Annotated in this window: 54 protein-coding genes and 1 tRNA gene (1 of these 55 cut by a window edge); 22 read left to right on the top strand and 33 right to left on the bottom strand. The window is 60.8% G+C overall.

The window, feature by feature from the left end; all coding sequences use genetic code 11:
- The 3 genes from BT173_RS13815 to BT173_RS13805 form a co-directional block, all read right to left on the bottom strand.
- Nucleotides 1–216 carry the 5' end (the start) of a Crp/Fnr family transcriptional regulator gene (locus BT173_RS13815; RefSeq protein ID WP_072429261.1) on the bottom strand. The gene continues 438 nt to the left of window position 1, outside the view, so the window shows 216 of its 654 coding nt (coding positions 1–216); its start codon is at nt 214–216; the stop codon falls past the left edge of the window.
- A gap of 33 nt (nt 217–249) precedes the next feature.
- Nucleotides 250–618, bottom strand: a complete 369-nt coding sequence (locus BT173_RS13810; protein WP_072429260.1) for a hypothetical protein — start codon at nt 616–618, stop codon at nt 250–252.
- Between the two features lie 153 nt (nt 619–771).
- A complete protein-coding gene (locus BT173_RS13805) occupies nt 772–6420 on the bottom strand; it encodes an alpha-2-macroglobulin family protein (RefSeq protein WP_072429259.1) in 5649 nt (1882 codons plus the stop codon).
- 160 nt (nt 6421–6580) lie between these two features.
- Here BT173_RS13805 and BT173_RS13800 point away from each other — a divergent pair, with 160 nt between their 5' ends.
- Together BT173_RS13800 and BT173_RS13795 are read left to right on the top strand one after the other, a co-directional pair.
- Nucleotides 6581–7153, top strand: a complete 573-nt coding sequence (locus BT173_RS13800) for a TetR/AcrR family transcriptional regulator (protein WP_072429258.1) — start codon at nt 6581–6583, stop codon at nt 7151–7153.
- Nucleotides 7154–7246: 93 nt separating this feature from the next.
- Nucleotides 7247–8014 carry an SDR family NAD(P)-dependent oxidoreductase gene (locus BT173_RS13795; protein WP_072429257.1) on the top strand — a complete coding sequence of 256 codons (768 nt, stop codon included), beginning with the start codon at nt 7247–7249 and terminating at the stop codon, nt 8012–8014.
- Nucleotides 8015–8073: 59 nt separating this feature from the next.
- Here the strand turns inward: BT173_RS13795 and erpA are convergent, their stop codons facing one another.
- The 6 genes from erpA to rplM form a co-directional block, all read right to left on the bottom strand.
- Nucleotides 8074–8424 (bottom strand): iron-sulfur cluster insertion protein ErpA, encoded by a 351-nt coding sequence (gene erpA, locus BT173_RS13790; RefSeq protein WP_072429256.1) that lies wholly within the window; start codon nt 8422–8424, stop codon nt 8074–8076.
- A 103-nt stretch (nt 8425–8527) separates the two neighbouring features.
- Complete coding sequence (locus tag BT173_RS13785; protein WP_072429255.1) at nt 8528–8956, bottom strand: bactofilin family protein; 429 nt, start codon at nt 8954–8956, stop codon at nt 8528–8530.
- A 3-nt stretch (nt 8957–8959) separates the two neighbouring features.
- A complete protein-coding gene (locus tag BT173_RS13780) occupies nt 8960–9682 on the bottom strand; it encodes a DUF6776 family protein (protein WP_072429254.1) in 723 nt (240 codons plus the stop codon).
- Nucleotides 9683–9685: 3 nt separating this feature from the next.
- A complete protein-coding gene (argC, locus tag BT173_RS13775; RefSeq protein ID WP_072429253.1) occupies nt 9686–10714 on the bottom strand; it encodes an N-acetyl-gamma-glutamyl-phosphate reductase in 1029 nt (342 codons plus the stop codon).
- A 168-nt stretch (nt 10715–10882) separates the two neighbouring features.
- Nucleotides 10883–11275, bottom strand: a complete 393-nt coding sequence (rpsI, locus tag BT173_RS13770) for a 30S ribosomal protein S9 (protein WP_072429252.1) — start codon at nt 11273–11275, stop codon at nt 10883–10885.
- Nucleotides 11276–11302: 27 nt separating this feature from the next.
- The gene (gene rplM, locus BT173_RS13765; RefSeq protein WP_072429251.1) at nt 11303–11731 is read right to left on the bottom strand and encodes a 50S ribosomal protein L13; all 429 of its coding nucleotides are present in this window, start codon (nt 11729–11731) and stop codon (nt 11303–11305) included.
- 476 nt (nt 11732–12207) lie between these two features.
- Between rplM and BT173_RS13760 the strand changes: the two genes are divergently transcribed.
- Nucleotides 12208–12624: an OsmC family protein gene (locus BT173_RS13760; protein ID WP_072429250.1), complete on the top strand. Its 417-nt coding sequence runs from the start codon at nt 12208–12210 to the stop codon at nt 12622–12624.
- Nucleotides 12625–12718: 94 nt separating this feature from the next.
- Here the strand turns inward: BT173_RS13760 and coq7 are convergent, their stop codons facing one another.
- Nucleotides 12719–13336 carry a 2-polyprenyl-3-methyl-6-methoxy-1,4-benzoquinone monooxygenase gene (gene coq7 / locus BT173_RS13755; protein ID WP_072429397.1) on the bottom strand — a complete coding sequence of 206 codons (618 nt, stop codon included), beginning with the start codon at nt 13334–13336 and terminating at the stop codon, nt 12719–12721.
- A gap of 164 nt (nt 13337–13500) precedes the next feature.
- On the opposite strand from coq7, the gene BT173_RS13750 reads away from it, so the two are divergent.
- The 6 genes from BT173_RS13750 to BT173_RS13725 all read left to right on the top strand — a co-directional run bounded on the left by BT173_RS13750 (nt 13501) and on the right by BT173_RS13725 (nt 19238).
- A complete protein-coding gene (locus BT173_RS13750; RefSeq protein ID WP_072429249.1) occupies nt 13501–14058 on the top strand; it encodes a peptidylprolyl isomerase in 558 nt (185 codons plus the stop codon).
- A gap of 57 nt (nt 14059–14115) precedes the next feature.
- Nucleotides 14116–14610 (top strand): peptidylprolyl isomerase, encoded by a 495-nt coding sequence (locus BT173_RS13745; RefSeq protein WP_072429248.1) that lies wholly within the window; start codon nt 14116–14118, stop codon nt 14608–14610.
- Between the two features lie 57 nt (nt 14611–14667).
- Complete coding sequence (locus BT173_RS13740; protein WP_072429247.1) at nt 14668–15414, top strand: UDP-2,3-diacylglucosamine diphosphatase; 747 nt, start codon at nt 14668–14670, stop codon at nt 15412–15414.
- A 130-nt stretch (nt 15415–15544) separates the two neighbouring features.
- Entirely contained in the window at nt 15545–16033 is a 489-nt protein-coding gene (locus BT173_RS13735) for a hypothetical protein (protein ID WP_072429246.1), read from the top strand.
- 182 nt (nt 16034–16215) lie between these two features.
- Nucleotides 16216–16824 carry a glutathione S-transferase gene (locus BT173_RS13730; RefSeq protein ID WP_072429245.1) on the top strand — a complete coding sequence of 203 codons (609 nt, stop codon included), beginning with the start codon at nt 16216–16218 and terminating at the stop codon, nt 16822–16824.
- 155 nt (nt 16825–16979) lie between these two features.
- Nucleotides 16980–19238 carry an arginine/lysine/ornithine decarboxylase gene (locus BT173_RS13725; RefSeq protein ID WP_072429244.1) on the top strand — a complete coding sequence of 753 codons (2259 nt, stop codon included), beginning with the start codon at nt 16980–16982 and terminating at the stop codon, nt 19236–19238.
- Nucleotides 19239–19323: 85 nt separating this feature from the next.
- Here BT173_RS13725 and lptM read toward each other — a convergent pair whose 3' ends face one another.
- A complete protein-coding gene (gene lptM / locus BT173_RS20000) occupies nt 19324–19440 on the bottom strand; it encodes an LPS translocon maturation chaperone LptM (RefSeq protein WP_221416684.1) in 117 nt (38 codons plus the stop codon).
- A 58-nt stretch (nt 19441–19498) separates the two neighbouring features.
- Between lptM and cyaY the strand changes: the two genes are divergently transcribed.
- The 5 genes from cyaY (at nt 19499) to BT173_RS13700 (ending at nt 22947) form a co-directional block, all read left to right on the top strand.
- A complete protein-coding gene (gene cyaY / locus BT173_RS13720) occupies nt 19499–19810 on the top strand; it encodes an iron donor protein CyaY (protein ID WP_072429243.1) in 312 nt (103 codons plus the stop codon).
- An 11-nt stretch (nt 19811–19821) separates the two neighbouring features.
- Nucleotides 19822–20256 (top strand): YqaA family protein, encoded by a 435-nt coding sequence (locus BT173_RS13715; RefSeq protein WP_072429242.1) that lies wholly within the window; start codon nt 19822–19824, stop codon nt 20254–20256.
- Nucleotides 20257–20592: 336 nt separating this feature from the next.
- Nucleotides 20593–21630 carry a porin gene (locus tag BT173_RS13710; RefSeq protein ID WP_072429241.1) on the top strand — a complete coding sequence of 346 codons (1038 nt, stop codon included), beginning with the start codon at nt 20593–20595 and terminating at the stop codon, nt 21628–21630.
- Between the two features lie 138 nt (nt 21631–21768).
- Nucleotides 21769–22221 (top strand): large conductance mechanosensitive channel protein MscL, encoded by a 453-nt coding sequence (mscL, locus tag BT173_RS13705; protein ID WP_072429240.1) that lies wholly within the window; start codon nt 21769–21771, stop codon nt 22219–22221.
- Between the two features lie 33 nt (nt 22222–22254).
- Nucleotides 22255–22947: a Type 1 glutamine amidotransferase-like domain-containing protein gene (locus BT173_RS13700; protein WP_072429239.1), complete on the top strand. Its 693-nt coding sequence runs from the start codon at nt 22255–22257 to the stop codon at nt 22945–22947.
- 60 nt (nt 22948–23007) lie between these two features.
- On the opposite strand, the gene BT173_RS13695 is transcribed toward BT173_RS13700, so the two are convergent.
- Nucleotides 23008–23084 (bottom strand) — tRNA-Arg (locus tag BT173_RS13695).
- Nucleotides 23085–23230: 146 nt separating this feature from the next.
- Between BT173_RS13695 and BT173_RS13690 the strand changes: the two genes are divergently transcribed.
- The 4 genes from BT173_RS13690 to ettA all read left to right on the top strand — a co-directional run bounded on the left by BT173_RS13690 (nt 23231) and on the right by ettA (nt 27037).
- The gene (locus tag BT173_RS13690) at nt 23231–23995 is read left to right on the top strand and encodes a c-type cytochrome (protein ID WP_072429238.1); all 765 of its coding nucleotides are present in this window, start codon (nt 23231–23233) and stop codon (nt 23993–23995) included.
- Nucleotides 23996–24154: 159 nt separating this feature from the next.
- The gene (locus BT173_RS13685; RefSeq protein WP_072429237.1) at nt 24155–24406 is read left to right on the top strand and encodes a YfhL family 4Fe-4S dicluster ferredoxin; all 252 of its coding nucleotides are present in this window, start codon (nt 24155–24157) and stop codon (nt 24404–24406) included.
- Between the two features lie 105 nt (nt 24407–24511).
- Nucleotides 24512–25276 carry a hypothetical protein gene (locus BT173_RS13680; protein WP_072429236.1) on the top strand — a complete coding sequence of 255 codons (765 nt, stop codon included), beginning with the start codon at nt 24512–24514 and terminating at the stop codon, nt 25274–25276.
- Between the two features lie 96 nt (nt 25277–25372).
- A complete protein-coding gene (ettA, locus tag BT173_RS13675) occupies nt 25373–27037 on the top strand; it encodes an energy-dependent translational throttle protein EttA (RefSeq protein WP_072429235.1) in 1665 nt (554 codons plus the stop codon).
- 54 nt (nt 27038–27091) lie between these two features.
- Here the strand turns inward: ettA and BT173_RS13670 are convergent, their stop codons facing one another.
- From BT173_RS13670 to glgB, 3 genes are all read right to left on the bottom strand, one after another.
- Entirely contained in the window at nt 27092–28186 is a 1095-nt protein-coding gene (locus BT173_RS13670) for a glycosyltransferase family protein (RefSeq protein ID WP_072429234.1), read from the bottom strand.
- 90 nt (nt 28187–28276) lie between these two features.
- Nucleotides 28277–30346 carry a glycogen debranching protein GlgX gene (glgX, locus tag BT173_RS13665; protein WP_072429233.1) on the bottom strand — a complete coding sequence of 690 codons (2070 nt, stop codon included), beginning with the start codon at nt 30344–30346 and terminating at the stop codon, nt 28277–28279.
- A gap of 1 nt (nt 30347) precedes the next feature.
- The gene (gene glgB / locus BT173_RS13660; RefSeq protein WP_072429232.1) at nt 30348–32507 is read right to left on the bottom strand and encodes a 1,4-alpha-glucan branching protein GlgB; all 2160 of its coding nucleotides are present in this window, start codon (nt 32505–32507) and stop codon (nt 30348–30350) included.
- 359 nt (nt 32508–32866) lie between these two features.
- Here glgB and BT173_RS13655 point away from each other — a divergent pair, with 359 nt between their 5' ends.
- Complete coding sequence (locus tag BT173_RS13655) at nt 32867–33052, top strand: hypothetical protein (RefSeq protein ID WP_072429231.1); 186 nt, start codon at nt 32867–32869, stop codon at nt 33050–33052.
- A 60-nt stretch (nt 33053–33112) separates the two neighbouring features.
- On the opposite strand, the gene BT173_RS13650 is transcribed toward BT173_RS13655, so the two are convergent.
- From BT173_RS13650 to BT173_RS13640, 3 genes are all read right to left on the bottom strand, one after another.
- A complete protein-coding gene (locus tag BT173_RS13650) occupies nt 33113–35188 on the bottom strand; it encodes a methyl-accepting chemotaxis protein (RefSeq protein ID WP_072429230.1) in 2076 nt (691 codons plus the stop codon).
- Between the two features lie 215 nt (nt 35189–35403).
- On the bottom strand, nt 35404–36975 hold the full coding sequence (locus BT173_RS13645) for a hypothetical protein (protein WP_072429229.1): 1572 nt from the start codon (nt 36973–36975) through the stop codon (nt 35404–35406).
- Nucleotides 36976–37367: 392 nt separating this feature from the next.
- A complete protein-coding gene (locus BT173_RS13640; RefSeq protein WP_072429228.1) occupies nt 37368–37715 on the bottom strand; it encodes a GFA family protein in 348 nt (115 codons plus the stop codon).
- 408 nt (nt 37716–38123) lie between these two features.
- Between BT173_RS13640 and BT173_RS13630 the strand changes: the two genes are divergently transcribed.
- Nucleotides 38124–39251 carry an ABC transporter substrate-binding protein gene (locus tag BT173_RS13630; RefSeq protein ID WP_072429226.1) on the top strand — a complete coding sequence of 376 codons (1128 nt, stop codon included), beginning with the start codon at nt 38124–38126 and terminating at the stop codon, nt 39249–39251.
- A 140-nt stretch (nt 39252–39391) separates the two neighbouring features.
- Here the strand turns inward: BT173_RS13630 and BT173_RS13625 are convergent, their stop codons facing one another.
- From BT173_RS13625 to BT173_RS13615, 3 genes are read right to left on the bottom strand one after another with little or no spacing between them, the layout of a single operon-like run.
- Nucleotides 39392–39793 carry an OsmC family protein gene (locus BT173_RS13625; RefSeq protein WP_072429225.1) on the bottom strand — a complete coding sequence of 134 codons (402 nt, stop codon included), beginning with the start codon at nt 39791–39793 and terminating at the stop codon, nt 39392–39394.
- Nucleotides 39794–39849: 56 nt separating this feature from the next.
- Nucleotides 39850–40374 carry a GNAT family N-acetyltransferase gene (locus BT173_RS13620; RefSeq protein WP_072429224.1) on the bottom strand — a complete coding sequence of 175 codons (525 nt, stop codon included), beginning with the start codon at nt 40372–40374 and terminating at the stop codon, nt 39850–39852.
- Between the two features lie 45 nt (nt 40375–40419).
- Complete coding sequence (locus tag BT173_RS13615) at nt 40420–41205, bottom strand: hypothetical protein (RefSeq protein WP_072429223.1); 786 nt, start codon at nt 41203–41205, stop codon at nt 40420–40422.
- 433 nt (nt 41206–41638) lie between these two features.
- On the opposite strand from BT173_RS13615, the gene BT173_RS13610 reads away from it, so the two are divergent.
- Nucleotides 41639–42970: an AAA family ATPase gene (locus tag BT173_RS13610; RefSeq protein WP_072429222.1), complete on the top strand. Its 1332-nt coding sequence runs from the start codon at nt 41639–41641 to the stop codon at nt 42968–42970.
- Nucleotides 42971–42975: 5 nt separating this feature from the next.
- Nucleotides 42976–43686: a retron system putative HNH endonuclease gene (locus BT173_RS13605; protein WP_175545606.1), complete on the top strand. Its 711-nt coding sequence runs from the start codon at nt 42976–42978 to the stop codon at nt 43684–43686.
- A 572-nt stretch (nt 43687–44258) separates the two neighbouring features.
- Here the strand turns inward: BT173_RS13605 and BT173_RS13600 are convergent.
- The 12 genes from BT173_RS13600 to BT173_RS13545 all read right to left on the bottom strand — a co-directional run.
- On the bottom strand, nt 44259–44720 hold the full coding sequence (locus BT173_RS13600; RefSeq protein WP_072429220.1) for a DUF485 domain-containing protein: 462 nt from the start codon (nt 44718–44720) through the stop codon (nt 44259–44261).
- A gap of 352 nt (nt 44721–45072) precedes the next feature.
- Nucleotides 45073–46893 carry a DUF927 domain-containing protein gene (locus BT173_RS13595; protein WP_072429219.1) on the bottom strand — a complete coding sequence of 607 codons (1821 nt, stop codon included), beginning with the start codon at nt 46891–46893 and terminating at the stop codon, nt 45073–45075.
- Nucleotides 46890–47975, bottom strand: coding sequence for a DUF7146 domain-containing protein (locus tag BT173_RS13590; protein WP_072429218.1), 1086 nt, complete (start codon nt 47973–47975; stop codon nt 46890–46892). The genes BT173_RS13595 and BT173_RS13590 overlap by 4 nt, the downstream gene beginning before the upstream one ends.
- Nucleotides 47975–48334 carry a hypothetical protein gene (locus BT173_RS13585; RefSeq protein WP_072429217.1) on the bottom strand — a complete coding sequence of 120 codons (360 nt, stop codon included), beginning with the start codon at nt 48332–48334 and terminating at the stop codon, nt 47975–47977. Before BT173_RS13585 ends, BT173_RS13590 begins: the two co-directional genes overlap by 1 nt.
- Entirely contained in the window at nt 48327–48563 is a 237-nt protein-coding gene (locus BT173_RS13580; RefSeq protein ID WP_072429216.1) for a hypothetical protein, read from the bottom strand. Before BT173_RS13580 ends, BT173_RS13585 begins: the two co-directional genes overlap by 8 nt.
- Nucleotides 48564–48625: 62 nt before the next feature.
- Entirely contained in the window at nt 48626–48805 is a 180-nt protein-coding gene (locus BT173_RS13575; RefSeq protein WP_072429396.1) for a hypothetical protein, read from the bottom strand.
- Nucleotides 48806–49125: 320 nt separating this feature from the next.
- Nucleotides 49126–49341 carry an Ogr/Delta-like zinc finger protein gene (locus BT173_RS13570; RefSeq protein WP_072429215.1) on the bottom strand — a complete coding sequence of 72 codons (216 nt, stop codon included), beginning with the start codon at nt 49339–49341 and terminating at the stop codon, nt 49126–49128.
- A 403-nt stretch (nt 49342–49744) separates the two neighbouring features.
- Nucleotides 49745–50455 carry a hypothetical protein gene (locus BT173_RS13565; RefSeq protein ID WP_072429214.1) on the bottom strand — a complete coding sequence of 237 codons (711 nt, stop codon included), beginning with the start codon at nt 50453–50455 and terminating at the stop codon, nt 49745–49747.
- A gap of 11 nt (nt 50456–50466) precedes the next feature.
- Entirely contained in the window at nt 50467–50709 is a 243-nt protein-coding gene (locus BT173_RS13560; protein WP_072429213.1) for a helix-turn-helix transcriptional regulator, read from the bottom strand.
- Between the two features lie 765 nt (nt 50710–51474).
- Nucleotides 51475–53289 (bottom strand): AAA family ATPase, encoded by a 1815-nt coding sequence (locus tag BT173_RS19860; protein WP_245794182.1) that lies wholly within the window; start codon nt 53287–53289, stop codon nt 51475–51477.
- Between the two features lie 103 nt (nt 53290–53392).
- Complete coding sequence (locus BT173_RS13550; RefSeq protein WP_072429212.1) at nt 53393–54538, bottom strand: DUF4062 domain-containing protein; 1146 nt, start codon at nt 54536–54538, stop codon at nt 53393–53395.
- A gap of 501 nt (nt 54539–55039) precedes the next feature.
- The coding region (locus tag BT173_RS13545; RefSeq protein WP_139256168.1) for a tyrosine-type recombinase/integrase at nt 55040–55558 on the bottom strand (519 nt) is incomplete at its 5' end.

Here is a 55558-nt window from a genome sequence, read left to right as displayed (position 1 = left end):
AAGCACGGCCAGCACGTATTCCTTGCCGTTCGAATCGCTGACATAGACCTTCACCCGGCCCTGCATGAGCAGGAACATCGAGCTGCCAGCCTCGCCCTCGGTGATGATGATGGCGCCCTTGGCAAAGGTGCGCGCGGCGGCCGAAGCCTCGACATGGCTGAGTTCGTCGTCGGACAGGCCGTGAAACAGCGGGATCTGTTTGAGTGTAGAAATCATGCTTTCCTCAGTCCCAAACGGGTTCTTCTTGGATCAGTTGCCAGGCGCAGGCGCCGGCTGCTTGGTTTCGGCCGGTTTTTCCTCCTCGGCCGCATCGGTACCACCACCGATTTCAATACTGGCCACCGGCCCGCTGGCCGCCTTCGCGTCGGGCGCAGGCGGAATGACATCCAGCTTGTTCTTGGTCATGTACTCGTTCATTTCCTTCCAGCCGGCAAAGATATCGGCCTTCGATACCCGCGGATTGCGCTGGAAGCAATCTTCCAGCGAGCGGCCGGTATGGCGGCAAGCCGCACCGATGGCGCGCCCATTGAGCTTGGCCTGGTTGGCCAGTTCGGAAACCCGCTCACAGCCGGAAAGCGCAATCGCCAGTACTGCCAGAAGAAAAATGCGTGTCGTCATCGTGTTCCGGCATTGATTTCAAGTAGTTTGGGAATTGTAAGCTAGATTTTGGCAATACTCACACGCCCAAGAATAGGCCACGCACATTGCCGCTGCGCTGCTAGGCAGGCAGCTGCCCATTTCTGGACACGCTGCCTGCCAAGCCCGCTGGATTTATTCCACCCGAATCAAGGGGTTGGGGCTCTCGCCAAAGCGCTCTGGCGCATACAGCGCCTCCACGCGGGTGGCGGGCAGGGCGAATTCACCGCGGGTGTTCAGGCGCACCGTGTACTCGAGCACATGCTGGCCCTTGGGCAGCCAGTCGTAATACGCGCGGTAAGCGGTCTCGCCCTTTTCCTCGAAGGCCGGCCAGGCCCCCTGGCTGGTTTCGCTACGCGCCAGCAGGGCCGAATCGGTGGCCATGCCACGCCCCAGCAAGGTTGCCCCGGCCGGAATCGGATCATTGACCGCCACCCAGCTCATATCGGCCTGGGCGTCGATGGTCAGCCGCACGCGCCATACCTCGCCACGGGCAAAGGTCTTGCCACGCGCCTCGACCGGCTCCCAGCGCTTGTCCACCCGATAGCCCGACACCAGCGGCGCCTTCAGCGGCACGGCAGCGCGCGCTTCCAGCACGGCCCAGGGCTTGCCAGCACCCTGGTGGCTCAGGTTCAGCGTGGCGGCCTGATCGGGCCAGGGCAGGAAGAGGCGGCCGCCTTGGGCCGATTTGCTCCAATCCAGACGCTGCTCGCCACCCAGCTTGGCCACGGTCGCCCCGCCTGGTGGGCCGGCCTCGACCTGCTGCGCGAACTGGCGCAGAGCCAGCGCGCCCCAGGCATTCGCCACCGTGGTATCCCAATGGCCACGCTGCTGACGGCTGACCACGCCGCGCGCCAGGCGGCCAAGGTCGGCGCGATTGCCCTGTTGCTTGAGCGCATCGAGCAGGATGCGAGCCGCATCGCCATCGGTCGAATCCATGCTCCACCAGGCATCATCAGCCTGGGCCGTGGAGAAGTTCAGGCTGGTGCCCGACATATCGAGGCGTGCGTTCAGAATCTGACGCGCTTCCTTCAGCCTTTCCACGCGCTTGGGCACGCCGTCCAGTTTTTCCAGCACCGCGATCCAGTCGAGCACGGTGGCGGTAGGCCAGCGGTTCGGCTCCAGCACCAGACCGTCGAGCATGGCCGGACGGGCCGATTCCCAACGTACCAGCGCGGCAATCGCATCCAGCTTACGGCTGGCGCGACGCGTGCTGTCGCTGGGCAGCGGCTCGCGGGCAATCCGCCCTTCCACATAGCCGGTCAGCGCGCGCAACATGCGTTCACGCCCGCCATCGGGCAGTGCCCAGCCACTTTCGGCCGACAGGGTCAGCATATGGGCGGTCAGCGCTGCGCTGCCGTACTCCAGTGTGGGGAAGTATTTGGCCAAGCCATCGCCATCCAGATAGCTGTCCAGGCGCGCGACCACCGCATCCCAGGCGGCCGGGTCATTCAGCCCCATGGCCTTGGAGGTCTGCTGCTCGAGGCAGGTGTAGGGGTAGGCGCGCAGATAGTTTTCTACTCCATCCAGCGCTGCTACCAGGCTGGGCGAGAGCGTGACGCTGACGCCACCGCGGCCGGCAATCGCATCCGCGGGGCGGGCCAGCGGCAGGTTCAAATCGGGCGGCAGCTGGGTGATGGTGGCTTGCAGCACGCGCACCGGCACCGCCTCGCTCACTGCCTGGCTGAAACTCAGCCTGTCGTAGACGCGCGTGCCGCCCTGGACTTCCACCTGCCAGTCCAGCTTGCCCACACCGGCCGGCACACTAACCGGCCAGATCAGCTCACGGGCCTCGTTGCCGGCCAGGTTCAGCGCCTGCGCGGTTAACTCTGGCAGGCCCTTGGCCTTGGCACGCACGGTCAGGCTCAGCGCCTCCGCCGTGGTATTGCGCACAGTGAAGCCGGCCTCGAAGCGGTCGCCCTCGCGCACCGTGCGGGCCAGGCCATTGAACAGCATCACATCCTTGCTGGCGCGGATCTTGGTCTCGCCAGTGCCGAAGCGGTCGCTACCGGCCGTGGCCACCGCCACGATGCGGAAGCTGGTCAGCGAATCATTGAGCGGCACCTCCACGCTGGCCTCACCCTTGGCATCCAGCGTCACGCGCGCCTTCCACAACAGCAGGGTATCGAACAGCTCGCGCGTACCGCTGCGCCCACCACCGCCGCCAACCGGCACCGCCTTGCGGCCGAAGTGGCGCTTACCGATGACCTGGCCTTGCGCAGTGGCGGTATAGAAGCCATAGCCGCGCTCGCCCAGCATGGCGGGCAGCAGCTGCCAGCTATCGTTGGCGCGCAGCTGCAGCAGACCTTCGTCCACCGCGGCCAGTGCCACCTCGGCTCCCTTGGGCAGCGGCTTGCCATCCATGCCCTTCACGCTCACCTTCACGCGCGCCTTGTCGCGCACCTGGTACAGGGTCTTGTCGCTGCTCACCTTCACATCCAGCGCATAGGCCTTACTGCCCACCGCCAGCTTGATCAGGCCCAGCTTGTAGGCCGGGCGGGCCAGATCGAGCAGGGCCGTCGCGGCCGGCTCGGCCACCCGGCCGCGCACCACCAGCACCGAGACAAACACATTCGGCCCGTAATGCCCCTTGATCGGCAGCTTGATGATCGGGTTGTCCGCACGCAGGGTGACCGCGCGCCATTCGAGCACCTTCTCGCGTTCGACTGCCACCAGGGCGGTGGCCTCGCGGAAGGGCATCACCACGCGCAGGGTGGCGGTGTCGCCCGCCTCGTACTGCTTCTTGTCGGCGATCAGATCGATACGGTCGCCATCACCATTCGCCCACCAGCCTTCGCCCTCGCCCGGTAGCCAGGCTTCGTCATGGGCGTAGGCAATATGGCCGGCATCGTCGGCGCTGCTAACGCGCACCAGCACCTCGCCACTGAACTTGGCCGGCAGATCGCAGCGCAGGCGGCCGCGCGTATCGCTACGTCCATTACAGATCTCGCCCAGCGGCTGGTAGCGGGTTTCGTGCTGATAGCTGTAGAAACCGCCCACCAGACGCTTGCGATGGCTGAAGGTCTGACGCGACCAGGCCTCGGCCTTGATGGCGCGCCCAGCCAAGGGCTTGCCGGTATAGCTGGCGAGGCCAAGTTCCAGCGGCATGCCGCCTTCGCGCTTGGCCTGGCCGAACTTCAGACCAACCTGGGCCGCCGAGGGCCAGATCATGCTGCTGGCGGCCGTGGTCTGCACCTCACCGTTCGGATCGCGGTATTCGAGTTCGGCCGTCAGCTGCAGCGGCGTGCTGGCATTGCGCCAGCCGGTCAGCGGCAGGGTCGCACCACCGGCCTTATCGAGCACCGTGCTACGCAAGGCCAGCGGCTGTTCATCATCCTGATTCTCACGCTCGTCCTGCGCATCGGGGCGCAGCACCTTGGCCGGTACATCGCCCGTGCTGAAGCGGAAGCCCTCGAAGGCCTCCAGCTCGCGCGAACCGGCCGGGCGCACCAGGGCGCGCAGCTTGACCGCCTCGCCACCAGCCGGGCCGCCGGCCAGGTATTGCACCTGGGCCACTGCTTGCAGGCTACCCGCTTGCACGGTATCGGCCGGTAGCTTGAGCGTGCCGCGCATCAGCGGCACACGGAATTCCGCCACGCTGAACTGGCCGGCACTACCCAGACCATCGAGCTGCTTACCCTGCTTGCGCGCCAGATTGATCGCATAGCTGCCCAGCTTGGCATCCGCAGGGATGTCCCAGCTCAGCGTGGCAGCGCCATTGCGCCATTCCAGCGGCAGCACCACGCTTTCGTCCGAGCCCAGATGCTGGAGCTCGACCTGATTGGGCAGCTGCGCATCGGCCAGCTGGCCAAAACCCAGCGCCGTACGTTCCCGGCCGATCAGCTTGATGCTGACGGTTTCACCAGCCCGGTACAGACCGCGGTCGAGCACGGCATGGAAGCTGCGACGCTGATCGCGGTCGTACTCGGTATTCACGCCAAAGCGCCAGGCCTCGATGCCTTCGCGCCAATCCGACACCAGGAAGGTCACGTCCTCGCCCTGACGGGCAAACACATAATTCGGGCAGTCGTAGCGTTCCTTGGCAAGCGCCTTGCTCGGCTGCCAGACCCCCTGGGCATTGGTCTTGCCGCTGGCCAGCACCTTACCCTTGCAATCGAGGATGCTGACCGCAGCATTGTTGACCAACCAACCCTTATCCAGCGTGGTCACCCAGACCAGCGCATCGTCATGCCCACGCCGGTAATGCACGCTCAGATTGGTAACCAGCGCGCCGCTGGCCACATACATGGATGCCGCCGGCTGCAGCAGGCGCTTGCCCAGGCGGGCGCTCTCCACTTCCACGACGGTCAGGCCGGCCTTGGGCAGCGGCAGACCGATCACCTCGGCGGCCAGCTCGTCGTTCGGGGCGGGCAAGCGATAGCGCTGTGCGCTACCCACATCCTTGAGCAGCGAGGCCGAACGGTAATCCTGGCCATCGGCCGGCTGCGCACCGCGGCGCAGACGCTGATACCAGCTGACGATATCGGCTTCCTTGTTCAGGGTGAGTTGACGATAAGGCAGGCCCAGCGTCTTCTCGGCTGGCTTGGCGGAACCGGTCGCGCTCTTGGCCATATCGATCAGGCTGTCGAGCATGCCGGGCGCCGGCTTGTCCTCGGCACGCACAGCCTCGCCCACATTGCGCACCGTCACCGGCAGCACCCCCACCGCGCGCTCCACAATGCCAAAGCTGGCCGAGAACTTGGCCAGGGCCGGGAAGCTGTCCAGCTTCACACTCTGCGGAAACTGCTTGGCATTGCTCAGCGCACGACCATATTCATCGCGCAGCCCGGCAGGCAGATTCAGCTGCAGCGTGCCGTTTTCCGGAAACAGCGGCTTGAAGCGCACGCCATACGCCAGCTGGCGGCGCACCGGCTTGCCAGCCTGCTCTTCCTCGAAGAATTGCTTATCGCTGCCCAGTATCGCTTCCGCCGCCCAGCGCTGCTTGCCGTCGGCGCTGACCAGGGTCGCGGCCTTGGCGCGCGCCGCATCCACCCCGGCGGAAAAGCGCAGCTCGATTGGCGACAGCGGCAGGCAGGCCGATTTCTCACGCGTGCGCTCGCAGGACATCCAGGCGGTGAAACGCGGCTGCACGCGGAAGTCGAACTGCATGGGCTCGCGCAGGCTGGCGCCATTGGCGGCGCTCAGGCCGGCATCCAGCACCAGCTGCATGCTGGCATCGTTGGGTAAGGGGCGCTGGCAGCGCAGCGCCGCCATATGGCTGGGCCAGCGTTTACGGTCGCGGCTGAAATAGGCGGTTAGCAGTTTGTCACGCTCGGCATCGGCTAACACCACGGCCGGAATACGCTCGCGCAGGCCTTCCACCTCGCAACGCGCGCTGGCCGCCAGGGAAGTGGGCAACGGTGGCGCGGCAAAGCTAACCAGAAAGACCTGGTCTTCCACAATCGGCTGCCAGCGCTCAGGCCAGACATCCACTGGCTCTGGGCCACCGGTGGAAAACTGGTAGCGGCTGGCCGGTAAAGCGGCGCCAGCCAGCGTTTTCAGGCCCGGCTTGAGGCGGAATTCGCATTGAGTGGCGGCAGGTAGATCACGGCGGAAGTCATAAACCCAGTTGCGGTCATCGATCCAGCGCCCACTGCCTTCCTCCGCACCACAGGCCACCTCGAAAGGGTCGGGCAGGCGCGGATCGCCAAAACGCACCATGGATTCAGAGAAGCGCACCTTGGCCTGGCGCACCTCGCGCACGGCGCCCTGGGGCGAGAAACTTTCGATATCGGCGGCAAACAGGCTGAGCGGTAGACAGGCAAGTAGCAGGGCAAGGCGCATAGCGGCTTTCAAAGATATGGTCGGTGGCCGGCGTGCGGGCAGGCCACATAATTAGAGTATTTATTAAGGTTTTATGATCCCAGCAAGCGCTAGACTCGGGGAATGCGTATAAAATGCGCCAACTTTCCGGCAACTACCGCCATCAAGCAGAAACAAGATCATGACCACCCAAGAAGAGAAAACACGCCGCGCCGAGCTGATTACCGCAGCGAGCCGCCTGTTCAAGGAGCAAGGCTACGAGCGCACCACCGTACGTGACCTCGCTCAAGCCGTCGGCATGCAATCTGGCAGCCTGTTCTACCATTTCCGCACCAAGGAGGAAATGCTGGTTGCCGTCATGGCCGCCGGGATAGGCGAACTGACTGATAGGCTAGAAGAGGCTTTGGCAGAAGCCAAGACCCCACTGGAAAAACTGAAAACCGTTTTCCGCGTCCACCTGGACACCCTGCTCGGCGACGACAAGGGCGCATTATCGGTGCTGCTGTATGAATGGCCTAGCCTGTCGGATAAGGCACGCACCGAACTGATCAAGCTGCGCGACGCCTATGAGCGCGATTGGCAACAGGTGCTGGATGAAGCCGCCGCCGCGGGCCTCGTGCATAGCGATACCCGCCTGCTGCGCAAATTGCTGCTGGGTGGCCTGCACTGGACGATTCAGTGGTACAAGGCCGATGGCAGCAGCAGCCCAAAGGAACTGGCCGATCGCATGCTGGAACTGGTGCTGAAGAAATAAGCCACACACGGTATACCGCGCCCTCCTTACCCAGGAGGGCGTTTTTCATGGCGGCCAGGGCCGACCTATTCCACAAGAAAAGGAGACATATCGATGCAGATGGAAAATACCAGCGTACTGATTAGCGGCGGGGCATCAGGCCTGGGCGCAGCAGTGGCGCGCAAGGCCATCAGTGCCGGCGCCTGCGTGCTGATCGCCGACCGCAATGCCACGGCGGGTGCCGCACTGGCGGCCGAGCTCGGCGAGGCGGCGCGCTTCGCACTCTGCGATGTCAGTGACGAAGCCAGCTGCCAGGCCGCCGTGCAACAGGCGATCAGCAACTTTGGCCGCCTGGATGCGCTGGTCAACTGCGCAGGCATCGTGCACGGCGAAAAGCTGGTTGGGCGCGAAGGCCCGCATCTCTTGGATGGCTTCAAGCGCACCCTGGATGTGAATCTGATCGGCAGCTTCAATCTGCTGCGCCTGGCCGCCGATGCGATGAGCAAGCAGCCCGCCCAGGCGAATGGTGAGCGCGGTGTGATTATTAACACCGCCTCGATTGCCGCCTTTGACGGCCAAATCGGCCAGTGCGCGTATGCGGCATCCAAGGCTGCCATCGTGGGCATGACCCTGCCGGCGGCGCGCGAGCTAGCCCGCTACGGCATACGGGTGATGACGATTGCGCCGGGCATCTTCAAGACGCCGATGATGGCCAGCCTGCCTGAGGACGTGCAGGACGCGCTGGGTGCCGCCGTGCCCTTCCCTTCGCGCCTGGGCGACCCGGCCGAATTTGCCCACCTAGTCGCCGCCATCATCGAGAACCCGATGCTCAATGGCGAGGTGATACGCCTGGATGGTGCGCTGCGCATGCAGGCCAAATAAGGCGTGCACAGAAATGAAAAAGCCCCGGTATAGACCGGGGCTTTTTTGTGGCTGAATGATCAGGCCGAGAAAGACGAGCCGCAACCGCAGGTCGAGGTCGCGTTCGGGTTCTTGATGGTGAACTGCGAGCCTTCGATACTCTCCACATAGTCGATCTCGGCACCCACCAGATACTGGTAGCTCATCGGGTCAACCAACAGGGTCACGCCGTTCTTCTCGTAAGGCGTGTCGTCTTCATTGACGATTTCGTCGAAGGTGAAGCCGTACTGGAAACCGGAGCAACCGCCACCGGTCACGAACACGCGCAGTTTCAGGTCGGGATTACCTTCTTCAGCGATCAGGTCGGCCACCTTGGCAGCGGCGTTATCGGTGAAGACGAAGGGGGTGCTCATTTCGACAGGGGCATTCATGGCGCGAACTCCAGACAACGCATTGGTTTAATGCGCAGATTATCCGCGCATACGGCGTATTTGTTAACCCTTTTACAAACAGGGACTTGCTGCTTAGATGGGGCTATTCCGGCGCAGTTTCAAGTTTGGCCCCTTTCTTGGTCACGGGCGGCGTGGCCGGCTTGCTGTCCAAGCCACCCATATGGATCAGCTGGCCGGCCACCACGGCACCGGGATGCATCTCCAGCGAGTTGTAATACACATCACCGACCACCTTGCACTTCGACTGTAGTTCCAGATAGTGGGTGGCGTGAATCGGCCCTTCAATCGTGCCATTGAGTACCAGATGTGCGACCCGCACCGTGCCGCGGATACGCGCCTTCTCGCTGACCACCAGCGTGCTCGGCTTGTCATCCATGGCGGTCACATCGCCGACCACTTCGCCATCGATACGCAGACCGCCGGCGAAATGCATATGACCCTCGATGCGCGCCTCCAGGCCGATCAGGCTGTCGATGCGGTTGGTCGCCTTATGCTTGTCTTTGCCAAACATGTTTCATCCTTTCACTTCATAAATGCGGGTCAGGCGTGGGCGGGTTTCGCCCGCCGCATAGATCGCCATTTCCACCCGCTTGAGCACGGTATCGGCCGGCAGATCGGTCTCACGCTCCAGGCGCAGAAAGCGCGACACGCTGAGCGGGATGCGGGTCTGCGGCCAGGCAATGATTTCGCGCTTGCCCTGCCGCTCAATGGTCAGCCGGAACTGCATCTCACCCTTGAAGGCCTCCTGGCTAGATTGGCCTTGCAGCAGGATGGCACTGAGCCGGTAGTGGCCGGGCGTCAGCGGCTCGACGCGGAAGACCTCAATCGCCAGTGCAGGCGCCCTGTCTGTCTTGGTCAGCAACGACTCATAAAAGCCGATGCGCTCGCGCAGGCTGCCATTGTCCGCCTGCAGTTGCTGCAGTTGTCGCGTCATGGTCTGCCGGGTTGCCAGCTCAAGGCGCAGCTGCTGCTCGGTCTCGGCCTGCTTTTGGCGCGCTTCACTCAAGGCCTTTTCCAGCGTGCCGGCATTGCGTGCCGCCTCCTGAATCGCGCGCTGCGCATGCGGGTCTTGCCGGCCGACTTCCTGGCCATGCTGGAACAGCAGCCAGCTGGCCCCCGCCAGCAAGCACAGCGCCAATAGCACGAGGCCCACCCAGGCATACCAGGGCAGATGGCGCCGCACAGCCAGGCGTGCAGTGGCCAGATGATTACCGCGGCGTTTCCAGCGACGCAGCATGGATCAGGGCAGCAGGGGCACGATGTCCAGGCCCTGCCCTTCCGGCAAGCCGAACAGCAGGTTCATATTCTGCACCGCCTGGCCGGCCGCGCCCTTGACCAGATTATCGATGACCGACAGCACCACCACCGTATCGCCACCCTGTGGGCGATGTACGGCGATGCGACAGGTATTCCCGCCACGCACGGAGCGGGTTTCCGGCGTACTACCCGCAGGCATCACATCCACGAAACGCTCGTTCGCATAACGCTGCTCAAACAATGCCTGTACATCGACATCCTTGGTCAGCTTGGCATACAGGGTGGCATGTATGCCGCGGATCATCGGGGTCAGATGCGGCACGAAGGTCAGGCCAACGGGTGCCTGCGCGGCTGCGGCAAGGCCCTGCTTGATCTCGGGCAGGTGGCGATGACCACCGACGCCATAGGCCTTGAAGTTGTCGCCCGCCTCACACAGCAGGGTATGCACCTCGGCCTTGCGCCCCGCGCCAGACACACCGGACTTGCTATCCGCGATCAGGCTGGATGCATCGACCACGCCAGCCTCGATCAGCGGCAGGAAGCCCAGTTGCACCGCTGTCGGATAGCAGCCTGGGTTGGCGATCAGGCGCGCGGTGCGGATCTTGTCGCGGTTCACCTCCGGCAGGCCATATACCGCCTCGGCCACCAAGCCTGGGCTGGCGTGACTCATGCCATACCACTTCTCCCATTCGGCCACATCCTTGATACGGAAGTCGGCAGCCAGGTCAATGACCTTGACCCCGGCTTCGAGCAAGGTCGTGGCTTCCTGCATGGCAATGCCGTTCGGCGTGGCGAAGAACACCACATCGCATTCGTCCAGCTTGGCATCGGTCGGGGTAGAGAAAGCAATATCCACATGACCGCGCAGGCTCGGATACATCTCGGCCACCGGCATACCGGCTTCCTTGCGCGAGGTAATGGCTTGCAGCTTGACGCCGCCGTGCCGCGCCAACAGGCGCATCAGCTCCACGCCCGTGTAACCGGTCCCGCCTACGATGCCTACCTTGATCATGTCTTGCTTTCCTTCCACTGAGCCGATCGCAAAGAGGGTCGATGATACAACGATTCCCTGATATGCCAGATAGATTGGCGGCGCAAAAAGAAAAAGCCGCCAGAAACTGGCGGCTTTTCCCGGCTTGCGCCGACGTACTCGAACGAATCTTCGCGTCGAATCTGGCGATTAGCGCTTCGAGAACTGCTTGGCGCGGCGGGCCTTACGCAGACCGACCTTCTTACGCTCAACTTCACGAGCATCACGCGTCACCAGACCTGCGCGCGACAGGGTCGGCTTCAGGGCGGCGTCGAATTCGATCAGCGCGCGGGTGATGCCGTGACGCAGTGCACCGGCTTGACCGGTTTCACCACCACCAACAACGTTCACCAGGATGTCGAAAGCTTCCAGGTTTTCGGTCAACACCAGCGGCTGACGAACCACCATGCGACCGGTTTCGCGGGAGAAATACTGGTCCAGCGGCTTACCGTTCACAACGATCTTGCCCGAACCCTTGGCCAGGAACACGCGAGCGACAGCGCTCTTGCGACGACCCGTACCGTAATAATACTTGCCAACCATTTTTTCAGTCCTTGTATCTGGTCGTAATTAGACTTCAAGGACTTTAGGCTGTTGCGCGGCGTGCGGGTGCTCGGCGCTAGCGTAAACCTTGAGCTTCTTGATCATAGCGTAGCCGAGAGGGCCCTTGGGCAGCATGCCCTTGACGGCCTTCTCGAGCACACGCTCAGGGAAACGTTCCTGCATTTCGGTGAAGGAACGCTCATAGATACCACCGGGGTAGCCCGAGTGGCGGAAATACGTCTTTTGCTTGGCCTTGTCACCGGTCACACGCAGCTTGTCTGCGTTCACGACAACGATGAAATCACCGGTATCGACGTGAGGGGTGTAGATGGCTTTGTGCTTACCACGCAGGCGGTGAGCGATTTCGGCGGCGAGGCGACCCAGCACCTTATCGGTGGCGTCGACTACAAACCAGTCGCGCTGTACCTCGTGCGGCTTGGCGGAGAAGGTTTTCATACGGCTCTTCCAGATTCGTTCGATTTACGGAAAGTCGCGCATTCTATTTGAAAAAACAAAGCGCTGTCAAACCGAACGAACGTTGACAAGTCACCGCAGCCGACAGGCGGCACGCGGAGAACGAATAATCTTAAAATACAGACAAAAAAAAGCGCAACCGATTGGGTTGCGCGTAATTCCACCAAAGAAGGAGGATGGAGGAGACAACATCAAAGCACACACATTGCGTGTACCGCCTCAATGCAGTTCGGATACTACGCAAGCCTTACGCGAATGGCAAGTGTTTTTTGTGCAGCGCGACATGAAATCAATGAACAGAAATAAAGTTACACTTCAAGAAGCGCGAAAACAGTCCATCACGGGGCTTTAGTTACGATTCTGTAGTTTCAGGCCAGCAATCCGTCGCTGGTCTCTATCGCAGTGCGGCAGACCTTGCGCCCGCCGCGCCTTCCGCCACTTTTGCAAGGAGTAGTCCGATGCGCGCTCGCATCAAATGGGTAGAAAACGTCAGCTTTCTGGCACAAAGCGAATCGGGCCACTCGGTTCTGATGGATGGCGCTCCGGCCGCAGGCGGTCAGAATCTGGGGCCGCGGCCCATGGAACTGCTCTTGATGGGCACCGGTGGCTGCACCGCCTTCGATGTGGTCACCATCCTGAAGAAAGGCCGCGCCGATGTGGTCGACTGCGAAGTTGCGCTGGACGCCACGCGCGCAGAGACCGATCCCAAGGTGTTTACTCACATCCATATGCACTTCACGGTCAAGGGACGCCAACTGAAAGTCGAGCAGGTGAAGCGCGCGATCGAACTGTCGGCTGAAAAGTACTGTTCTGCCTCCATCATGCTCGGCGCTACGGTCAAGATCAGCCATGATTTCGAGATTGTGGAAGTCTAAGTAAGCCGGACACAAAACAGCCCGAGCTACTGAGTCGGCTCGGGCTGTTTTTTTGTTCGACTTACGCCTCATCAAGACAACAGAACCTGTTTCGCTAGACGCGATACGCGAGCGTGGTCATCACCTGCGACATGGCGCGCATGGCGGTCTTGACCGGCGCGGGTAACTCGGCCGCCCCCAGTTCGACCGCGGTCGCCGCATGTGCCGTCTCATCGGCATGCATCTGGGTCACTACGGCCCGGCTCTTGGCATCCGCATCCGGCAGCAAGCCCAAATGGCTATCCAGGTGCGCACTGACCTGACGTTCGGTTTCGGCCAGAAAACCCAGATTCCATCGATCGCCAATCAGCCCTGCCCCTACGCCCATGGCCAGAGAGCCCGCATACCAGAGCGGATTGAGCAGACTCTTGTGACTACCGAGCTCCTGCAGGCGTCGCTCGGTCCAGGCCAGATGCTCGGTCTCTTCCTGCGCAGCCTGGCGCAGCGCTTCGCGCGTGGCGCGATCGCGCGCGGTCAGCGCCTGGCCTTGATACAGCGCCTGAGCGCACACTTCACCACAGTGATTGACCCGCATCAGACCGGCGGCATGGCGCTTCTCTGCCGGGCTGAGTTCAGCCTCCGCCAGCTGTGCATCGGGATGCGGACGCAGGCTGGCGGCAGGGGCAAACACCGTGCGCAAGGCGCGGTCAAACTCGGTAATCAGCTGGTCCATGGGTCGATCCGGAAAGGTGGGCAGGCTGCGATTGTAGGGGCGCGAGGGAAAATATTCACGCATCGCCATGCAGTAGCTAGCCTCTACCCGCACGGCATAGCGGGTAAGTGGCTGTGCTAACATCGCCGCCTATTATTCTTATCTCACTGCGCAGGACTCTCCCTATGCAAGGTTTGCTACTCAGCGCGCTGCTTGCGCTCGCCCCCCTCGCCTATGCGGCCAATCCGCATGTGCTGCTCAGCACCAATCAGGGCGATGTTGAGATTGAGCTGTTTGCCGACAAGGCACCGAAAACGGTGGAAAACTTTCTGCGCTATGTGAAGAAGGGTCATTACAACGGCACCGTTTTCCATCGCGTGATTCCTGGCTTTGTTGCCCAGGGCGGTGGCTACGGGGTCGATATGCGTGAAAAGCCCACCGACAAGCCGATCCAGAACGAAGCCAATAATGGTCTCTCAAACAGCGTCGGCACCCTGTCCATGGCGCGCACCAATGATCCGCACTCGGCCAGCGCCCAGTTCTATATCAATCTGCGCAATAACGTGATGCTCGACCATCGCGACCAGAGCCCGCGCGGCTGGGGTTACGCGGTGTTCGGCAAGGTGGTCAAAGGCATGGCCGTCGTCGAAAAGATGGCCGCCCAGCCCACCGGCTACGTAAACGGCATGCCCGACGTACCACTGCAGCCTATCATCGTGAAAACGGCCACCCAGCTACCCTGAACTCCATCCCCTGCGCTGGCGCATTGCCAGTCGCCGCCAACAGTCGAAAGGACTTCCATGCGCGTCAATCTGCACACCAATCACGGCCTGATCGGCATCGAACTCGATGAAGCCAAAGCCCCGAAGACCGTGGCCAACTTCGTCGAATACGTGAAGGCCGGCCACTACGATGGCACTATCTTCCACCGCGTGATCAACGACTTCATGATCCAGGGTGGCGGTTTCGACGCCGGCATGAAGCAAAAGGAAACTCGCGATCCGGTCGAAAACGAAGCCGCCAACGGCCTGAAGAACGACAAGTACACGATCGCCATGGCCCGCACCCCCGATCCGCACTCGGCCAGCGCGCAGTTCTTCATCAATGTCAGCAATAACAGCTTCCTCAACTACAGCTCGCCCACCGCACAAGGCTTCGGCTACTGCGTGTTCGGCAAGGTAGTGGAAGGCACCGAGGTCGTCGATGCAATCAAGGCAGTGCGCACCGGCTCCAAGGGCATGCATCAGGATGTGCCGGCCGAGCCGGTCACCATCGACAAGGCTGAGCTGGTCTAAAGCACTCGCCTAGTTACGGCGCGGGCAACCGCGCCGTTGTCATTTCAAGCGCCCCGTATGCCCAAACCCATCCTGTTTGCCTCCGACCTGCACCTGTCCGATGCTGATCCGGCCACCACGGCCGCCTTTATCGCCTTTTTGCGTGGCCCGGCTCGGCAGGCCAGTGCGCTCTATCTCTTGGGCGATATTTTCGAGTATTGGCTGGGGGACGATGATGACGAGGCCTTGAATGCGCAGATCGCCGCCGAGCTCTCAGCCTGTGCGGCAGACGGTTGCGCGATCTACTGCCTGCACGGCAACCGCGATTTCCTGCTCGGCTCCGCCTATGCACAGCAGGCAGGCGCGCAGCTGCTGGACGACCCCTATACATTGGACGCCTTCGGCCTGCACCTGCTGCTCAGCCATGGCGACGCGCTATGCACCGATGACACAGCCTATCAGCAGTTCCGCAGCCTGGTGCGCCAGCCCGCTTGGCAGGCGCAGTTCCTGGCTCGCCCCCTGGCCGAGCGCAAGGCGGAAGCGGCGCGTATCCGTGCCGCCAGCGAAGCAGCCAAGCAAGGCAAGAGCGCGCAGATCATGGATGTGAATGCCGTGGCGGTCAGCAAACTCTTGGCCGCCCACCCGGGCACGCACCTGATCCACGGTCACACCCACCGCCCTGCCAGCCACCAGCACGAGGTCCAACATGCGCTGCGCCAACGCTGGGTGTTGCCAGATTGGTACGCTGGCCAAGGCGGCTATTTGCGCCTGGATGAACAGGGGCTGAACTTCGTCGGCATCAATACCGACGCGACTTGGCGCTGAGTTAACCCTGAACGCCATTGTCATGAATACCATTTGACCGATTGACTTCCCGCCCAAGCGGCCTAGACTGCGCGCCTTATTGCGGCGCAACATCAGTCCACAAGACCGATTAATCAGGAAGTTACGGCATATGAATGCTTCTAACGCCGCCTGGCCCACACCCAGGCTCGAGCAACAATTCGATCGTTTCAATGAAGGCGCCGACCTAGCCGGCCGCAACTTCGAACGCCTGTTGGCGACACAGTTCGATGGCTATCGCGACTGGGTCGCTGCGCTGAATGGTCGCAGTGCGCCAGCGGAACGGCTCGAACAGCATCTCGATCAAAGCGTGCAGCTTGGCTGCTCACTGTTCGTCGCCCAGATCTCGGCTATGACCGATGCGATGCAGCTGCTGGAAAAGAGCGTGGCCGAGCAGCAGCGCAATATGCTGGCCAGCCTGGACGCGCAACCGGCCACGCTGGGTCAGCCGCTTAAGCAAGCAGTGTGCGTGAGCGCCTGCGCCTTCGACTCGCTCTCCAAAGCCAGTCGCCAGGTAGCCAATTTCGCCAGCAACCGCTTCGCCGCCGCGACCAAGAGCGCACTGCAACAAGCACGCGATAAGCTGAGCGAAAACAGTTAGCGCAGCAGCAAGTGCTGCGCCATGTATTTTGGGTTGCGCAGCGCAACATTCGCCGGTAAAAATGCGTGCGCTGCCACAGCCTCGCGCCAAGTGGCTCGGTACGCGCAGCAAGCCGCAGGAAGGGCTGGCCCTCGTCCAGGCACTTCCCTAGAATCCACAGTCCTTGCCCAACGGTTATCGTCATGAAGCTGATCGCATCGCTCACCAGCCCCTACGCCCGCAAGGTGCGCATCGTGCTGCAGGAAAAGCGCATCGAATGCCCATTGACGGTGGATATTCCCTGGAATGCCGACACCAAGGTCGGTGAGCTGAACCCACTAGGCAAGGTGCCGGTGCTGGTCCTCGACGACGGCTCCACGCTGTTCGATTCGCGCGTGATTGTGGAATATCTCGACCATGTATCGCCCGTCACCCGGTTGATCCCACATGACTACCGCCACGCGGTGCAGGTCAAGCGCTGGGAAGCGCTGGCTGACGGCATCTGCGATGCCGCCGCCAGCATCTTTCTGGAGCGCAAGCGCAGCGAGGCGCAACAAAGTGCCGATTGGATCGCGCGCCAGGAAGTCAAAATCAGCCGCGGCCTGCAGGCCCTGGCCGAAGACCTGGGCGAGCGCAACTGGTGCAATGGCGAAAGCTACAGCCTGGCCGATATCGCCGTAGGCGTGTGCCTGGGCTATCTCGATCTGCGTTTCGCCCATATCGCCTGGCGCAATGATTACCCGAACCTGGCCCGCCTGGCCGACAAGCTGGCCCAGCGTCCGGCTTTCGCCGACACCGTGCCGCAAGCCTGACAAGGACTGCCTGCCTAGCGCCTACATTCGACTGCTTACTCACCGGGGCCGTACCTGCACAGGTGCGGCCCTGTGCTTTTTCCGCCGGCACCGCCCTTGCGTGTCGTGTATGAACAAGAAGATTCGGCACCTGCCGATCTCAGGAGCAACTCCTTATGAAATTCCGCTTTCCCGTCATCATCATCGACGAAGACTTCCGCGCCGAGAACTCCAGCGGCCTAGGCATACGCGCGCTAGCCAAGGCCATTGAAGAAGAGGGCTATGAAGTCCTCGGTGTAACCAGCTACGGCGATGTAACCGGCTTTGCCCAGCAGCAAAGTCGCGCCTCCAGCTTCATCCTGTCGATCGACGATGAGGAGTTCATCGGTGGCGAACCGGGCGAGGAAACCGCGGCGGTGAAGAATCTGCGCGCCTTCGTGGCCGAGATTCGCTACAAGAACGCCGACATCCCCATTTTCCTGTATGGCGAGACCCGCACCAGCCGCCACATCCCCAATGATGTGCTGCGCGAGCTGCACGGCTTCATCCATATGTTCGAGGACACGCCCGAATTCGTCGCGCGCTCCATCGTGCGCGAAGCCAAGGCCTATCTCGACACACTGGCACCCCCCTTCTTCCGCGCCCTGCTCCACTACGCGCAGGACGGCTCTTACAGCTGGCACTGCCCAGGGCATTCGGGCGGCGTGGCCTTCCTGAAGTCGCCGGTGGGGCAGATGTTCCATCAGTTCTTCGGCGAAAACATGCTGCGCGCCGACGTGTGCAACTCGGTGGATGAGCTCGGCCAGCTGCTCGACCACACCGGCCCGGTGGCCGCATCCGAACGCAATGCCGCGCGCATTTTCGGCTCCGACCATCTGTTCTTCGTCACCAATGGCACCTCGACCTCGAACAAGATGGTCTGGCACGCCACGGTAGCGCCTGGCGATATTGTGGTGGTGGACCGCAACTGCCATAAGTCCATCTTGCACTCGATCATGATGTGCGGCGCGATCCCGGTTTTCCTGATGCCGACCCGCAATCACTACGGCATCATCGGGCCGATCCCACTCGACGAGTTCCGCCCGGAAACCATTCAGAAGAAGATCGAGGCCAACCCGTTTGCCAAGGAAGCGCTGGCCAAGCGCCCGGGCAATAAGCCGCGCATCCTGACCATCACCCAATCGACCTACGACGGTGTGCTGTACAACGTCGAGATGATCAAGGAAGTGCTGGGCGACACCATCGACACCCTGCACTTTGACGAAGCCTGGCTGCCGCATGCCGCCTTCCACGACTTCTACAAGAATATGCACGCGATTGGCCGCGACCGGCCGCGTAGCAAGGAAGCGATGGTGTTCGCCACCCAGTCCACCCACAAGCTGCTGGCTGGCCTCTCGCAGGCCTCGCAGATTCTGGTGCAGGAATCGGAAACCCGTCAGCTTGATCGGCACCGTTTCAACGAAGCCTATCTGATGCACACCTCGACCAGCCCGCAGTATTCGATCATTGCCAGCTGCGATGTGGCGGCAGCGATGATGGAGGCGCCTGGCGGCACCGCCCTGGTGGAAGAGTCGATCTTCGAGGCACTCGACTTCCGCCGCGCCATGCGCAAGGTGGCAGCCGAGTACGGCGACAGCTGGTGGTTCAAGGTATGGGGGCCGGACTATCTGGCCGAAGAAGGCCTGGGCGAACGCGCGGATTGGGAACTGCACGCCAACGAGCGCTGGCATGGCTTCGGTGCGCTGGCCGAAGGCTTCAACCTGCTCGATCCGATCAAGGCCACCGTCATCACCCCAGGCCTCGATGTAGATGGCAGCTTTGCTGACACCGGCATCCCGGCCGCTATCCTGACCAAGTATCTGTCCGAGCACGGCATCATCGTCGAGAAGACCGGCCTGTATAGCTTCTTCATCATGTTCACCATCGGCATCACCAAGGGCCGCTGGAACACACTGGTCACCGAGCTGCAGCAGTTCAAGGATGCTTACGATGCCAACTCGCCGCTATGGCGCGTGATGCCAGAGTTCATCGCCAAGAATCCGCATTACGAGCGCATCGGCCTGCGCGATCTGTGTCAGCAGATCCACGAGGTGTACCGAGAGCGCGATGTGGCCCGCCTGACCACCGAGATGTATCTGAGCGATATGGTGCCTGCCCTCAAGCCGGCCAAGGCCTTCAGCAAGATGGCCCATCGCGAGATCGAGCGCGTGCCGCTTGATCAGCTTGAAGGCCGCATCACCGCCATTCTGCTCACCCCCTACCCACCGGGCATTCCCCTGTTGATCCCGGGCGAGCGCTTCAACAAAACCATTGTCGACTATCTACGCTTTGCACGCGCCTTCAACGAGCGCTTCCCTGGCTTCGAGACCGACATCCACGGTTTGGTGAAGGACGAGAAGACCGGTGAGTACTATGTGGACTGTGTGAACCAGTAAGCGCGTACACCCCAGTCGGAATGAAAAACGCCGCATCGAAACCGATGCGGCGTTTTTCTTGCCCGCTGAGAACACGACTCGATGCTCAGGACGGCTGACTTGTTACGGAGGCCGGCTTGCCCTGCTCGGGCAGATACAGCGAGCCCTTGTAGCCGCAGGCAGTCAAGAGGCAGATCAATACAGCAAGCGGAAGTAGGCGCATGGCAGACCGGTGTGCGGGTAAAATCGGCATGTTAACAACCTCGCCAAGAGCCAGCCAAATGAATGAAAGCGAATTCCTCAGCCTTAGCGACCGGGTGTTCGATCAGATCGAACAGGCCCTGGACGCGGACGAGTTCGATGTGGACTTGAACCGCAATGGCAATGTATTGGAAATCGAATTCGACACAGGCAGCAAGATGGTGGTGAATCGCCATGCCGCCAATCAGGAGATCTGGCTGGCCGCCCGCAGTGGCGGCTTCCACTATCGTCTGCAAGAAGGGCGCTGGCAAAGCACGCGCGACCAGGGTGAGCTGTTCAGCCAACTGGCCGAACTGATTACCCAACAAACCGGCCATACGCCGCGCTTCTAAGCGCGCCGCACATGGATGCACTGCTAGGCTTCCTGGCGGGCTTGGGCAGCAACTACGGCCTCGCCGGCCTATTCGCCTCCGGCCTGCTCTCGGCGACACTGCTGCCCGGCAACTCGGAGCTGGCGCTACTACTGTGGCTGCAGGCACAGCCTGCCACAGTTTGGTCGGCCCTGCTGATGGTCACGCTGGGCAATACCCTCGGCAGCCTGAGCAGCTATGGCCTCGGACGCCTGGCCAAGGTCTCCTCCAGCCTCTCACCTACGGTGTTGAATCAGGTGCAGCGCTGGGGGGCTTACAGCCTATTGCTGGCCTGGCTACCCATCGTGGGCGATGCGCTCTGCTTAGCGGCTGGCTACTTGCGCCTACCTTTAGCCATGAGCGCGGCCTGCATCGCCATCGGGAAGTGCTTGCGCTACCTGCTGCTGGCACTGCCCACGCTGCTCTAGCACTCAATAGCCTGCTCATCTCGACCTGAGTTGGTCGCTAAGCTGCGGTCCAATTCAGCCTTCGGTGCACCTGAAACGTGCAACTGGTCTTAGTTTCTGTTGCATCGCCGCAACCAGAAAAGCCGAAGCTCGCCATAAAATAGCCCTTTACAAACAATGCATTAGAAATACCCAGCAGCTTAAGCCATGCTGAACGCAAGGCACGCCTCCCCTCATGCTGCGTTGCTTAGAAGCTGCGCCGCCGCCTATCATGCCGACGTATTGCGCTGCTTCAGAGGATGAGCAGTCAGAATTTGCAGCACCGTTATTCCAAACTTTTCAATAAAGGAAGACGCAATGAACAAGAAATTCATCGCCCTGGCCGTTGCCGCTGCCGTTGCTCCGGCTGCTTTCGCTGGCGACGAGGTGATTCTGTACGGTCAAGTGAACGTTGCCGCCGTGGTTGATAACACCAAGGACAGCTTGTTCAAGATTGACGGCCAATCGTCGCGCATCGGCGTGAAGGGCACCGAATCGCTGGGCAATGGTATGAGCGCCTGGTTTCAGATCGAAAGCAAGGTCGCACCTGACGACGCAAGTGCATCTGGTTTTGCCACCCGCGAAGGTTGGGTTGGTCTGAAGGGTGATTTCGGCGGCGTCCAGCTGGGTCGTGGCAAGAGCGCCTTCACCAAGGCTTACGAAGAATTCGACCTGTGGTATCAAGCTGATAGCTTTGCCCCGTTCGACTACGGTCTGCAAACCTATAACGATTCGGGCTTGGTTCCGGTGATGGTCGATGCAGACGGTAACCGGAATGATGCCGGGTACCAGTACCGCACCGACAATACCGTGCGCTACACCTATGCTGCGGAAGGCCTCGACGTTACCGTCGACTATGCAGTGGGCGAAAACAAGAACGACAGCACCAAGACCAAAGAAGCTACCAATCTGAGCTACTCGGTCAAGGGCACGCTGGGTGACTATTGGTACATCGTGGGTGCCAATATGGGCCGTAACCTGCGCATGAACGGTTCCAAGCTGAACAACCTGTTGCTGGGTGGCGGTACCACCTTTGGCGATCTGGCTGTTGGCGCTGGCTTCACCCGTTCGGTGTTCAGCGAAGCTGGCTACGGCACCGGCAAGCGTAACAGCTACATCCTGAACGCTTCCTACGCTCTGGAAGGCAACTCGCTGTACGGCGGCGTGATCGTTGGCGACAAGCTCAAGCACAATATCGGCAAGCTGGAAGACAGCCGCTTCGTCCGCTACGGTGCTGGCCTGGCCGTGCCGCTGTCCAAGCGCACCAATATCGTGACCGAATACATGGCCACGAACTTCTCGGGCGCTACCAAAGACACCTCCTACTTCTCGGTGGGTGCTTACCACTCGTTCTAATCGCCCCCATGGCGGTTTGACCGAGCAAAGAAAAAGGCAGCCTTGGCTGCCTTTTTCTTTGCCTCTAGCTGCAGAAATATTGACCGCAATGCCGCCAGGCCTTTAATTTGCAGCCACCCTTACGAATCGGAGATAGACATGCTCAAGGAGTTCAAGGAATTCGCCATGCGTGGCAATGTGGTCGACTTGGCCGTCGGCGTCATTATTGGCGGCGCCTTTGGCAAGATCGTCGATTCGCTGGTCAAGGACGTGATCATGCCGCCGATAGGCTGGCTGCTGGGCAATGTGGACTTTTCCAATCTATTCATCGTGCTCAAGGAAGGCAGCAAGGCCATCGGGCCGTACGAGACCCTGAAAGCGGCTCAGGATGCCGGTGCAGTGACGATCAATCTCGGCCTGTTCGCCAATGCGGTAATCAGCTTCCTAATCGTCGCCTTTGCCGTCTTCATGCTGATTCGTACCCTGAACAAGCTCAAGCGCGAGGAAGCACCGGCACCCGTTGAAGCAAGCAGCAAAGAATGCAGCTTTTGCTACAGTGCGATTCCCCTCAAAGCCACCCGCTGCCCCTGCTGCACCTCACAACTCGCCTGATCGAGCGAATACCCGCATACCCATGGGGCTGATATGCGCCAACTGATCGTGCTGGGCGGGGGCGGCTTCTCGATGGAGTCCTCGCCGCTGCTCGACCAGTACTTTCTGGATGCCAGCGGCAAGGCCTGTCCACGCATCTGCTTTCTACCCACGGCCAGCGGCGATGCCGAGGCGCAGCTATTGAAGTTCTATGCCGCCCATGCCCGCTACCGCTGCCAGGCCAGCCATCTGTCGCTGTTCCGCCCACCGGCCCAAGGGCTAGCCTCCGTCCTGCTCGCGCAGGATGCGATCTTCGTAGGTGGCGGGAATACCCGCGCCATGTTGGCGCTTTGGCGCGAATGGGGTGTGGACCAGCTGCTACGTCAGGCCTATCTGCAAGGTTGTGTGCTGGGTGGTATCAGCGCTGGCATGTTGTGCTGGTTTGAAGCCGGGCTCAGCGATTCCAGCGGCCTGTTGGCGCCCTTAGCCGGCTTGGGCTGGCTGCGCGGCGGCGCCTGCCCGCATCTGGATGGCGAAGCCGAACGCCGGCCGCGCCTGCGCGAATATCTGGCCGCAGGCCAGCTACCCGACAGCTGGGCTGCCGATGACGGCGCCGCGCTGCATTTTGTCGATGAGGGCTTGCACGCCTGTGTGAGCTCACGGCCCAACGCCAGCGTCTGGCGCTTTGAACGCCTGGGCGATGGCTCAGTCAGCGAGCGTCGCGTGTCGACGCGCTATCTGGGCTGAAGTAGGCGTAGGCAGCAATGCAAAAAGCCAGCTCGCGCTGGCTTTTTGCATATTCGGTTTTGGCGCGCCCGCCTGGGATCGAACCAGGGACCTTCAGCTTCGGAAACTGACACTCTATCCAACTGAGCTACGGACGCGGCTTAAGAGGCGCGCAAGAATAGCGGATTTGCCCGCAAGCGTCCAGCCACTGCGGCTGCCGATTGGTGGGCGGGCTAATCCCCGCTATAATCGCGGGGTTTTTCCGTACTGGCACTTACCACAGCGCAAATAAAAGGATGGCAGCATGAGCGAAGCGCAAGCCGAATCCCAGATGTCGGCCAAAGGTCTGATCGGCATCATTCTCGCCGCAATCATCGGCATCCCGGTTTTCATCTATCTGGTTATCAAATTGGCTACCGGCGGCATGATGTTGGACGCCGCCAGCCCCAGCATGACCAACGAAGCCATTGCTGCGCGAGTGCAGCCGGTTGGTTTTGCCAAGCTGGATGAATCGGGCCCACCCGGCAGCCGCAATGGCAAGGCCGTGTACGAAAGCGTCTGTCTGTCCTGCCATGACGCAGGCCTGGCCGGCGCACCCAAGTTCGCCGATGTTGGCGCCTGGGCTGCCCGTCTGAGCAAGGGTTTCGCCACCCTGGTCGACCACGCCAACAAGGGCTTTAATGCCATGCCCGCCAAGGGCGGTGCTGCCGACCTGACCGACGACGAAGTCGCCCGTGCCGTGGCCTATATGGGCAATGCCGCCGGTGGCAAGTTCACCGAACCCGCCGTGGCAGGTGCCGCCGCGGGTGCAGTCGCCAAGATCGATCCTGCCGTCAAGGGCAAGGAGATCTATGACAGCGTGTGCATGGCCTGCCATACCAGCGGCGCCGCCGGTGCACCCAAGTTCGGCGACAAGGCCGCCTGGGCGCCGCGCCTGAAGGATGGTGTCGAAGCTGCAATCAAGATCGCCATCGCTGGCAAGGGCGCCATGCCAGCCAAGGGTGGCTACTCAGGTTCGGACGAGGAATTCCACGCCGCAGCGGAATACCTGATCGGCTCGGCCAAGTAAGCAGGCGTCTCAGCAGACCCGGACGGCGCATCCTTGATGCGCCGTTTGCATTTGCAGCGTGCCAGGCGCAGGGGAATTTCCATGCTGTCCAGCGCACTAAGCCAAGTCATGGCGCGGTGATACAATCGCGCCCCGTTAGCCCAAAAGCCGAGAAGAATCATGGCCCTGATGATTACCGACGAATGCATCAACTGCGACGTGTGCGAGCCGGAATGCCCGAATCACGCCATCTCGCAGGGCGCGGAAATCTATGAGATCGACCCGAATCTCTGCACAGAATGTGTTGGCCATTTCGATGAGCCGCAGTGCCAGCAGGTCTGCCCGGTCGACTGCATTCCGCTCGACCCTGATATGCGCGAAACGCGCGAGCAGCTGATGGATAAGTACAAGATCATCATCGCCAAGGCCTGAGGCACACGGCCACGCCCGCCCGAACGGCCCGCCCTGCGCGGGCCTCTTTCATGGTCGCCGCTCGCCGGCCGAGGGTGGCACACTGTTTGCACTCCTTGGCACGCCATGCGTGCCACCCCCATTGATCCAGCCCTACCACTGCCCGGCGCGCCCAGCCATAGCGTGCCGCGCCAGCATGCCCAGGCGCCGCCCGGATTCGAGATCTGGTTTGCCCAGGCCTTGTCGGCAGGTCGCCTTGGCCATGACCCTGCCCTGGAAACCGGTCCGGCCGATTTTGGCCTATGGGGTGTCGCCCCCGATGGGCAGGGCCGCCTGAACCTGGATGAGGTGGCCGGCAATCTGCAGGCTTCGCTGGCTGCCTTCGCCGCCAATCTCGGCAAGGCTTGCCGCCAGCAAGGCATTGCCCTGCCACCGCCGCTGCGCCTGGAGGCCGGCATGGATACCCAGCCGCTGCTGCCTTTCGACGCGCGCGAGGCCGCCATCCAGCAGCTGTTCGATGACTGGCCGGGCCTGGCGCGCCAGTTCCGCCGCCTGATGGCCGGCTTTGGCTTTGTCCGCTGCAGTGATGCCCTGCGTGCTTATCAGCGTGCAATTGGCCGCCTCGGCCCAAGCCGGCTGGCCAGCGTGCTCGACCAGCAAGGTGATGCGCATGCCTCGCCCCATCTGGCCCTGGTGTTCGATGGCCTGCGCGCCTGGCCGGAGGAGGCCTACCCCGAGCGCTGGCGCCCGCTGGCTGGCCTCGAACAACTGAGCCGCGAGCTGTTCGAACGCGCCCATAGTCCGAGCGCACCCTATCGCGACAGCGCGCTGCCGCTCGAACAGCTGCTCGACCCCAAGCGCATGCGCTGGCAGGCCGGCAAGCCCGACTAGGCAGCGGCAACGCGGCGGCTTGCGCGCAGACAAGCGCTAGCGGGGCCGCGTTTGCTAAACTCACGCTTTAGCTGTCACTCCGAACGGAATTCCTCCATGGCCCAATACGTCATGTCCATGCTCCGCGTGAGCAAGGTCGTCCCGCCCAAGCGGCAAATCATCAAAGACATCTCGCTGAGTTTCTTCCCCGGCGCCAAGATCGGCCTCCTCGGCCTGAACGGCTCGGGTAAGTCCACCGTGCTGAAGATCATGGCGGGCGTAGACAAGGAGTTCGAAGGCGAAGTCCAGCATCTGGCCGGCATCAAGGTTGGCTATCTGGCCCAGGAACCGCAGCTGAACCCCGATAACACCGTGCGCGCCGAAGTCGAGTCGGGCATGGTCGAGCTGTTTGAAGCCAAGCAGAAGCTCGAAGAGGTGTACGCCGCCTATGCCGAGCCAGACGCCGACTTCGACAAGCTGGCCGAGGAGCAGGCGCGCTGCGAAGCGATTATCTCGGCCGCCGGCCAGGACCTGGAAACCCAGATGGAAATCGCCGCCGATGCGCTGCGCCTGCCGCCCTGGGATGCCAATGTCGGCGTGCTGTCGGGCGGTGAAAAGCGCCGCGTGGCGCTGTGCAAGCTGTTGATGAGCAAACCGGACATGCTGCTGCTGGACGAGCCGACCAACCACCTGGATGCCGAATCGGTGGACTGGCTTGAGCAGTTCCTGGTGCGCTTCCCCGGCACCGTGGTGGCCGTTACCCACGATCGTTACTTCCTCGACAATGCGGCCGAATGGATTCTGGAACTGGACCGCGGCCACGGTATTCCGTGGAAGGGCAACTACTCGAGCTGGCTCGAGCAGAAGGAAGCCCGCCTGAAGCAGGAAGAAGCGAGCGAGTCGGCACGCCAGAAGGCGCTGAACAAGGAACTCGAATGGGTGCGCCAGAGCCCCAAGGCTCGCCAGGCCAAGTCCAAGGCGCGTATTGCCCGCTTCGAGGAGCTGAACTCGCAAGAGCAGCAGAAGCGCAATGAAACGATGGAAATCTTCATCCCGATCGCCGAGCGTCTGGGTAATGAGGTGATTGAATTCGAGAACGTCAGCAAGGCTTTTGGTGACCGCCTGCTGATCGACGACCTGAGCTTCAAGGTGCCGCCCGGCGCCATCGTCGGCATCATCGGCCCGAACGGTGCCGGTAAATCGACCCTGTTCCGCATGATTGCCGGCCAGGATGTGCCCGATAGCGGCACAGTCAAGATCGGCAACACGGTCAAGATGGCTTATGTGGACCAGAGCCGCGGCGCGCTGTCGAGCGACAAGACCGTGTTCGACGAGATCGCCGAAGGGCGCGACATCCTGCAGGTCGGCCGCTACGAAACCCCGAGCCGCGCCTATATCGGCCGCTTCAACTTCAAGGGTGGCGACCAGCAGAAGATCGTCGGCACGCTGTCCGGTGGTGAGCGTGGTCGTCTACACCTGGCCAAGACCCTGATCGCCGGCGGCAATGTGCTGCTGCTCGATGAACCGTCGAACGATCTGGATGTGGAAACCCTGCGTGCGTTGGAAGATGCACTGCTCGAGTTCGCCGGCAGCGTGATGGTGATTTCGCACGATCGCTGGTTCCTCGACCGTATCGCCACCCATATCCTCGCCTGCGAGGGCGAGTCGAAATGGACCTTCTTTGACGGCAACTATCAGGAATACGAAGCCGACAAGAAGAAGCGTCTGGGCGAGGAAGGTGCCAAACCCAAGCGTATTCGCTACAAGCCCATCTCACGCTAAGCCGCCTCACTGGCAAAGAAAAGCCCCGCTGCTGCGGGGCTTTTTGCTACCTGCTCAGAGCAGGCTATCGATCAGGCTGCCCCATTGCTGGGCAATGCGCTCGATCTGCCAGTGCTCGCGCAGATAGTTGCGGGTTGCCGAGGGTAGGACCTCGCGACCATCCGCCGTACGCAGGGCCTGCAGGGCCGGCTCATCCAAGCCATTCACTTGGGCATAGGGTGCGAATTCCACATAGCTGGGCAGTGGGTCGGCAATCACCCGGACCCCATTCCATAGCGCGGTGGTCAGGCGGTTATTGCTCTTGCACAGGGTGAAGGGGTTCGGGCCTATCGGCAGCAGCGCGGTGTGGTGGGCAGCCAGCGCACGCAGGAAGGTCAGCCGGTTCCATTGCATATAGCGGCTGGGCAGTGACCAGTCGGCAAACAGCTGGCGGTACTTGGCCTCGTGATTGCTGATGATGGTCAGCGCCAGCGGGCGCTCGCGATGCAGTGCTTCCAGCGGCGCGCGCCAGTGCAGCAGATCGCCCATGCCGCCCTCGGCATAGGCCACGCCATGGTTGCCAAACCAGACCAGCGGCAGGCGGCCGTGGCGGCGTTGCTGAGCCACCCAGTGCTGCAGCTCGCGCAGCGCCCAGTAGGGGCCAAGGCGCTTGGGGTTCAGGTGGCGCTTGAACCACGGGTCGCCGGCCAGCAGGTCGTGCTGCTGCTCGATCGCGTCACCAATCACCCACAGCGGCTTTTCCGTATAGCCTTCGGCGCGCGTTACCGCGGCCAGCTGCTCGGTTGCGCAAACCAGCACATCGGCCAGCGCCAGCAAACGGCGCAGGCGCTGCAGCTGAGCGTCCCAAGCGGCATCCTGGCGCGGGTTGTAGAACTGGTTGTCGCAGTTGTCGACCACGATGCGCAGGCCGGCCTGCTTGAGCCTGCCGACCTCGGCTAGGAAATGCTCGGGGTCATGCCCCTGACTGGTGGAAAAGGCCGCCCAGGCCTGCACGATCACCGCGCGATACTGGTCGGCGCGCTCGGCGTGATAGAGCTCGACCGGCAGCCCCTGGGTGCGCAGCTGCTTGAGCGGATTCAGGCAGCGCATGCGCACGCCGGCCTTGAGCGGATTCATCGATTGCGGCCACCAGGCCACCTTGTCGCGCATCGGTTTTCCTCGTCCATGGATCTTATTGTGGTCGCCAGGCAAGCCCGGTCGGCGCACGATTGTCCATGTAGCGCGGCCGGCTGCAAAGCCCTACCAGGTCACCCGACCTTCGGTGTTCAGGATCAGCAGCCAGATCGCATTTGCGTCCACCTCGACCTGATGCTGGAACAGCGCGTCGCCCGCCTCCGGGTCGGCGGTATCCAGCACGCGCAACCAGCGCCCAGGGCGCAGCTGAAATAGTGTGGTGCTCGCCTCGGCATTGATCAGCAACAGGCAGATCTGCCGCTCGCCTTCCGGGCTCAGCTCCACCGCCAGGCTGAAGGCATCGCGCCCGTCCCACTCGGCCGGCGTCATGGCCTGGCCGGCCGCATTGCGCCACAGCACATCGGCGCGCTCATAGCCGCCATGTCCAACCGCCGACAGCCAGCGCGCATGGCGCAGGCCCGGGTAGCTGCGCCGCAGCGCCAACAGGCGGGCGGTGAACTCGGCCAGGCCACGGTCGGCCTGCTGCCAATCGAGCCAGCTGATTGCATTGTCCTGGCAGTAGGCATTGTTATTACCCTGCTGGCTATGGCCGATCTCATCGCCGGCCAGCAGCATGGGCGTGCCCTGGCTGAACAACAGGCTGGCCAGCAGCGCCCGGCGCAGGCGCGCACGAATGGCGATCACTTCGGCAGCGTCGGTCTCGCCCTCCACGCCGCCGTTCCAGCTGTGGTTATGGCCGTGGCCGTCGCGGTTGTCCTCGCCATTCGCCTCATTGTGCTTCTGGTTGTAGCTGACCACATCGCGCAGATTGAAGCCGTCATGCGCGGTCAGGAAGTTGATGCAGGCCCAAGGCAACCGCCCGCGCCGCTCGAATAAATCGCTGCTGGCAGTGAGCCGGCGCGCGAACTCGCCGCGACTGACGCCATGGTGCAGCCAGAAGCTGCGCAGACTGTCGCGGTAGCGGTCGCTCCATTCGGCCCAGCCGGGTGGGAAGCCGCCCACGCGATAGCCGTCCGGTCCCAAGTCCCAGGGTTCAGCGATCAGCTTCAGGCGAGAGAGCAAGGGGTCGGCCTGCACGGCGGCAAAGAAGGCCGACCAGGCTTCGAAACCGCCATACATGCCGCGCGCCAGCGTGGTGGCGAGATCAAAGCGAAAGCCATCCACCTGGCACTCGCCAGCCCAGAAGCGCAGCGTATCCAGCACCAGCTGCAAGCAGCGCGGCTCGGCCAGGTTCAGGGTATTGCCGCAGCCGGTCCAGTTCTCGCAATGGCCATCCGGCGTAAGCCGGTAATAGGTACGGTTGTCCAGCCCGCGCAGATTCAGGCTGGGGCCGCCCACGCCCCCCTCGGCGGTGTGGTTGAGCACCACGTCCAGCACCACCTCCAGGCCGGCCTCGTGCAGCGCCTTCACCATGCGCTTGAACTCGCCCAGCGCATCGGCACTGGCGGCATAGCGGCTTTCTACCGCCATGAAGGCCAGGCTGTTATAGCCCCAGTAATTGACCAACCCGCGCGCCTGCAGATGGCCCTCGTCGGCACAGGCCGCCACCGGCAACAGCTCCACCGTGGTCACGCCCAGCCACTTCAGCCAGTCGATGCTGGCCGGATGGGCCAGCCCCGCATAGGTGCCGCGCAGCGCGGCCGGAATATCCGGGTTCAGCTGGCTGAAGCCCTTCACATGCAGCTCATACAGCACGGTATCGGCCCAGGGAATGCCGGGCCGACACGATGCGCCCCAGTCAAACTCGTCGTCGGCCACCACACTCTTCACTGCATCGCGCGCGTTATCGCGCAGATCAAGCCGGCGCGGCTCGCCCGGTGCGTGATCGCAGTAATCAGGCTGATTGCTGTAGCGGCCATGCAGGCGGCGCGCATAGGGGTCGGTCAGCAATTTGGTCGGGTTGTAGCGCATGCCATGCTCGGGCGCGAAGCGGCCATGCGCGCGGTAGCCATAAATCAGGCCCGGCTCGGCACCGGGCAGATAGCCATGCCAGACGCCGGCATGCCAGCCGGGCAAGGACAGGCGCGCCAGCTCGCGGCTGCCGCTCGCGTCGAATACGCACAGCTCGACCCGGTCGGCATTCAGCGCATACACGGCGAAGTTCACCCCGCGGCCGTCGTAATGGCTGCCCAGCCGAAACGGATCGCCTGCGATCAGACCCAGCGCCAATGCCATCTCAGTCCTCCTTCAGAAAGCACTGCACGGCCAACGGGGCCAGGCGCAGGCACAGCGACTGCGCGCGCCCATGCGCGGCATGCGGCTCAGCCCAGGCATCGCCATTGCCGACATTGCTGCCGCCGTAGCAGGCCGCATCGGTATTCAGCACCTCGCGCCAGCGCCCTGCACCCGGCACGCCCACGCGGTAGCACTCGCGCACCTGCGGGGTGAAATTGCACAGCACCAGCAGCTGGCCGCCACGCCCATCGTGGCGCACGAAGCTGAATACCGAGTTGTCGGCATCGTCCCAGCACATCCACTCGAAGCCACTTGGCTCGCAATCGAGCACATGCAGGGCCGGCGTGTGCCGATACAGCCGGTTCAGATCGCGCACCAGCTGCTGCACGCCGGCATGGCGCGGGTCGCTCAGCAGATGCCAGTCGAGGCTCGCGTCGTGGTTCCACTCGCGCGCCTGGGCAAACTCGCCGCCCATGAACAGCAGCTTCTTGCCCGGATGGGTCCACATAAAGCCATACAGCGCGCGCAGATTGGCGAAGCGCTGCCAGTCATCACCGGGCATCTTGCCCAGCAGCGAGCCCTTGCCGTGCACGACCTCGTCGTGCGAGAGCGGCAGCACATAGTTTTCCGAGAAGGCATAGCTGAGCCCGAAGCTCAGCTCACCCTGGTGATAGCGGCGGTGGATAGGCTCGCGGCGGAAGTAGGCGAGTGTGTCGTGCATCCAGCCCATATTCCATTTGTAGTGAAAGCCCAGTCCGCCGTACTCGGGTGGGCGGCTGACACCGGGGAAAGCGGTCGATTCCTCCGCCAGCGTGATGCTGCCGGGGCTTTCCACCCCGACCCAGTGATTGGTCTGCTGCAGAAAGCCGATCGCCTCGAGGTTCTCGCGCCCGCCATGCACATTCGGCACCCATTCCCCCTCCGGGCGACTGTAGTCGCGGTAGAGCATGGAGGCCACCGCATCCACGCGCAGGCCGTCCACGCCATAGCACTGCAGCCAGAACAGCGCATTGGCCGCCAGGAAGTTAGCCACCTCGCGCCGGCCGTAGTTGTAGATCAGCGTGTTCCAGTCGCGGTGAAAGCCCTCGCGCGGGTCGGCATGCTCATACAGATGGCTGCCATCGAAGGCGCCCAGGCCATGTGCATCCTCGGGGAAATGGCCGGGCACCCAGTCGAGAACCACGCCCAGGCCGGCCGCATGCGCCTCGGCCACGAAATCGCGAAAATCGGCCGGGCTGCCGAAGCGGCTGGTCGGCGCGTACAGGCCCGTGGGTTGATAGCCCCAGGATCCATCGAACGGGTGCTCGGACACCGGCAACAGCTCCAGATGGGTGAAGCCCATCTCGAGCGCATAGGGAATCAAAGTCTCGGCCAGCTCGCGATAGCTGAGCCAATGCTCACCACGCTTACGCCAGGAGGCCAGATGCACCTCGTAGATGCTGACTGCGACGGCCCTATCCTGGCGCAGCTTGGCCGGCGCAGGTGGGGCGGGCAGTTCGGCCACGATGGAAGCGGTGGCTGGGCGCAGCTCGGCCGCAAAACCAAGCGGATCGGCCTTGTGCACGCGCCGACCGTCCCAGTCCAGCACCTCGTACTTATACGGCTCACCCAGCCCGATGCCGGGGATGAACAGCTCCCACACCCCGCATTCGCGGCGCAGGCGCATCGGGTGGCAGCGGCCATCCCAGAAATTGAAATCGCCGAGCACGGCCAGCCGCTTGGCATTCGGCGCCCACACGGCAAAGGCCACACCGTCCACACCGTCTATCTGGCGCGCATGGGCGCCCAGACTGTCCCACAGGCGGCGGTGGCTGCCCTCGGCGATATGCCAGAGCTCGGCATCGCTGAGCAGCGGCGGGAAACGATAGGGGTCGTCGCGCTCCTGGCTGCTACCCGGCCACTGCACTCGCAGGCGATAGGGGCGCGCTTCGGCCAACGCACTGGCGGTGCCGAACAGGCCGCGCGCATCCAGACAGCACAACTCGGCCAGCAGCTGCCCGTTCGCCGCATCCAGCACGCTGACCGCCTTCGCCTCGGGCAGAAAGGCGCGCAGCAACCAGCCCTCCGGCGCGCGCTGCCAACCCAGCAGGGCGAAAGGATCGGCGTGCTCGCCGCGGCACAAGGCTTCCATTTCCCATGGGTCGAGCGTGCTGCCCGTCATGCCTCACTCCCTGCTGTGCTTGGATGGCCACATCCTAAGCCGCTTTGACGCCGTAAGCACGCCTAGCACCGCTACAAGCGCCAGCGCCCCCGTGCTGGGCACGGAGGCGCGAAATTGGTGCCCGGCACATCGGGCTCGACCGGACTGGAGCCACCCGCCAGCGCAAGCCGGCCGGCGAAGTGCGCGCAGTGTGCCGCGCGATTGTGACGCAGGCTTTGCACTGGCGTGATGCCTCGATGGCAAACCTGCCGTCCACCTCAGTCCCACTGCTTCGCCCGGCCTTCCTCACGCTTTGCTCAACTTTCCCGGCCTGCGGTCGATAAGTCAGCTACAGGGCAGGCGCCCTGAAGGAGCCCGTCATGCTGATACAAGTGATCAGTGCGGCCGACCCACGCACCGTCGCCGAAGTGATTGCCCATTACGCGGCCATCGGCTACCGGGCGCAGGGTAAGTGCCAACGGGGCGTTTGCTACTTGCAGCTGTGGCAGGAAACATACCCCGACCGCACTGCCGCACCAGCAGCACCGATGCAGGCAGGGCACTAATACGGGGGCAGGAACAGAAGGCCGGGCAGATAGCCCGGCCTTTTGCCCTTGTTGGGCGGCTTAGATCTTGAAGCGCCCCACCAGCTCACCCAGGCTGCGCGACAGGCCTTCCAGCTCTTCCACCGCATGGGCTACCTCGGCCACTGCATGGCTATTGGTCTGCGCCATGCTGCTGATGCGTTCCACGTTCTGCGCGATATCGGTACTGGCCGCCGCCTGCTCGCGGGTCGAATCGGCGATCACCGCCACATCGCTGACCAGGCGCTCGGTCTCGCCGCGCACCGCACCAATCGCCTCGCTGGCGCGGTGCGAGATCTGCACGCCGGTGGCGATCTGCTCGCGGGTATCGCGCATATTGCCGCCCGCCGCGCCAATCTCGCGCTGAATCTCGGCCACGATCTGGCCAATCTCCACCGTCGCATCGGCCGTGCGTGCGGCCAGCTTGCGTACCTCGTCGGCCACCACGGCAAAGCCACGCCCCTGCTCGCCCGCGCGTGCCGCCTCGATCGCGGCATTCAGCGCCAGCAGATTGGTCTGGTCGGCAATGTCCTTGATCACATTCACGATGGTATCGACCTTGGCCGACTGGTGGCCGAGGTTGTCCATGGTGGTGGCCAGCGCATCCACGCTGCGGTTCACCTTGTCGATCTCGGCCGCCACCTCGTCCACCAGGCTCTGGCCGCGCGCGGTGGCGCTGCCGGTTTCCTGCGCGCTGTGTTTGAAGTCACGCGCGCTATCGGCAATGTGTTGGATGCTGACCGTCACCTGCTCGACGCTGGCCGCCGTGGCAGTGGCCGCCTCAGCCTGGTGATTGGAGGCTTGCTCGACGATGTCGGCGCTGTTTGACAACCGCTCGGCCGCCCCGCCCACCGATTCACTCTGCGCGCGCACCTGCACGAACATCTCGCGCAACTGCCCCATCAGCTGGTTGAAGGCCTTGCCGGTACGGCCGATCTCATCATTGGCCCCCACTTCCAGGCGGCGGGTCAGATCGCCCTCACCCGAGGCCAGCGTCTCCATGGCCTGGGCCAGGCGCGCCAGTGGCCGGGTCAGCACGGTCAGCAGCACACCAATCAGCACCAGAATCAGCACAGCCGCCACGACCCCAATCGCCACGGCCTGGTTACGTGCGGCCAGCGCGTCGGCCACGATGGTAGCGTGCGGAATCGATACCCCCAGACCCCAGTTCTGCCCGGTATTGCCGAGCTTGATCGGCCGCCAGACATGCAGGGTGTCGTCGGCCTCGTACTGCACCGGCTTGCCGGCCAGCAGCTGGCTCATCAGATCCGCCGGTACGCTGGCCTTGTCCAGTGGTTGGCCAAGCAGCTTCTCGTCCTGGTTCACCACATACAGGCCGCCGTTCGATACCAGGGTCAAATAGCCGGTGCCAAACGGCTTGTACTGGCTGAAATTGGCCTGCAGATTGCCCAGCGGCAAGTCAACCGCCGCCACGCCCAGCCACTTGCCGCCACCGTCCTTGATCGCCACCGCCAGCGAGGACATGAGCACCTTCTTGCCCTGCACCTCATAGGCATAGGGCTCAGTCACTGTGTCTTGCTGGCGCTGCTTGGGCACAAAGTAGAAATCGCCCCAGCCCGCCTGTTCGTACTCGGGTTTGTAATTGGCCGGGTCTTGGCGGAAGGGCTCGGCCTTGGCCTGCTGATCGGCACCCAGCATCTTGTCCTGCACCACCTTGCCATCCGACTGAGTGATGTAGGGCATATAGCGGCCGCTCGGGTCATGAATCGGCCAGTCGCTCGCGTACTCAGCATCCTTGCCGTCCAGCGCGTTCGGCTCCATCAGCATCCACAGGCCCGATGCCTGCGGAAAGCCGCCCAGCAAACGCATGATCATCTTGTCCAGAGTCTTGCGATCAGGCAGCTGGCCGCCCTGCATGCCCAGCACCGCATCAGCCAGGTGGCGCGGCAGCGCAAAGCCCAGCGCAAACTCGTCCTCCACGCGCTTGGCATAGGCATCGGCTTGCTCATTGGCGCGTGCCAGGCCCACTGCCTCGGCATCGCGGTACACGCCGCCGGCAATCACCCAGATCATCACCGCAAAGCCCACCACAATGGCCAGAGCGGCCGCGACCAGTACCTTGGTTCGTAACTGCCAATTGCTGAACAGACTAGTCATTCACATGCTCCAAAGCGCTTGCACCACTGACGGAAAAACAAAAGCCCGCATCGAATTCCTCCCAGAATCCAATACGGGCTTGTGCCGTTGTTATTTGCTGAACGCTTTTTAACGCGCTCTGGTACTAGATTAGCCGCTGATGAGAGAAAACCAAACGACAAGATATTGCCGGTGTGACATCCAGCCCTGGCGACCCACTGCAGCTCTGGAGCAGGTCAGTGCAGGTTTGCAGCGATCTGCGCATCAACGGATATCCAATCCGGTAGACGGCGTTCGAGTGTCGCGCTTGCCCGCAGAAGACTCAGCATTTGCGTGAATGGCATGAGCCTAAACAGCTTGGTGCTGTAATCGTAAGAAACATTGGTCGCAAACAGGGACTCAAGCTGGGGCTGGTAATGAAAGTCCATGTTTTCTCGGTTCTCGCCGATCGCACCTAAAGGCAATGCCAGGAATCGATCACTGGGAACATGCCAAAGCCAGGCACTGTCTTGAAGGCCCCAATTGTCCCCGGATATATCCAGCAGCACCCAGTCATGGGGCAAAGAAACAAGCAGCAGGCGCTGGCTATAGCGACACTCCCCCAGCTTGGCTTGCATAGCACTACAGTCTCGAACGAAGCGCGCTCCGGTATCACGGCTGGTCGCCAGCATGACGAAATGCTCCTGCGCATCCCTCATCCAATACGCACCACACAGGTCCCAGCCGGATGGGTTCGGCGGCAAGCCTGGTATTTCGGGGCTATGCAGCGGCAAGGCCGTCAGGCTCCACATGCCGCTGCGGGCTTGTGTGAAACCAAAGGCTGCGGCTGCCTCCGGCTGACTACTAACCCACTGCCAGCGTTGCAGCTGAAATTGGGCGTTCAAGATCAAGATGACCTGCTCATCGAGCGGCGGCGCCTTCTGATAGGCCTTACTCACCATGGCCAGCAGACGCCAAGTACCGTCTCCTTCGGACATCAAGGCAAGCGGGTTATAGATTGCAGGCTGTGGTGGCGATGGCAGGCCCTGTTCGGACAACGCCCCGGCTGAGCACGGCAAAGCCGGGGGGAACACAGTAGGGAGAGCACAGCGCAGCTGTTCGTCCCGCGGCAGCGCCACGAGGATCTCCGTTTGAGCGTGCCGTTTTACGCGTTTGTCTTTGAACAGCGGATCGGGTGTGGCGTAGCCCTGCAAGGCCCACAAAGCCTGAGCGCCCTCAGCGCTAAGCGCGAGCGGTGCATATCGGACGGTATAGTCCCCAGCATCGCTTCGGCCGGGAAATCGCACGTCGATCATATGATCGATGCCCGTCGAACACGCATCCCAGCGCGTGACATCCGCGACCAGGGCCTCGGCTTCCCAGCGCCACATCATATGGCGCTCACTCAGCCACATGAGCTCGGCATCACCCTCGTCCCAGCAATCAATCGCTAACTGCAAGGAGGCCGCTCGAATCCCGACGGCCTTTTGCCCCCAGCGACGTTGTGACTGATATTGCAGTCGGGCATCACAGGCCGCACCACCATGCTCAATGACCTGCACCACAGGTGGTGGCATCGTGGCAGGCACGATGTAGAACACAGCGTTATCACTACCGGTTTCTACGGCGTACAGCGCCACGCCCAACGCAGACAGCGCCTGCCCCAGCGCGGCCAGTCCTTGCTCGGGCGGAAGATTGTTATAGGTAAGCGCCACCTTCTGCACCGAGGCATGCATCAAGGCGGGATGGTCGGGATGTAGCACTTGGAGAGCCTGCAAAGCTGTGGTGGCGGGCTCCTTCCAATCAATTGGCTGGGTAAGCAAAAGCATGTCTGTCGTTTAGCAGGATAGGGAAGGTGATCGCTGAGGAAGCGCAGGCTCGGGTAGAAAAACCGCTCGACCTAGCACCCGGCCTACACAGTTGGGCTAACCAGGCGGGCATCGGTCAAGACTGCGCTGCTTGGGCTGCGTGGTGATCGCCGGGGCAGTGCGCAAAGCGGGGTACACGAAGACCCAGGTGATTAGGCGCACTGCGCGCAGCAAAGGCAAGGAGCGGCCACTCCCAGCGCCGCCTCTGGCCTCCCCCGAGGTCGCATCAGTGCAGCGCGTCAGGCAATGATGATGACCAGACGACACAGCGAACTGATACGCCAGGATGTGTACTTGGTAAAAATACCAACTCCAGCAAACCACCTCCCTCGCCCGACCCCATCGTCGTGCGCTCACATCTCCCGGCCGTTGAAATGCTGGATAGTCAGCGCGGCGATATCCACCTCCTCCAGGCAGCGCACATTGATGGCGGCCATCGCATCGCCATTCGGCGCCACGCCTTCGCCAAACGGGTGGATGCCGCAGTTCGGGCAGAAGTGATGCTGGATCACGTGCTTGTTGAAGGTATAGCTGCGCATGTTTTCCGGCGGCGTCAGCAGGGTCAGCGCCGGGCGCGGCACAAACCACATCAGCGCGCCCTTGCGCTGGCAGATCGAGCAGTTACAGGACAGCACGGTCGGGATTTCGCCCTCAAGTTCAAAGGCAATCTGGCCGCAGTGACAGCTTCCTCGGTATTTCATCGCGATAGGCTCCATGGGGTTGGCGGTTCCGCCGTCGCAGTGGACGGCCGCTGCGCTCTGCGCGCCGGGCTGCTCGGTCTATAGCACGGTCGCGCAGTGCATCCAAGGCGAGGGCCGGCGCGGCTTGCGCCCCATGACAATGGCCAAATGCCCCGCCCTGGCGACGGACATTTTTATGCAAAATATATTCAAGTTATTGAATAAGCACATTTTCTTGCGAAAGGATAGCTGGGGGCGGCCACACTTACACCAAGCTGACCAGATCAGGATACTGCGCGCTGAGAAATTGCTAGTGCACCACCAGCCTTGCCGGCCAACGTGAAACCACGTTCGCCGGCACTTTGCTTTCGGCTCGCGTGCGCAGCGTTGAGTCGTCCTGATTAAAGATAATTTTTGCGAGGTTCCTTCATGAAGCAATGGTGGTGGGCAGGTTTCCTGGCGGTATCCGGTTTGGTGCACGCTGAAGTCGGTGTCAGCGATACCGAGATTCTGATTGGCCAATCGGCCGCACTCAGCGGCGCAGCCGCCGAGCTGGGCAAGGGCGTGAGCCGTGGCGCGAACGCCTATTTCGAGCAGGTCAACAAGCGCGGCGGCATCAACGGCCGCAAGATCCGCCTGATCAGCCTGGACGATGGTTACGAGCCGGAGCGTGCCGCTGCCAACACCAAGAAGCTGCTGGAAGGCCCGCAGGCAGTGTTTGCGCTGTTCGGTTATGTGGGCACCCCCACCTCGAACGCCTCGCTGCCGCAGATCAACCGCAGCGGCGTGCCCTTCGTGGCCCCCTACACCGGCGCCGAAAGCCTGCGTGCGCCCTTCAACCGCAATGTGTTCAATATGCGCGCCAGCTACGGCGATGAGGCCGAAGAGATTGCCGAATCGATGGCCAAGATGGGCATGAGCAGCATCAATGTGCTTTACCAGGATGACGCCTACGGTGCTGCCGGCCTGAAGGCCATGCAGGACGCCGCCGCCAAGTACAAGCTGACCATCAACGCCACCGCCACCGTGAAGCGCAATAGCGTGGACGTGACACGCGCGGTGGACGAGCTGATCAACAAGAAGCCGGCCAATGCCATCTTCATCGTCTCGGCCTATAAGAGCAGCGCCGCCTTTATCAGCGCCGCCCGCAGCCGCAACTCGATTGGCCCGTTCTACAACGTGAGCTTCGTCGGTACCGAAGCACTGGTGAGCGAGCTCAAGCAAGATGGCAGTGGCGTGATCGTGACCCAGGTCGTGCCCTCGCCGTATAGCGCGGTCAAGCCGGTCGCTATCGACTACCAGAAGACCATGAAGGCCGCCGGCATTGACGCGATCGACTACCCGAGCATGGAAGGCTATCTGGCCGCCCGCGTGCTGGTGGAAGGTCTGAAGCGCGCCGGTCGCGACCTGAGCCGCGACAAGCTGATCGGCTCGCTGGAAAGCCTGGGCAATTACGATCTGGGCGGCTTCCGCGTCAACTTCTCCAGCCGTAACCGCAGCGGCTCCAGCTTTGTCGACCTGACCATCCTGGACGGCAGCGGCAAGATTCGCAGCTAAGCAGCGAACTGCCCGCAGCAAGCAACAGGCCCGGCGCTATGCCGGGCCTGTTGTTTTATGGGCTGCACACGCGTGGCAGCCAGGCGCTGCAGCAGCCGGTGAAGCACGCCCAAGCCGGCCATGCGGCCCAGGCCAGTCGACTACACCAGCTGCGATTCAATGCTGATCTCGCCGCTCAGCACACGGTGTATCGGGCATTTGTCGGCAATCTCCAGCAGGCGCTGGCGCTCGTCATCGCTCAGCTCGCCCTCGATATGCAGCTTGCGCTGCAGCTGGTAGTGCACCTCGCCCTGCGCATTGCGCGTCTCGACATGCTCGATGCTCACCTGCAGATCGCTCACCGCCAGCTGCTTGCGGCGGATATACAGCTCCAGCGTCAGCGCCGTGCAGCTGGCCAGGGCGGAATCCAGCAGATCGTGCGGATCGGGCGCCCGGTCGCTCGAACCGAGCGCGGCGCTGATATCGGCATTCCACACATGGCGGCCATTGCTCAGCGTGGTCAGCGCGCCCGCGGCGCGGTGCAAACGTGCTTCGATAGGCATACAGCTTCCTTACTCTCAGAAAAATCGATGGGATGTGGACCGGCCACGCAGCAGACTTAGTCCTCTGCGTGGCGTTCGTAATGTTCGAGATCGTGCCACTCGCCATGCAGCTGAAAGCTGCGGCTGGAGCGGCCAAACAGGCGAAAGCCATTATGGGCCAGCACGCGTAGCGAGCCGATATTGCCGGGCCGGGCTATCGCCTCCACGCGCAGCAGCTGCAGCTCGCCAAACGCGCGCGCCAGGGCCAGGCGCACCGCCGCACTCGCATAGCCCTGGCCGCAGGCCGACTGCGCAATTCGGTAACCGAGCTCGGCAGAATGATAATGCGCACGGCGCACCCGGCTCAGATTCACCCGGCCGACCAGGGTGCCGGCCTCATCGCGCACCAGGTGCTGGTAGGCCTGGTCGGCTGCCGCCTCCTGCTGCGCCTGCGCAATCGCCGCGCGCACACCGTCCAGGCTGTAGTAGTGCGCGGGCCGCGCATTGATATGGGTTTCGAAGAAAGCCCGGTTCGCCAGCTCGAAGGCCAGCAGCGCCTCGGCATCGACCAGACTCGGGGCCGACAGGTGAATAGTCTGCATAGCTTCCATCCCTTCTCTGCCGACTTACGGCGGCGGTAGACCGCGCTAGGCTGCCAAGGCCAGCGTACGGAAATAGGCTCGCGGGTTGGCGTGGAAGGCCGCCGGCATCAGCCGGTAGTGCGCGAGTGCCTGCTCGACCTGCGCCAGCCCCACGGCCTCGGCACGCTGGTAGGCCTGCAGACCACGCTGCGTGCGTTCCTGCTGGCTGGAAAAATCGGCAAACGGCAGGCTGTAGCCCGCGCCGAAGTAGGCAAAGCGTACACGCGGCCGCAGCGCCAGGCGCTTGATCGCCGCCCAGTGAAAGCCTGCATATGCCGCCAGCACGGCCGGCGCCACGATGTTTTCCTGCTCCCAGTGGAAGAAGGCCGCAAACAGCGCCGCGCGCTGCTCGGCACCAAACGGCTTGTCAAGGCGGCGCGCCGCGTGGCACTCGCACAGCAGCGTGGCAAACTCGGCGCCGATCAGGCCCACGATAAAGTCGGTGGCGCCCAAATCGCGCGTGTAGTGGTACAGCGCATACGACTCGGCACACACACGGCGGTTGATGGCGCGGAACTGATCGGCAAAATCATCCAGCGCGGCCAGCATGGCCCGCCGCCGGGCCGACCAGAACAGATAGGGCAGCGACAGCAACCGCCCAGCCAGCATGCCCTGCTTGAAGTAACCGCTCGCCCACAGCGCCCCATGCGCCGCAATCAGCGGGAAGACATTGCGCTGGCCCGAATCGGCATACAGGTGATGGTAGACGCAGGCGCGCCGCTGCAAATCCCCCAGTCCACCCGCCAGCGCAAACCCATTCGCCCGCAAGCGCTCATACGCGTCAACCGTCATCCATCCCCCGTTGCTGGCGCCCTACCCGCTTAGGCGCAGGGGCGGACAGTACCTAGGCGGGGCGTGGGCGGCAAGGAGCAGAGAGAAACTCGCGCATATCGATATGCGGTGCTGAGTAGTGATAGCATCCTCGCACAGTGATACGTTGCAATACGTGCAAGTGCATATTTATTCTCCATACAGGCCTTGGACAAAGCTCAGTAGTTAAGAACGGATCTCTCCATTTTGATTAGCACATAGCCACACAACGTCTGCTCACTTATGGTCGAATTAGGATTTAATTTATTGAAGAACTTAACGATCAGCAATGCACTGCCCAGGCCAGGTAAAATCACCCACCAATTTGGACACACAAGAATTTATTTTCGCAAGAGCCCGTAACCTCGGCTAAGCACCCATCAATAACCAAATATTAAGCCCATCGAGATAAATCATGCGAATCGATCGACTACACATCGAAAATTTCAGAAAATACGAGAAAGTCGATTTCAAATTTCACGCAAATTTTAATTTAGTTATTGGCGAGAATGGGGCTGGCAAAACTTCATTACTAGAAGCTCTGGCGGTTGCCATTGGGAGCTGGTTACTTGGGATCAGGGGTTATGATTCACGGCACATTCAGAAGCGCGACATTCGCCGCGAGACCCAGTTTATTGGTAAGCGTTTTGTACTGCGCGACTTCGCTCCTGTCAAAGTTGAGGCTTGGGGGGAAGTAGCCAACAAATCTAATGTTCATTGGTCCCGAGAATTGGGCTCACGCGACTATCGATCTCGGACCACTTACAGGAACGCAGCGCGCATTCGTGAACTGGCGGAAATGTGTGGCAAAGATGCAAACGAGGGCAAAGAGGTGATCCTGCCTCTTATTTCGTATTACGGCGCCAATCGCCTATGGGCGCTACCACCGGACTCTGATCGAGAGCCCTCACGCACAACTCCGCAGGATTTTGACAGAGAGGATGCTGCCAATGGTGATGCGGATTGGTTTAGTGACAGATTCCTCGGATATCGATATAGCGTAGACAATCGAACCGACCTGAAATCACTTATGCGCTGGATGGCATATGAGCGACGGGTAGAGCTTGATGAAGAAGATCAGTCACCCTACCTTAGAACCGTTCTTTCGGCTATTAACAAATGCTTGCCCGAGCATGTTAAGCGTGTTCGCTACAGCATCCGGCAGGAAACGCTAATGTGTGATTTTGACGATGGTCGTATTATTCCAATGTCAGACCTAAGCGATGGATATCGCACCATGATCGCGATCATTGGAGATATTGCGTTTAAAGCGGTATCGCTTAATCCGCATTTCAATGAGCTTGCAATTAGCGAAACACCAGGTGTCGTGCTAATTGATGAACTAGACCAACACTTACACCCTCGATGGCAACGAAGGGTTATCACAGACTTACGGCGCGCGTTTCCAAAAATCCAGTTCATCTGTACAACGCATTCGCCTCAGTTAATAGGACAAGCCAGGGCTGATGAAATAATTCTTCTAGGCAAGGAGGAAGTACATCCAAGTCAAAGCTTTGGTTTGGACTCCAACTGGATATTGCGTCATGTCATGGGTAGTGATGACCGCGATCCAGAGATCGCCTCAAAACTGGATGACATTTTCGAGGAGATAGAGAGCAATCAGTTCGACTCGGCCAAAAGCAAACTAAACGATCTCCGGCACTTAATAGGCGACCATCCCGATTTGGTGGAGGCAGAAGCACTAATCGGTCGCTATACGCGCTTTGATCGTAAGACGGCGGAGTAATGAGCATGAGGCATGTTGTCAAGAAAGCAGAGCCTCAGGCGTTGCGAGATTGGAAAAGTAGCAACCAACAATCGCCACAAAATTTGAATTACAGCAACTTGCCGAGCGATGTGAGAAATCAGGTAAGAGCTGCGCTTCTCAATGAGCAAGGCCACCTGTGTGCCTATACGTTGCGTCGCATTCGATCCATTACAGATTGCCATATCGAGCACATTCGCCCCCAGAATACGAACCCGGAACTAGATTTGGACTATGCCAACATGGCAGCCTGTTTTCCTAAAGATGGCGGCGACAAATCGTCGGGTTATGGGGCGCCTATCAAAGGAGGCCAGGGCATCAGCCTGAACGAGAATTTCATCTCACCTCATGAAGCCAGCACCAACAATAGATTCTTATACAACAGCAAGGGCGAGGTATCAGCCAGTGATCATGACGTGGCGGCACTCGGCACCATAAATATTCTGCAGTTGTGCCACAAGCAATTGGTAGAATTAAGACGGACTGCTATAGAAGCACACGGATTAACCATCCAGCGAAGCACTACGCGAAAATCTAAAAAACTAAAAAGCGCAGCTGAAGCGCGGCGATTCGCCAGGGAAGTTTTGCAGCCCGACTCAAATGGTCAATTGGAGCCATTTTGCGTTGTATTAGCGCAAGTGGCACTTAAATATGCCGACAACGAAGAAGCCCGCGCTAGGCGAATACGCTCCCAATAGAAGTGAAGTGATGTGATTGACTGGGTTAAACCCATTCAAAGAAAACAACCTCAGAGCGGACTCGTTAAGCATCTCAGCATTAGCGTTACCCACTTGGGCGATTGGTTGTCGCTGTACGTCGACGCCCCTTAGGACATTGCTCCACTTGCTCTCAAGCATAACCTCTGCCCGACATGGCACCTTAAGTAACTCTATTCAAGAGCTAACATATCGCCCTAACTTGCCAGTCTGCCGGCACCGAGCGTACGGTTATGGGAGCACTCGCTCTAAACAGCAGGGGCCTAGCGACGTTTCGACGTCCTTGCGCTGGCCTCGACGTGCCTTGCTTTCAGGCATCAATGACTTTGATGCGCCCCATCGTGGTAGGCGCAGATAAGAAAAAACCCGCAAAGCCATAAGCATTGCGGGTTTTTTCTTTGCTCTGAACGGGTCAAAGCGCTGTACTGGTGCGACTGCCTCTATCGAACAAAACTTCTAACTATATGTTTAATATGGCTTTTCATGAGCGTGATTTTTCATTTGGTACACAATTTGGTACACACCTTCAAAGCCTGTGCCTTTTTTGCATCTGACTAGCTGTCAGCAGGAGGAACCGAGGCGCCATTTCCAACGGGAGCAATTGGGGGCTTGGTCTCCGAACGGAGCTTGGCGATCTCGGCCTCTAGCTTCTCCAGCTGCAATGCCGCAAGCCGGTCGTCCCGTCGCTGGATGACGACATACCATCTCGTAGCCCCGAAACCACTCAGCACTAAGCCCAAGCCAATTACAAAGCCGACTGTGCTGTTTGCTGAGTTCTCGTTCTTCCTTGTGACCTCAATCAGCCGCTCATTCAAGGAAATCAGTCGTTCTTCCGCCTTTGTCTTGGTGGGCTTTGCTTGAAGCTCCAAGACCACCTGCGAGTACTTCACCTTGCGATCCAGAGAAGCGGTGTAGGTCGATACGAAGGCAAATATCCCTGACACGATCAAAGCCAGGCCGAACAAGCAGGCGAACTTGTAGATGTTGTCGGTTGGAATGGGGACTGACGGGGTCATGGCGCACGGTCGTTAGCTGTGGAAGTCAGAGCATAACCGGGCGGCGAGGATCGAGGCACAGGGCAGTTTTTCCACTTGCCTCCTATATACACACATTTTCAGCGTGTAACCCGTGTAACGGTGTAACCAAGCCCGCAAACCCGCACCAGTCAAGGCTTTCAGCGGTAACACCAAGGATTCCCCTGGCGGCCTGGGTGTTACCAAACGAGGTAACCAGGCGGGCAAATGGGCCCTTGGTTACCCCGCTTTTCCCTGTAGCGTAACGGGGGTGTAACTGCTTTCCTGCTGTAAGCCCTTGTCTTAGCAGCCTTCTTTTTCTTGGTTACACCGTTACACCGGTAACACCTTCTTTTTATGTCGCACTTGCTGTGGCTTCTGCTTCTGTCTCGTCCTTCCGCACAATGGCGATGAACTTGTAAAAGCGCCTCGGCTGCCTGGGTAGGTCGGGGGTCTTGTGCACCGAGGTGGACTTGCCGTCATTGCCCGTTTGCAGCATGTCTACTTTGGCCAGGGTGCTGGCGGCCATGGTCTTGTCGAAGCCCTCGGCCAGCTCGTCGCAGAACACGCCCGGAAACACCAGCCAGTACACCCCGGTGTCGGTGCGGCGGCGGTAGCCGGCGCAGTTGGGCATGAGGGGTTCGCGGTCGCTACCTGCGTCGTGCCAGTCGATGAAGCGCGCGAAGGCATTGGCGGCAAACCAGGCTTCCGCCTGTTCGATCACCTGGCTTTCTTCCCGATTGCCCAAGCCGTAACGCTTCAACCAGTCGTGGAAGCAGCGCTGCATGGCCGCATGGCCTTCGCCGGCCGCCCAACCGGTCAAGCCGGCTTCGGTGGCGATCTCGAGCGCTTCCCCGGTGACGGCGAAGCGGGCCGCCACGCGGCGCACCTGGCCGCTGGCTTCCACCGCATGCAGGCCCGCGAGGTAGTCGGGGGCGAGGCTGGCCAGTTGCAGGCGCTTGGCCAGGGCGGGCCGGTTGGCGGCCACATGGGCCACCAGGGCGCGGCCGGCAGTGCCGTGTTCGGCCTGTACGGCTTCATCCAGCGCCCTGGCCAGGGCATTGCTGTTCTCGTGGCCATGCAGGGTCTCAAAGGCCCCCAGACCTTGCCCGGCGTCAGCGGGCAGGCTGGCCAGGCGGACTTCCTGCCCGGCCCGTGTGCGTCGCCCGCCGCCCTGCATAAAGGCGGCCAGGTCGATTTCCCCGGTGCTGAGTACCAGCACCCGCCAGCGCAGCATGTCGCGGTTGCCGCCTTCCTTGGCGCCCTGCATCTTGCCGGTGCCGTTGAAGAGGCGGTAGGCGGCCATGCTGACCGCTTCCGGGCTGCCCTGGCCCATTTCATCGAGCAGCATGAGGCCGTCATTGCGGGCAGCGGCGGCATTGGCCAGGGCAATGGCGGTGGCGTCCCAATTCAGCAGCTGTTCGCGCGGCAGGCCCCACACCGAGGCGCCCACATTGGCCGAGGTGGTCTTGCCGCAGCCGCTCGGGCCATACAGATGGAAGCCACCCGACTCGAGACCGACCAGGCCGAGCAAGGGGGCGGCCAGGGCGGCGCCGATGGCCAGCATGGGCCGGGTGTTGCCCCTGGCCAGGGCGGCCACACTATCGCGCCAGCCGTCCACGCTGCCTTTCACCTTGTAGGCGTTGGCGTGGCTTTGGTCGCCCAGATAGAACAGCGGTACATCCGGGGTGCCGATGATCTCGCCACTCGGCAGGACGTAGGCGCCATGTAGCCAGCCACCGCGCTCGGTCACCTGGTGCATGGTGTCGCTGCCCCCGGTTTGCAGCCAGGCGGCCAGCTGCTCGAGCGCGCGGCGGTTGGTGGCCAGGGCCAGGCCGTGGGCGCGCAGCATGGCCCAGCTGGCCCGCTCGCCGATCTGGCTCAGCGGGATGGCCTTGATCTGGGTGTGGCGATTGCCGCGGCTTTGCCAGGACAGGATGCGGTAATGCTCACCGCCTTCATCGGTGCCCCGGCCAATGATCTCGAGCTTGTCGCATAACCACATGGGCGGGAGTTCGGTCACGGCGCCGGTTTGCGCATCGACCTTGGTGCCGACATAGCACACACCCTGTTCGGTCACCGCGACGCGCGGGCCGAGCGTGGGGCCGGGGTCGATGGGGTCGGGTGGCAGGCTGGCGGCGTGTTGGAGGATTTTTTCGTCATCCTGGCGGCTCATTGGGCGGCCTCCGGTGGGGTGGTGGGCTGGGTGGTGGGTTCGGGGTTGCGGGCAGCGCTGCGCTGGCTGGCGTTGAGGACGTCCAGCCAGTCGGTGCCGGCCTGGGCTGGCTTGCGGGTACGCACACGCAGGCCGGCCACTTGCAGGCGCTTGGCCAGCTTGGCGGCGGCTTTCTCGCCGGTGCCGCTCGGGTCGTGGTCGGCGAAGATGAACACATCGCGCACCCCCTCCGGCAGCACGACCCGCTCGAGGCCGGCTGCGCTGACACAGGCCCACACCGGCAGGCCGCTGCCGAGCTGGACCGCCAGGGCGGTTTCCAGCCCTTCGGCCAGGGCCAGGCGGCCTTCGCTGGGCGCATACAGCGGGATGGCCGCCCCCTGGGTGGCGCGCTCGCTGCGCACCATCAGCTTGCGGGCCGGTAAGGCTTCACCGGTTTCGGGGTGCGACAAGGCCAGCTTGTGGCCCTCGGGGCTGAGGTAGGTACGGTGCAGCGCGGCCAGCTGGCCTTCACGGTCGATCACCTGGGCCAGCAGGGCCGGGAACTGCCCCAGCGCCTTCGGCTCGCCGGCGACCTCGCACCAGTAGGGCAAGGCTGGGTGCAGGCGTAAACAGGCGGGGAAGGCGTCCAGACGAAGGCCCCGGCTGGCCAGATAGCGGCCTGCGGCATCGGTCGGGCTGAGCGGCCGGGCCTCGTCCCACAGGCGGGCCAGCTTCATGGCCTGCTGCTTGGCCGTGTAGCGGCTATCGGGTTTGCTGGGGACGGGCGCAGCAGGCAACGCAGGCGCCTGGCCGCCCGCGAGGCCGAGCACCCCGGCCACGGCCGCCAGGGCGCTGGCGAAGTTACCGCCCTGCCAGTGCATCACCAGGGCGAAGCCGTCGCCGCCCTGGCTATCCAGGGCACGGCAGACGAAGCGGCCGGCGTCCTTGTCGATCCACTGGAAACGGTCAGTGCCCCCGCAGCAGGGGCAAGGCCGGTTGCGGTGATGGGTGAAGGCCTCAGCCGGCAGGCCGAGCGCGCTCAGGATGAAGGGCCAGCGGCCCTGTGCAGCGTGGCGCACGGTCTCAGCGTCCAGGGTGCGCATCAGTGGCTCTCCTCATCCAGCAAAGCCAGGGCAGCCGGCGCACCGGCCATGATGGACGCCATCAGGCGTTCCAACAGCAGCGCGCGCTCTTTGGCGTTCAGGCTGACCAGGGAGGTTTCCACCAGGGGCAGCAAGGGTTGCAGGAAGCCTGCCAGCATGGCCCGGCCGGCGCGCTGGCTAACCTTCTCCGGCACGCCTGGCCGTTCCATGAAGAACAGCATGCAGGCCATCAGCTCGCCGGCCAGACCCTGGCCGGCCAGATAGGCCGCATCCTCGATGCGGATAAAGGAACGCGGATCACCGTTGATGAACTCGGTGGCCAGCATGAAGGGGGCTTGGGTCGTGTTCAGCTTAGACATGGTGGCGATCCTTGGGCAGATAGGCGCGTTGGGCTTGGAGCAAGGCAATCAGGGCATCGCAGCCCGCTTGGGTGGCTTCGGTGGTCAGGATGATCTGCAGGGTCTCGTCGTCGGCAATCAGGCTATGCGCCTTGCGCGGCAAAGCATGGGCAGGCAGGTCGGTACGCACACACGCAGGCAAGCCGGGGGCGTCCAGCCCGGCGTGCGGGTTGGGGATTTGCTGGTTCATGGAGTGGCCCTCGGCTTAGTTCGAGAGCGTGCGGCGATCAGCCGTCAGCAGGGCAAGCGCGTTCATGCGGCCACCTCGCAGACAGTGAAGCCCTGGGCAGCGGGAGCAATGACGGCGCGACGGCCTTGGGCGACCAGCAGGGCGCCAAGCGCACGGGCTTCGGCCTGGGTGGGCAGCGTAGAAACGGGGATGGAGCGAGGGGGGAAGACGGCGCGCAAGGCGCGCAGGCAGAGTTTTGGCATCAGGGCCTCCGTAGCTTTGAAGACCTGCATCCCGACGCCAATCGGGGTGGCAGGCACATGGCAGGATTGGCGTACCGGTGCTACGGAGACCGGCGAGTGCGAACACTCTCCCACCATGGCCCGCCATAAAGAGGACGCACCAATGGTGTTTGTCACGGACGCAAAAAAACCGCTCTGAAGGCGGTTGTCCGCCATAGCAATCGGGACGCCAATCCCGGTCGCGGGATTGACCGCGACAGCTGCATGGTCGTCCAGTTGGACGCACCCGTCAAGCGCGCTGCGTGTGGGTGTGAAGCGAAGTGAGGACATGGGGCACCTGCTCAACGGCGGGTCGCGGGGCGGCTGATCGGCAGGCGCACCAGGGGATTCGGGCGGGCGCTGGGCGACAGGGTGCGCACGACCTCGGTCACTGCGACGAAGGTATGGCCGCACTCGAGGTTGCGGCACTGATACCAGGTCTCCTTCGAGATCAGGGAAACCGGCTTGCTGGTGCGGGTGGTGGAGATCTGGCCGCAGTGGGGGCAGTTCATGCTCATGGCTGCACCGCCTGGCTTACTTCAAATGCAATGAGGGACTGTTTCAGTTGGGGCATGGAAGCCGTCCTTAAGCTATGTAAAAAAACGATCAAATAGGCGCATCAAGCTGCGTAAGCGGCGGCATTGAGCCACAAAGCCCCCACCGATCGGCTTAACCGTTTTTGAATGCCGATTGCCTTCAATGCCAGGAAACATGCGGTATAGCGCCGAATGCACTGCCCTGTACCGCAGGGGTTTTCTATTTCATCAAACGCTGATAAATCACTGGCTTTGCGCTCATTCAAATAAGTCGATCAAGTGGGTGGATATATTCTCTGAAAGCCGCGCTGGCAGCGGGTTTGAGGGCCTAACAGTCGGTCAGCATCCGGCGCTCGTCACCTAAGCGGAGATAGCCTGCCCGCTCTTAGCTGGCCAGTTCGGCTTTGCGCTGGGCACGTTGTTGGTTACGGCGGGCGCGGGCGGCAGGACTGGTTTCGGGCTCAATGCCGGCCCGGTCTTGCAGGTGCAGGGCGTCTTCAATCGGGCTGTCCTCGAACTGCACCTGGCGATTCAGCGCGGCGGGGAGCTTGTCGGTGAGCTGCGCGAAGGCGTGCTGGTTTGCCGTGGAGAAGGTGAACTGCTTCCAGGCCGCCCAGCGATCTTCGGCCTCCAGCGAGGTGGCCTTGAAGCGCATGCCGGCAATCAGGGCGGGCGGCAGTGTGGCTAGGCCTTCTTCGATCAGGGCATCGGCATAGGCCACGCGCAGGTGGTTGGCCTTGGTCAGATAGCTGGCCAGCAGGCCGCGGGCATCGTCCTCGGCTTCTTCCAGCATGAGTTCCAGATTGGCCACCAGCTCGCGGAAGTCTTCCGCCAGGGTGTAGGCGGCGCGCTCCTTGGCCTTCAGGTCGCGGAAGTGCTTGGTGAGCTGGCCAGCCAGGGCACGCAGCAGGCCAGCGGTCTCTTCACGGATACCGCGCGCTTCGCTGTCTGCCGCCTCGGCGCCTTTACGGTGCAGGGCGATCTCGGCGCGCAGGGCTGTCACCTCGTCGCGCTTGGCTTCGAAGGCCTGGCGGGCGGCCAGGACGGTATTGGCTTGGGTCTGTAGTCGTTCGATGACTTGGGGATTGGTCAGCATGGTGGGCGGGCTCAGTGTTGACGATGGGCAATGCGGGCGTCCTGCCACGCGGTGATTTCGGATTCCAGCCAGGCGACGGACTTGCCACCGAGCGGGATGGAGTGGGGGAACTCACCGCGCTGGATGGCGGCATAGATGCCCGAGCGGGACAGGGCTGTGCGGGACATGACCTCGGGCAGACGCAGGAAGCGTTCAGCCTTTGCGCTGGTGTCGGCCTTGCCTGTGGCGGCGGGTTTGGTGGTGGGGTGCTGCATCAAGACTCCTTGGCGAAAAATCGTTACCGGTGCATCCCGGTAGGTGCTGGTGTGCGTTGTTTGAACGCATGCCGGCAGTATTGCGGCCGGCCGCCAAGGGGTCATGCGATGGGGATTGTGTGGAAGCGCCACACAATGGCGGGTCGCCAAAGGGGTCCAGAGACGTCCTGCAAAGACTGGAAATCGGGTGGCTTGATTGATCTAGGCGGGGACGCGGGAAGCGGTGGCGCGCAGGCGACCAAACCGACTAGCGCCAAGCGCGGATTGCGATGCGCGCAAGCGCGCGCCTGCACGACCGGCAAACCGGCAGCGCGGGCGATAGCAATGAACGGATAGGGACGCGCCAGGACAGCGCTAGACGGCCCTTAGCGGGCTAGGAAATGCAGGCGGGAAGTGGGCGAAGCGACCGAGCTGGGGCCAGTTGCCCAGGTGCATAAGCTGGGTGCATAAAAACGCATAAATTGGCGAGGCCCTAGGCCCCCGCAGCGCGCCAGTGTTGGCGAGGGCGGGGTGGGTTCTGCAGGGTGCATAAAATGCGCCCTATGAAGCGGGCGGGCGTGGCGGGGATACGAGCGCGCGCCCAGGGGAAAGGCCGAAGTGAGGCCACACAATGTGGCGATCAAGCCAATATGAACTATGAGAGCGGAAGCGGTCGTTCAGTTGGAAGAATTCACAGACTTGATGACAAGTATTCCAAATGTCAAAGTGAACCAAAGGGAGCTGCTGCGGCGTACCTGCCAAGTACTGAGTTAGCGCCCCAAAAAATCAAGGCGCTAGTAACGAACTCTCAATGATGTCAAAGATTGAAGCAAAATTCCGAAAGTCTTCGGGAGTCCCGTTAGCACAGAACCAGTCACACAAATTTTTCTTTTCATCTTTATTGACTGATTTCTTTGCTGGCGTGACAACCTCGCAGCCTCGAATACGAGTAGTTGTCGAATCGGTTGAGTCAATAAATTGAGGGTGGCTTTTCTCAAGCCGAGAAATGATATCAACAGGAATGAGGTTTTCAATACCAATTGATATTGCAGACTCCACTACTGATGGAACAATCCGCTTAATAAGCTGCCCTTTCTCGGACGTCGCTTTGCCTGTGTCGCAGTCATAAAGCAGAAGTATTTTTGAGGGCAAAAGTTCCGCCAGCTGAACTTCATAAGATCGCCAGATTTTGTCTAAATTGCCAAATCCAGAACCATCCCTAAGCTGAATAGCATCGAGAACATGGGACTTTGCAAGCAATTCAGCAGCTCGAGTAATATACCGAATGTCGTAATCACCCTCAACGAAAACAATTGGACGCGAATTGGCCTTTAGAGCATTTAAGATATCCTGCCTGTACAGGCTTGTCTGTTTGAATGTTTCATAAGCCGCCGTAAATTCTGAGAAATCCGAAGCCGATAATACTTCGCCATCAGGCATATTTACTATTTTGAAGCCATCGCAGCCAAGGCGCTCTTCCAAGCCTAATAAAAACAGGGGCGAATGTGATGTTATTATAAATTGCACATTTGGGAATGATGCCAAAAGATTCGGTAATATTTCTTTTTGGTGAGAAGTATGAAGATGAGCATCGATCTCATCAATTACTACAATTCCGCGTATATCACTTAGATCATCCACGGAGCCGCCACTCAAGTCATAATCACGAATTGTAGACAGAAAAAGATTCAACAATAACACCTCCCCTGTCGAAAGCTGAAATATGTTTGGAATCCACGGGGCCTCGTCTTTAATTATTGAAATTAGCCGATTATGCCTAGTACCAGCCCCCAGCCGGACTTTTCCTTCCACACGAAGTGTAGTACGCAGTAGCTGTAAAACGGCCTCATAAATACGTGTGCTTTGCCCCTTAAATCCCCCGAACACAGGGACACTGATGCTTTCCTGACTTGGCCCAAAGGGCAGAGCTACATTTTGGGTCCGCATCTCAAAGGCTTGGCGATCAAAAATCAGGTCCAGAAGCCAGTTCCTATTCACCTTAAGGGGAGATGTTGAAATAATACTCCTATTGGAATAACGATCGACATGCTTTAACTCGGTATAAGCAGCCCTTTCCTTTAGGTTGTCAACATTCAGCCACGCAGGCTCTTCAAATCTGTTGACCGGAAAATATAAACAGCATTTATTCTCAAACAACTCTCTCGCCGACGGCTCATTTCGAGCCAGCGAACTTTCAAAGTGCGATAGCTCATTTGGAGAAATGGCAGTCCAGCTCCTCCTTGCCGGAGAAAAGGAAAAAATCTCCTCAAATTTAGACTTTATGACACTAAGTTGCCACTCTTCAACAAATTGCCCATTGGCAAATTCAGCACGCCCATATGAATAAAGTGCACCTGATCTAATATACTGAGGGCTCCTGTATTTGTAGACCTTGCCGTGTTCGACCTCGGTATCGTCGAAAGCTGCCTGCTTCGCGGCAATAAGTGTATTAACAAGATATGAAAGAAGGATTGTTTTGCCCGTGCCATTTTCACCAACGATTACTAATGGCTTGGGACTACCCGAAGCGTTCATGGGAAAATCAATTGATAGATGATCAATTGGCCCAGCATTCTCTATTTCAATTTTCCTGAAATACATGGAGCACCGTGTTATTTTGAAAGTAAATTTTAGAAACGAGGTTTAATCAATCGCCAAGAGAACCTTAAAAGAAAGCCGTCTGAGAAGCCGGCTGATTGCAGTACTAGGCTGCTGTATGCACATTATATAATTCAGGCTGAATGTCAGCGTTGCGATGATACTCCTCAAATTTACTCTTTCTGTATCTAAGCAAGCCAGCCCCCATTCTCTCGCTATCAGATAAAGCTTCATAAATTACACGTCTAGAATCCTCAGGCATTGAGACAAACGCCAACCAGTCAGCACCAATCTCGTTTAAAAACTCGATTGGGAATCGAAGCTCATAGAATGTGCCATCATCCTTAACAAGGATCGTTCTCCCAAAGAATCGTTCACGATCTCGTGGGTCGACTTCGAGCGTCTGTACAATTCCAGCCCTTTTCAAGAGCTCTTCAAAATTCATGCCACCCCTTAAAATAATACTAATATCAGCAAGCCTTAAGCCCATTAAGAAATCGACCAGACGCCTGTATTTTATAGCACCTCTTGCTATCTCTCTTGATTGCGTGTTGGCAATTGTTGATAGCACCGCCGTTTTTAAATCTTCAATCTGCTCCGCTATCCCAAACATGCGACGGCTTTCGTACTCTTTTTCTCGCGATTCTCTAAGCAGGCGTTGAAATAGCGAAGCCCACTGCTTCCTTAAATGATTCTCAATATCCTCAATTTTGGAAAATGAAACGACAGAATTTCCTCGAATCCGGCTCTTAAGGAAGTTTATAAATTCAAATGTATATTTTGCAGTTTCAGGTTTTTCTATTGATGGAAATCTAATCTGACCAACCAAATCCTTATTTTTTTCAAAAACAAGATGATCATGCCATACTTTTTCATCGACAAAGGCAAAGACGGGAACTTGCGACTCAACTGCTTTAAGCACTTCAAGTTGCGTAACTGATAGATTAGAAATATTCTCAATGGCTGAAACATCAAAGCCTGCATTGCTAATTCTCTCTAAACTAACAGAATTCAATGCTTCGGGAACGGCCTTCCCTCCAAAGCGTGATCCGACAATTAGCACTACCATGTCTGCACCAGGCACTTCTTGAAGGCAACTGGTATGTGTATGAGTTCTTGGATCATAAAGGATGTCAGAGTATTCGCTAAGAATTGGGTCGTAGCCAAGATCAAAGAGGAAATTACGAAGCTGCTCCCGCACAGCTCCTAAGTCATAGCACGTTGACGATACAAATATTTTTGGGCTTGGCATTGAGAAGATTCCTGAATCAACAAGAACTAAATTTGAGGTGATTGGCGCTGCTCGGCTCTAACATGCAGCTCCCATGATAACAACAGTATTATTCTCAGCATCAGCAGCACGTGCAGTTGCCTGATTCAATAACACAACGATTTATACGCAGGCCATTTAAATCCTACGTAAATCAATGTAATGAAACTGCAGGTATGCAGTCTTTCGCTATCCTACCGGACTTCATCCACCATAAGCATCAACAATTATGGTTTACCCCCCCCTCATCTGTTTTTCAGCAACAACACCGTCAAGTAGTGACGTTTGTATGAGCCTGCGCTGGATGGACATGCAGTATCCGCCTTCACCGATGAACAATTCCTACTCTAGTCTTGCTTGCTCAGAAAATCAGCGCACCACTGCATCATCTTGCGCCTGCCTTCAAGGTACTCCGCTCAGTGATAGCCAGCACGGACTTTGTTCCGCTCCAAATACGCCAGTTGCCGCTCGATAATGTCAGGATCAATTAACGTATTGCCCGTCAAGATAATTAGCCCACCATTGCATCATCTTGCGCCTGTCATCGAGATATTCCGCTCGATGATATGCAGCGCGGACCTTGTTCCGCTCCGCATGCGCCAGTTGCCGCTCGATGATGTCAGGATCAAAGCCCTCTTCATTCAGCACCGTTGACGCCAGCGCGCGAAATCCATGCGGGGTGGCCGTGCCGCTATAGCCCATGCGCCCCATGGCATAACTCAGGGTGTTTTCTGACATGGGCCGGTTGATATTGGTGGTGGCATGAAAGAGGAACGGGCTGCTCCCTGCCAAGGGCTTCAACTCAACCAGCAGTGCCAGCGCCTGGCGCGATAGCGGTACGATGTGCGGGCTGCGCATCTTCATCCGTTCTGCGGGGATGCGCCATTCAGCTCGCTCAAGGTCGAATTCCTCCCAAAGCGCTCCACGCAGCTCACCTGGGCGCACAAAGGTCAGCGCCAGCAGTTTGAAAGCTATTTTGGTGGCTCGGCGTAGTGGCTCAGC

The organism is Chitinimonas taiwanensis DSM 18899, from assembly GCF_900119825.1.
In the GTDB taxonomy this organism is placed as follows: Bacteria; Pseudomonadota; Gammaproteobacteria; order Burkholderiales; family Chitinimonadaceae; genus Chitinimonas; species Chitinimonas taiwanensis.
Note: the sequence above shows the minus strand (reverse complement) of the source record. Positions and strands in the feature narration are given on the sequence as shown.

What these genes read in the sequence shown, in the direction of transcription:
- BT173_RS13650 (WP_072429230.1), bottom strand. Translation starts at nt 35,188, where the DNA reads ATGACTAGTCTGTTCAGCAATTGGCAGTTACGAACCAAGGTACTGGTC.
- BT173_RS13670 (WP_072429234.1), bottom strand. Translation starts at nt 28,186, where the DNA reads ATGCGCGACAAGGTGGCCTGGTGGCCGCAATCGATGAATCCGCTCAAG.
- BT173_RS13810 (WP_072429260.1), bottom strand. Translation starts at nt 618, where the DNA reads ATGACGACACGCATTTTTCTTCTGGCAGTACTGGCGATTGCGCTTTCC.
- BT173_RS13590 (WP_072429218.1), bottom strand. Translation starts at nt 47,975, where the DNA reads ATGCGCACCCTGGACGCTGAGACCGTGCGCCACGCTGCACAGGGCCGC.
- BT173_RS13640 (WP_072429228.1), bottom strand. Translation starts at nt 37,715, where the DNA reads ATGAAATACCGAGGAAGCTGTCACTGCGGCCAGATTGCCTTTGAACTT.
- BT173_RS13740 (WP_072429247.1), top strand. Translation starts at nt 14,668, where the DNA reads ATGCCCAAACCCATCCTGTTTGCCTCCGACCTGCACCTGTCCGATGCT.
- BT173_RS13585 (WP_072429217.1), bottom strand. Translation starts at nt 48,334, where the DNA reads ATGTCTAAGCTGAACACGACCCAAGCCCCCTTCATGCTGGCCACCGAG.
- BT173_RS19860 (WP_245794182.1), bottom strand. Translation starts at nt 53,289, where the DNA reads ATGTATTTCAGGAAAATTGAAATAGAGAATGCTGGGCCAATTGATCAT.
- BT173_RS13785 (WP_072429255.1), bottom strand. Translation starts at nt 8,956, where the DNA reads ATGTTTGGCAAAGACAAGCATAAGGCGACCAACCGCATCGACAGCCTG.
- BT173_RS13595 (WP_072429219.1), bottom strand. Translation starts at nt 46,893, where the DNA reads ATGAGCCGCCAGGATGACGAAAAAATCCTCCAACACGCCGCCAGCCTG.
- BT173_RS13610 (WP_072429222.1), top strand. Translation starts at nt 41,639, where the DNA reads ATGCGAATCGATCGACTACACATCGAAAATTTCAGAAAATACGAGAAA.
- BT173_RS13575 (WP_072429396.1), bottom strand. Translation starts at nt 48,805, where the DNA reads ATGCCAAAACTCTGCCTGCGCGCCTTGCGCGCCGTCTTCCCCCCTCGC.
- BT173_RS13795 (WP_072429257.1), top strand. Translation starts at nt 7,247, where the DNA reads ATGCAGATGGAAAATACCAGCGTACTGATTAGCGGCGGGGCATCAGGC.
- BT173_RS13645 (WP_072429229.1), bottom strand. Translation starts at nt 36,975, where the DNA reads ATGCTTTTGCTTACCCAGCCAATTGATTGGAAGGAGCCCGCCACCACA.
- coq7 (WP_072429397.1), bottom strand. Translation starts at nt 13,336, where the DNA reads ATGGACCAGCTGATTACCGAGTTTGACCGCGCCTTGCGCACGGTGTTT.
- BT173_RS13710 (WP_072429241.1), top strand. Translation starts at nt 20,593, where the DNA reads ATGAACAAGAAATTCATCGCCCTGGCCGTTGCCGCTGCCGTTGCTCCG.
- erpA (WP_072429256.1), bottom strand. Translation starts at nt 8,424, where the DNA reads ATGAATGCCCCTGTCGAAATGAGCACCCCCTTCGTCTTCACCGATAAC.
- BT173_RS13570 (WP_072429215.1), bottom strand. Translation starts at nt 49,341, where the DNA reads ATGAGCATGAACTGCCCCCACTGCGGCCAGATCTCCACCACCCGCACC.
- BT173_RS13550 (WP_072429212.1), bottom strand. Translation starts at nt 54,538, where the DNA reads ATGCCAAGCCCAAAAATATTTGTATCGTCAACGTGCTATGACTTAGGA.
- rpsI (WP_072429252.1), bottom strand. Translation starts at nt 11,275, where the DNA reads ATGGTTGGCAAGTATTATTACGGTACGGGTCGTCGCAAGAGCGCTGTC.
- cyaY (WP_072429243.1), top strand. Translation starts at nt 19,499, where the DNA reads ATGAATGAAAGCGAATTCCTCAGCCTTAGCGACCGGGTGTTCGATCAG.
- BT173_RS13560 (WP_072429213.1), bottom strand. Translation starts at nt 50,709, where the DNA reads ATGCAGCACCCCACCACCAAACCCGCCGCCACAGGCAAGGCCGACACC.
- glgX (WP_072429233.1), bottom strand. Translation starts at nt 30,346, where the DNA reads ATGGCATTGGCGCTGGGTCTGATCGCAGGCGATCCGTTTCGGCTGGGC.
- BT173_RS13700 (WP_072429239.1), top strand. Translation starts at nt 22,255, where the DNA reads ATGCGCCAACTGATCGTGCTGGGCGGGGGCGGCTTCTCGATGGAGTCC.
- BT173_RS13600 (WP_072429220.1), bottom strand. Translation starts at nt 44,720, where the DNA reads ATGACCCCGTCAGTCCCCATTCCAACCGACAACATCTACAAGTTCGCC.
- BT173_RS13630 (WP_072429226.1), top strand. Translation starts at nt 38,124, where the DNA reads ATGAAGCAATGGTGGTGGGCAGGTTTCCTGGCGGTATCCGGTTTGGTG.
- mscL (WP_072429240.1), top strand. Translation starts at nt 21,769, where the DNA reads ATGCTCAAGGAGTTCAAGGAATTCGCCATGCGTGGCAATGTGGTCGAC.
- lptM (WP_221416684.1), bottom strand. Translation starts at nt 19,440, where the DNA reads ATGCGCCTACTTCCGCTTGCTGTATTGATCTGCCTCTTGACTGCCTGC.
- glgB (WP_072429232.1), bottom strand. Translation starts at nt 32,507, where the DNA reads ATGACGGGCAGCACGCTCGACCCATGGGAAATGGAAGCCTTGTGCCGC.
- BT173_RS13685 (WP_072429237.1), top strand. Translation starts at nt 24,155, where the DNA reads ATGGCCCTGATGATTACCGACGAATGCATCAACTGCGACGTGTGCGAG.
- BT173_RS13615 (WP_072429223.1), bottom strand. Translation starts at nt 41,205, where the DNA reads ATGACGGTTGACGCGTATGAGCGCTTGCGGGCGAATGGGTTTGCGCTG.
- BT173_RS13760 (WP_072429250.1), top strand. Translation starts at nt 12,208, where the DNA reads ATGCGCGCTCGCATCAAATGGGTAGAAAACGTCAGCTTTCTGGCACAA.
- BT173_RS13715 (WP_072429242.1), top strand. Translation starts at nt 19,822, where the DNA reads ATGGATGCACTGCTAGGCTTCCTGGCGGGCTTGGGCAGCAACTACGGC.
- BT173_RS13580 (WP_072429216.1), bottom strand. Translation starts at nt 48,563, where the DNA reads ATGAACCAGCAAATCCCCAACCCGCACGCCGGGCTGGACGCCCCCGGC.
- BT173_RS13725 (WP_072429244.1), top strand. Translation starts at nt 16,980, where the DNA reads ATGAAATTCCGCTTTCCCGTCATCATCATCGACGAAGACTTCCGCGCC.
- BT173_RS13800 (WP_072429258.1), top strand. Translation starts at nt 6,581, where the DNA reads ATGACCACCCAAGAAGAGAAAACACGCCGCGCCGAGCTGATTACCGCA.
- BT173_RS13750 (WP_072429249.1), top strand. Translation starts at nt 13,501, where the DNA reads ATGCAAGGTTTGCTACTCAGCGCGCTGCTTGCGCTCGCCCCCCTCGCC.
- BT173_RS13655 (WP_072429231.1), top strand. Translation starts at nt 32,867, where the DNA reads ATGCTGATACAAGTGATCAGTGCGGCCGACCCACGCACCGTCGCCGAA.
- rplM (WP_072429251.1), bottom strand. Translation starts at nt 11,731, where the DNA reads ATGAAAACCTTCTCCGCCAAGCCGCACGAGGTACAGCGCGACTGGTTT.
- BT173_RS13730 (WP_072429245.1), top strand. Translation starts at nt 16,216, where the DNA reads ATGAAGCTGATCGCATCGCTCACCAGCCCCTACGCCCGCAAGGTGCGC.
- BT173_RS13690 (WP_072429238.1), top strand. Translation starts at nt 23,231, where the DNA reads ATGAGCGAAGCGCAAGCCGAATCCCAGATGTCGGCCAAAGGTCTGATC.
- BT173_RS13625 (WP_072429225.1), bottom strand. Translation starts at nt 39,793, where the DNA reads ATGCCTATCGAAGCACGTTTGCACCGCGCCGCGGGCGCGCTGACCACG.
- BT173_RS13565 (WP_072429214.1), bottom strand. Translation starts at nt 50,455, where the DNA reads ATGCTGACCAATCCCCAAGTCATCGAACGACTACAGACCCAAGCCAAT.
- BT173_RS13780 (WP_072429254.1), bottom strand. Translation starts at nt 9,682, where the DNA reads ATGCTGCGTCGCTGGAAACGCCGCGGTAATCATCTGGCCACTGCACGC.
- BT173_RS13745 (WP_072429248.1), top strand. Translation starts at nt 14,116, where the DNA reads ATGCGCGTCAATCTGCACACCAATCACGGCCTGATCGGCATCGAACTC.
- BT173_RS13605 (WP_175545606.1), top strand. Translation starts at nt 42,976, where the DNA reads ATGAGGCATGTTGTCAAGAAAGCAGAGCCTCAGGCGTTGCGAGATTGG.
- BT173_RS13680 (WP_072429236.1), top strand. Translation starts at nt 24,512, where the DNA reads ATGCGTGCCACCCCCATTGATCCAGCCCTACCACTGCCCGGCGCGCCC.
- BT173_RS13620 (WP_072429224.1), bottom strand. Translation starts at nt 40,374, where the DNA reads ATGCAGACTATTCACCTGTCGGCCCCGAGTCTGGTCGATGCCGAGGCG.
- ettA (WP_072429235.1), top strand. Translation starts at nt 25,373, where the DNA reads ATGGCCCAATACGTCATGTCCATGCTCCGCGTGAGCAAGGTCGTCCCG.
- BT173_RS13735 (WP_072429246.1), top strand. Translation starts at nt 15,545, where the DNA reads ATGAATGCTTCTAACGCCGCCTGGCCCACACCCAGGCTCGAGCAACAA.
- argC (WP_072429253.1), bottom strand. Translation starts at nt 10,714, where the DNA reads ATGATCAAGGTAGGCATCGTAGGCGGGACCGGTTACACGGGCGTGGAG.
- BT173_RS13805 (WP_072429259.1), bottom strand. Translation starts at nt 6,420, where the DNA reads ATGCGCCTTGCCCTGCTACTTGCCTGTCTACCGCTCAGCCTGTTTGCC.